Consider the following 57,671-nt stretch of genomic DNA (forward strand, 5'->3'; position numbering starts at 1 on the left):
CGTCTTCCGCTGGGAGTGATGGCGCAGGCGTAGATGGATCGGCCCTGCTCATGGCCGCGCAGACGCTGACGGATGCGTCCTTCCGGACCGGCACCAGCTTCGATGACGCATACCTCCGCGCCAGACGCACCCACCGCCCACTGGCCTTCGGCAGCCAGATGGAAGGCCGTGTAGTAATCGTCTTCTGAACTGGCCAGACTGCCGATGATGGTGCCTTCCGTGACATCCAGCACGTGCAGCTTGCAACCCGACTGCACGAGGGCTTTCCAGCGCACGGACATGAAGGTGATCGACTTGAGTGCACGTGCGGGAAAGTGGGCGGTTTTGGCCAGCTCCCCGTTGCGGGTGTCCCACACTTTGACGGTGTCCGCGCACTCGCCTCCGCCCGTGAGCGCCCATACGCCATCGAGGGAGAGGGTCACCGCCGCCACACAGCCATTGTGGGTCTTGCCAAAGAGGCCTCCGAACTTCCGCAGGTGCGAACCTTTCACGGTGTCCCACAGCCGCACGGTGCCGTCGCCGCTGCCGGAGATCAAGAGCCGTCCGTCCGCCGACGCCGCCAGACTGAAGACGGTGAAGGAGTGCTTGCGCAGGCAATGCAGCACGCGGCCGCTGGCGAGATCCCAGATCCACACCGCACCACCGCTGCCCGCTGCGGCCACTCGGGTTTCATCGCCCAGGAAAATCACGGAGGTGAGAAAGCTGCCCTCAGCTTTCAAAGGGGGCAGCTCCTTGCCGGTCTCCAGATCCCACACGCGCACATGAGGATTCCAGCCGACGGAGAGCCCGATGCGGCCATCTCGCGAGATCGCTACGGCCTCCACATTGTTGTCATGAGCGTGTTTGAAATGAAAGCGCAGGCTGCCCTGGGTCTTTGCCGCAGGTGCGGAGCGTGCGGGCTCAGGCCGGGCTGTGGCCGCCTGCGGGCGCTGTTCCTGGTGCAGCTCCTCCAGCGATCGCAGAAAGGTGTCCCGCTTTTCCTCCAAATCGCCTGCGGGCGCTGCCGGCAGGTCATCGCGCTCGCCGATGTCGGAGCAGGCGATGGCAAAGGTCTCCTGCAGCCAGCGCCATGCACGGCTCCGCTTCGGCTCGGCGTTGGTCTTGCGGATTTCTTCGGCAAACACCGCGAGCAGCTTGTCCTCGCTGTCGAAAAGCGTTTCGAGCGGCATGTCCGTCTCCAGCATCTGCAGCACCACACCGCCCATCTGACCGGCCGCAGCGAGCATGTGGCGCTCCTCTCCGGTGAGGCCCTCCACTTCCGTCACCAGCCGCTCGATGCGTCGGCTGACAGCAAAGGCCTTGCGCCTGCGGTAGTCGCTGCGCGGCTCAAAGGGCATGAGCGCATCGCAGCGCGGACAGGCAATGGTATAGTCCTCCATTATCCGGCGCGCATTGGCCGGATCCTTCAGCGCCGCCATGGAGCCGATCAGGTGCCGCGCACCCAGTTTGTCCGAATTGAGCTCCGTGGAGCACTGACACCGCGGGCACTTGATCTGCCATTTTTTCTCGGACATCGGGTGCGACGGGGTGAGGTTCAGAACAGTGCCGCAGCATATTCGGCGGCAGAGCCAGCATACCACGGATGGTTCAATGCACCACCTGACTGATCTTCTTCACGTGGAAGACCGCCACCTCTCCGCGCTCGGGGTAGTGCTTCGTGCCATAGACACCAGTCACAGCCACGACCATGCCGTCCCGGATCCAGGCGAAGGCCTCCAGCGGCAGGAGCAGCTGCACTCGCTCCTTGCCTCCACCGTGGCGCAGCACCCAGCCAGTGGTCTCGCCCCCGATGGCGAGGCGCTGCTCCAGCGTGCCGGTGAGCTGCACCTCGGCGGGTGCGGCGGCCTTGGGTGCGGATGCTGCCGCCTGGCCCCACAATGTGGGGCAGGAGAAGAGGAGGAGGGTGGCAAGGATGGAGTGTTTCATGGCGGAGAGGGGGCTTGTTCAGAAACAGATTACCCAACCAAGCACCAACTCTGCGTGGCTCTGGAAAATCATTCGCGCGCACTCATCCGATCCTCTGCCGCCTACTCCCCAAACACCTTCCGCAGATCCACCTTGTCTCCGAGGTCGGCGGAGAGCTTCACCAGCCGCTCATACATCTCCTTCTTCTTCGCCGCATGCTCGGGCTTGCCTGCCAGGTCGTTCATCTCCTGCGGGTCATCAGAGAGGTGGTAAAGGCGCGTCACCTTGGCCTTTGGGTAGGCGATGAGCTTCCACCCGTCGTGGGTGACGGCGCGCTGCAGCTCCAGGTAGGCACCATAAACAGACTCGTAGCTGGACTGCTTCTGCGTGCCCTTCAGCAGCGGCAGCAGGCTGTGGAAGAAGACATGCTGCGGCTTCTCGGCTTCGGCGAGATCGAGCGCAGTGGCCATAACGTCCTGCAGGTAGATGGCGTTGTCATTTTTCGCGCCTTTGTCCACACCGGGTCCGGCCACGATGAAGGGCACGCGCACGCTGTGATCATACATGTTCTGCTTGCCGATGAGCCCGTGGTGCCCCACGGCCAGCCCGTGATCAGCGGTGAAGAAGATCCACGTGTTGTCCGCGAGGCCGGACGCATCCAGCGCATCGAGGATCTTGCCGATCTGCACGTCCAGGTGGGTGATGAGCGCATAGTACTCGCTGCGGTGCGTCTTCACGGCCAGCTCCGTGCGTGGCATGGGCGCGAGGTTTTCATCCCGCAGAGTGTGCGGGCAGCCCATGGCTTCCTTGTAGGGATACTCGGGGATGAAGTTCTGCGGCATCTGCATGCGGCTCAGAGGATACATGTCCTGGTATTTCTTCGGGGCCTGTCGTGGGTCATGCGGGGCATTGAAGGCGGCGTAGATGAAGAAGGGCTTCTGCTGCTGCTTGGCATCGGTGAAAAACTCCAGCGTGTGATCCCGCACCACCTCGCTCCAGTGCCTGCCGCCCTCCCAGTAGCCGCCGAGAGTCTTGTCATACGGGCTCCAGGAATCGGTCTGGTTTTCGATGGGGCGGTTGTAGGACGTGGGCACGGTCTTAGGCATGCCCTCGCGCACATCGGCGGCCACATCGAAGCACTTGGCCGCGTTGGTCTTCAGGTGCCACTTTCCGGTGATGTAGGTTCTGTAGCCGGCCTTGCTCATGAGCTGTGGCCAGAGCACGCCGTTCTGGCGCTCCTTGTCCGTGGTGTTGTACACCGCGTCCGCGCTCCACACACTGCGTCCGGTGTTCAGCATGGTGCGGCTGGCCACGCACACCGCGCCGCTCCACGAGCCCATGTTGTACGCCCGCGTGAAAGTGGTGCCGCGTGCGGCGAGGCGGTCGAGATTCGGCGTGTCGATGTCCGTATGCCCAAAAGCGCGCACCGCCTCATAGGTGAGGTCGTCGGCAAAGAGGAAGAGGACGTTTGGTTTTGCCGCAAATCCCGAATGCAGAAGTAGGAATGACGAAAGCGTGATGAGCAGGAGAGTCTTCATGGTTGGGGAAATTTTGGGGGCCTTAATGCGGTTCAGGAAGCTCCAGCGCGATGCTGATACAGGATCCTGACACTGAATCGGGTAAAATTACTTCTTCTTTTTGCCTTTCTTCCCGCTTTCACTCTTCCACAGCACGATGTCGGCAAAATCATTGGCGGAGTCCGGCCCCGCCGTGCTGCGGCCGCGCTCGATGTCGGCTTTCAAAAGGTCGAGGAGCTGGTTCACGATCTCGGGTTTTGCCTCGAAAAGGTTCGTTGTCTCGCCGATGTCGTGCTGCATGTCGTAGAGCTGAGCTTTGGGCGCACCGGCCGGCATTTGCTTTTCATTCGGCGAGGACCATCCACCAGAACCCCGGGCCAGCGCGAGCTTCCAGGGTCCCTGGCGATAGGCGAAGTGGCCGCTGATCGAATGATGAATGACGCCATGGCGCGTGGAGACAATGGGCTGCCCCTTCAGCGCAGGCAGGAAGCTGACGCTGTCTTCACAACTTCCCGCAGGCACCGGACGGCCGACGATCTCGGCGGCGGTCGCGAAGAAATCGACGAGGCAGATGAGCTGGTCCGAGGTGGAGCCTGCCGCGATCTGCGCCGGCCAGCGCACGATGAAGGGAATGCGGTGCCCGCCATCCCAAATGTCCGCCTTGGACCCGCGCATGTTTGCGCTGACTCGGTGGCCCTGCTGGGCGAGTTTGTCGATGCCGGCCGCCTTCGAGCAGCCGTTGTCGCTGGTGAGGATGATGAGCGTGTTTTCCGTCATGCCATTGCGTTCCAGCGCCTCCGCCACCACGACGGCGGCATCATCGGTCTGCATGACGAAGTCACCGTAGTCCCCCAGGCCGCTTTTGCCTTTCCATTCGGGAGCGGGAACGATGGGCGTGTGCGGCGACCCGAGCGGCAGATAGAGAAAGAACGGCTGCTCCTTGCCCTTGCGTGAGTCGATAAACTCCACGGCCTTGCGTCGCAGGCGCGGCAGCATGTGCACCACCTCGTCATGCTCGATGACGGTGTCGTTCTCGATGACCGCCTCCATGTCACGCGCGTGGTGAAAGCCATGGTAATAGTCAAAGCCGCGCGTGACCGGGCCGTCCGGGATCCTGGCTCCGACGGGTGGGGTGTTGAAGTCTTTGGCACTGTAAGGTTTGCCGGTCTTGGGGTCGTGATACTCGAAGTTAAGATGCCATTTGCCGATGATGGCGGTGTGGTAGCCCGCGCTCTTGAGGAAGCTGGCGACCGTGGGACGGTCTGCTGCGATGAGGCTCGGAGCAAACCCTTCCACCACACCGCTTTGCAGCTTCGTCCGCCAGCTGTAGCGTCCCGTCATGACGCCGTAGCGTGTGGGTGTGCAGACCGAAGACCCCGAATGCGCGTCTGTAAAAGACATTCCCTGCGCCGCCAGCCGGTCAATGCCCGGTGTGGCGATCTTTCCATTCGAGGGATTGAGACAATGCACATCGCCATAGCCCAGGTCATCGCACATCAGAAAGATGATGTTGGGGCGCTGCTCTGCGGCGACCGGTAATGGCCAGAGACAGAGAGACGAAAGAATGAGCAGCAGCGGGCGCATGTCGGTGGTGAAAAATTACTCCTTCCCCTTTTTCTTCTCTTTTTTGCCCTTCTTTTCTTTGCCTTTTCCTGAGGCTTCAAACTCGCGGTCCAGCTCCGTGGGGCGTGCGTCTTTGAAACGGTCCAATGCCGCCTGCAGCTTCTCTTTTGCAGCGGCGGCTTCACCTGTCACGGAGGCGGCGATGTCCTGCCTTTCTGCGCTGTCGCTGCGAAGGTCATAAAATTTTCCGCTGCGGTAGAGCTTGTAGCGGTGGTCAAAGGCGTACTCTCTCACGGTCATGTCCTGGGTTTGGCGCGGGGAGTACCAGGAGTAGAGCCACTCGCGCGGTGTGCCTGCCTCGCCTTTCAGCTGCGGGAGGAAGCTGACGCCATCCACGTTCTCAGGCACTTTGGCGCCGGCGGCGTTGCAGATCGTGGGCAGGAAGTCGGTGCTGCTGATGAGGTCGGCGCACACGCGGCCCTGTTTCATCACGGCGGGCCAGCTGGCGATGAGAGGCACGTGGGTGCCATTCGCGGTGGTGCTGCCTTTGCCGCCTTTGTAGTCCGTGCCTTTGAAACGGCTGGGGGTGCCCGCGCCGGTGCCGTTGTCACCGAGGAAGATGAGCAGCGTGTTGTCGCGGATGCCGAGTTCATCGAGCTTGGCGATGACGCGGCCCACCATCTTGTCCATGTAGGCGGTCATCTCGGCGAAATGCTTGGGTGACTGCTGCTTGTTCTCGCTGCTGATCGTGGGGTCCCAGTCCGGGCTGTCGGGTGTAGGCTGGTAGGGGCTGTGCGTGAGGATCATCGGGTAGTAGAGAAAGAAAGGCTTCTCTTTATTTTTGGTGATGAAGCTGAGCGCGAAGTCGTTCACCAGCGTGGGGCCGTACTCGCCGTGGGTGAAGTCTTTCTCAGCACCGTTGTATTCCAGACCGGGGTTGGCATAGCGCGGCGGGCGTCGCGTCTGCTGCCAGAGGCAGGACTCCTCAAAGCCGAAGTGCTGCGGCGAGTCCACCTCGTGGCCCAGCTGCCATTTGCCGCAGATGCCGGTGGCATAACCCGCGCTTTTGATGAGGTGGCCAAAGGTGGTCTCCGTGCGCAGGAGGGTGCCGAAGTTGAGGTAGTTGCGCACATTGTAGCGGCCGGTCATGAGCTGCACGCGCGTGGGTGTGCAGAGCGGCTGCACGTGGCAGTTTTCAAAGCGCACGCCGGTGGCGGCCAGCTTGTCGAGGTTGGGTGTCTGGTAGGACTCCCCGCCATTGGAGGTGACGCACTCGTAGCCGAAGTCGTCGGCCATGATGAGGATGATGTTTGGCTGCGCCGCGAATGAGGCATGTGCAATGGCGAGGGTCGAAAGGATTAGCAGCAGGCGCTTCATGGTGGCTCGGGAACGAAGCATGGGGTGCTGATCTTCCGGCTTGTTATGCGGCGGCGGTTCATGTTTGATCCCTTTCATGCGCCTTCCCATCCTCGCATTTCTGTTGTCGTCGTTTTGTCTTTCGGGCACGTTTGCCGCGCCGCCGCCCAATATCATCGTGATCATGGCGGACGATCTGGGCTACGGTGACCTGGGCTGCTACGGAGCGAAGACGCTGCAGACGCCGAACATTGACCAGCTCGCCGCCGAGGGGCTGCGCTTTACCAGCGGCTACTGCTCCGCCTCCACCTGCACACCCACACGCTTTTCATTTCTGACGGGCACCTACGCCTTCCGCCAGAAAGGCACCGGCGTGGCTCCGCCCAATGGGCCGGCGCTGATCCAGCCGGGAACGACCACCATTGCCTCCCTCATGAAGCAGGCTGGCTATGCCACGGCGGTGATCGGCAAATGGCATCTGGGCCTGGGGGATCCCAAGCCGGACTGGAACGGCGAACTGAAGCCCGGCCCGCTGGAGATCGGCTTTGACCACTGCCATCTGCTGCCCACCACCAATGACCGCGTGCCACAGGTGTATGTGCACGACCACCGTGTGCTGAACCTGGACCCCAAGGACCCGCTGTGGGTGGGCGACAAGGCGCCGGATGAAAACCACCCCACCGGCATCACGCACCGCAGCACGCTGCGCATGGACTGGACGCACGGGCACAATGGCACGATCCACAACGGGATCGGCCGCATCGGCTTTTATACCGGCGGCATGGCCGCGCGCTTCCGCGACGAGGACCTCGCCGACGAGTGGGTGAAGCGCAGCAACACCTGGATCGAGGCGCACAAGGACGGCCCCTTCTTCCTCTTCTTTGCCGCACATGACATTCATGTGCCGCGCATGCCGCATGAGCGCTTTCAGGGCAAAACGAAGCTCGGCTTTCGTGGTGACTGCATCGTGGAGTTTGACTGGTGTGTGGGCGAGATCATGAAGACGCTGGACCGGCTCAAGCTGGCGGAAAACACGCTGATCGTGCTGTGCTCTGACAACGGCCCCGTGCTGGACGACGGCTACAAGGACGGCGCGGTGGAAAAGCTGGGCAGCCATCAGCCGGCGGGCGCCTTCAGCGGCGGCAAGTACAGCGTGCTGGAAGGCGGCACCCGCACGCCCTTTATCACCCGCTGGAAAGGCCGCGTGCAGCCCGGTGTCTCGGAGCAGGTGGTCTGCACCATCGACCTCGCCTCCAGCCTGGCCGCCCTGACCGGCACCGCTCTGCCTGAGACCTCCTGCCGCGACAGCATCAACGTGCTGCCCGCGCTGCTGGGCGAGCCCGGTGCCAAGGGCCGCGACCACCTGCTGCAGCAAGACAACAACGGCGTGAGCTTTGGCCTGCGCATGGGCGACTGGAAGCTGGTGCGCCACAAGAAAGCCAAGGGCAAATCCCAGGCCGTCGTTTCCGTCAAATCGCACAAGGATGCCGAGGGCCTGCATGCGCTCTACTTCCTGCCGGACGATCCATCGGAGGAAAACGACCTCAGCGCGAAGAACCCGGAGAAGATGCAGGCGATGATCGCCAAGCTCGATGCGCTCATCGCGGCAGATCGCAGCCGGTAAGCAGCCCAGTTCCTGTGAAACTGGGACTGCGCAGCAAGAACGGGCAGCGAGAAAGACTGTGTGGGGTGGATGAAGCGGAGCGGTCCCTTGTTGCACAGCAACAAGGCTACTGCTCCTCCGGCTTCTGCCAGGGCGTGGCACCGCCGATCTGCACATGCATGCGCAGCGCGGTGGAGAGCTCTTTGAAGACTTGGGGGGCTTTGCCGATGAGGTTGGTCTGCTCCTGCGGGTCGTTCTTGAGGTTGTACAGCTCCAGCGGGGAGTAGGGCGTGTTTTGCATGAGCTTCCACTCGCCACGGATGATCGCCTCATAGTTCTTGCCACCGTAGGCAGGGCCTCCTTCGCGGCGGACGAAGTAGAGATCGCGCTGCGCTGCGTCGAGTGTGCCGCCATTGAGGATGGGCACGAGGCTGACGGCGTCGATCTTGGGCGAAGGCTTCAGGCCCGCGAGTTCGAGGAAGGTGGGGAAGAGATCGAAGTTCAGACCGGTGTAGTCGCTGCGAGAGCCGGCCTTGATATGGCCGGGCCAGCGCACGATGAAGGGCACGCGCAGGCCACCGTCGTAATGACTCGTCTTGCCATCACGCCAGGGGTCGTTGTTCTGCGAATGCGGCAGCGAGCCGCCATTGTCAGAGCTGAAGGCGACGACGGTGTTTTGCTCCAGGCCCAGTTCCTTCAAAACCGCGAGCACCTGCCCGATGCGGTCGTCCAGATGCTCCACCAGTGCGACATTGAGCGCGCGCTTTTCGGAAAGCTCAGGCGAGCGTGCCTTCACCTTCGCCACCCACTCCTCCGGTGGCTCGATGGGAAAATGCGGCGCATTGAATGCAAGGTAGAGGAAGAAGGGCTTCTTTTCCTTCGAGCGCTCGCGGAAGTAATCCTTGGCCCATCCGGCGAAAATGTCCGTGGCATGGCCTTTCGGATCAATCTCCTCCGCATTGTGGCGCATGTAGTTGTGCCCCTGGCGCAGGTGCGTGGTGTAGCTGTCCATCATGTCGCCGAGGAAGCCGTGGAAGAGATCAAAGCCGCGCTCATTCGGCGTGTTCGGAGACTCCAGGCCGAGATGCCATTTGCCAATGACCGCCGTGTGATAGCCGGCTTGCTTGAGCTCATTGCCGATCGTCGGAATGCCCGGCGCGAGATAGCCCCAGGAGTCGTCTGGGTTGGTACGGATCACACCCGGCACACCCACGCGGTCCGGATACCGCCCCGTGAGCAGCGCCGCGCGTGAAGGAGAGCACACCGTGCAGTTCGCCCGCATGTTCGGAAACAGCATGCCGTCCGCTGCGAGCTTGTCGATGTTGGGCGTGTGGCAGTCCGAGGCGTGGTAGGTGGAGACATCGCCGTAGCCGAGGTCATCGGCAAAGATGATGAGGAAGTTGGGCTTCGCTTCGGCGGCGAATGCTGTCGCAGCAACGAAGATAAGCGAAAGGATGAACGCGAGGGGTTTCATGGTCGGGAAAGAGGCGTTTACTGTTTAGCCTTGTTCTTCTTGGCTTTCCGGGGCGCAGGTTCGGGCACCGGCGGCAGTCCATCATTCGGCTGATTCCATAAACGGTAGGGATCATGCAGCCGGCGCATTTCTCCGAGCAGCAGAGCCTCCATCTCGGCGAGCTTGGTGGCGTGCTTGGGATCACCCGCCAGATTGGTTTTCATGGGATCGGCATTGCCGTGCTCCTTGAGGAGCTCATCGGGATTCGCAGCGAGGTTGAAGAGCTGCGTCTCATGCACGGCTCCGTTCATGGCGTCGTATTTGATCAGCTTCCAGTCTCCCTGCTTCACGCAGCGCATGCCGGGCTTGGTGCCGCCGCAGTACACGCCGTACATCACATCGCGCACGGAGTCCGTTTTCCCTTCCAGCACGGGCTTGAAGCTGAGGCCCTCATTGCTCTCCGGTGCGGGGATGGCAGCGAGATCGCAGAGGGTGGCCACGATGTCCAAAAGATAAATGTTTCCGGGCACGCGGGAGCCGGCCTTGATGCCGGGGCCTTTGACGATGAAGGGCACGCGCCACGTGTGCTCATAGAGGTTCTGCTTCCCCTGCAATCCATGGCGGCCAATGGCGATGCCGTGATCGGCGGTGTAGATGATGTAGGTGTTGTCCAGTTCGCCCATTTGTTTGAGCTTATCCAACACGCGGCCGATCTGGATGTCGATGTTCTCGCTGCACGCGAACTCGCGGCCGATCTCGTTGCGGATGGTGGCCTCGTCGCGGTTTTTCCACACACCGCTCGCGGCCACTTCATCGCGCACGTTGGCGTCGCCGTTGTTGAAGGGATGCGCTTTCAGGTAGTTCACAGGCAGGGGCGGCTGATTGGGATTCAGCGCAGGCAGCGTGTTGGGATCTTCGTGATTGGTGGCCCCATATTTGGCCAGCAGCTCAGGGCGGCCATCCCGGGTGTCGTGCGGGTGGGAGAAGCCAAAGTTGATCAGAAAGGGGTCCGTGTCCTTGTTCGCTTCGCGCTCGTTGAGGTAGTCCATCACTCGGTCGCCGTGCCAGGTGCTGCCGGTTTCATCGGTGCCGCCGCGTTTGCTGGCGTCATGCCGCACGGTGAACTGCTTGTTGGCTCCCTCGTAGGAGTTGCCCTGCTTGCAGGTGCGCATGGTGTCATACCCGGCGCGGTTGAAGACGGCGGCCAGCGTGTTCAGCTCCAGGTTTGGCGGGCAGTGATCTTTCGCCAAAGGGCCGATCGGCAGATGCCACACCGTGCGCCCGCTCATGATCATGTGCCGCGAAGGCGTGCACACCGCCCCCACAAACGCGCCCATGTGCCGCGCCGAATCAAACACCATGCCCTCCGCCGCCAGCCTGTCGATGTTCGGGCTCTGCAGCACCGACTTTGGATTGTAGAACTTGAAGTCAAACGGCGACTGGTCATCCACCACGATGAAGAGAAAATTCGGCCGCTTCGCAGGAGCACCGAGGGAAAAACTCAAAAAGCAAAGCGAGAGCAAGAGACAGACGAGTGGTTTCATGGTGTGGCTGATCAGTTGGCAGGCGCCGCTTTGGCCTTCTTGCCTGCGCCTTTCTTGGCAGGGGTGAATTTTTTCGACCCGCGCTTGTCCATCGGCAGCAGAGCGCCGCCGCGAGCGTTCATCTCGGCATCGCACAGCGCACGCATCTCCTTCAGCGCGGCGGCATGCGCGGGATCGTTCGCGTAGTTTTTGAGCTCGTCGCGGTCAGACTCCAGATCGTGCAGAAACTCATAGGCGGGCTGCTGATCAAAGTAGCGTGCGTACACGTAGCGCTGACCGCGGATGCCCTCCCACGTCAGCGTGGGCGCCAGGTCGAGGTGCTCGCAGAAGAAATGATCGCGCCAGGGCTTGTCGCTCCCTTTCCCTTCGATGAGCGTGGAGAGGCTGCGGCCTTCATACGTGTCCGGGCGTTTCACGCCAGCCCAGTCGAGAAAGGTGGCGGGCAGGTCCACATTGAGCACCAGCTCATCCAGCACACGTCCGCGCTTTTCCTTCGGCACACGAGGGTCATAGACGATCATCGGCACGCGCAGCGACTCCTCATAGTGCGACCACTTGCCCTGAAAGCCGCGGTCTCCCAGGTAGTAGCCGTTGTCTCCAGAATACACGATGATGGTATTTTCTGCCAGACCGGCCTCCTTCAGCGCGGCGAGCACGCGTGCGATGGCCTTGTCGATGCCGCTGATCATGCGGTAGTAGGCGCGCACATTGATCTCGTACTTCTCCGGCGTGTCGTAGCCCCAGTACCAGCGCTCGCGGTTGATCGAGTCTTTGAGAAACTGCGGATGTGCCTCGTAGATGGCCGGATCTCCCAGACGCGCCGGCGGGATGGAGCGGTCCTCATACATGCCGTCGGTGGACTGCGGCCACGGATACAGGCCGATGCCCGGGCGGTGGTCGTTGTCCTCCGCATGCGCGGCGTTGAACCACAGGTTCAGCGCGAAGGGCTTGTCCTTCGGCTGTGATTTGATGAACTCGATGCCCTTGTCGCATACGATGTCGGTCTCGTGCCGCTTGCTGCCGTCCGGCATCGTCTTGATATACGGATTCCTCCCGATGGCCTCATACTCGTCATATTGATCCTGCGGCTTGAAGCCCTGCGGGGAGATCATGTGCCACTTGCCAAAGTGCCCGGTGCGATACCCTGCGGCGCGCAAAAGCACGGGATACATCGTGGCCAGAGCCTCCGGCTTCACGGTAGGGATGGCATCCCGCTGCGCATGAGAGCGCGCCCACTGCCCCGTGAGCACCACCGCACGGCTGACCCAGCACACGGCCGTGGTCACATGCGCATTGCTGAAGCGCACGCCCTGTGCGGCAAGGCTGTCCACCGTGGGCGTCTGCACGATGGGGTGCCCGGCACAGCTCTGGGTGTCGTAGCGCTGGTCATCGGAAAACAGAAAGAGGATGTTTGGCCTGTCTGCCGCAGAGGCAGCCAGGCAGAGGGAGGACAGCAGGACAAAAACAGATTTCATGAACCTCTGCGAACGAAGCCCTCAGCGCCAATCTTCCGCCGGAGATCAGGGAATGCGCGCGTCTAAAGGGACGCCGTAGCTCTTCTCCCACCAGGCCACGCGCTCGGCATCGCTGGGCTGGCCTTTTTTCACACGTCCTTTCCAAATGCGCTCGTATTCCAGGCGCTTGGAGCGCTGAATCTCGCTGAGCGGCGGCTCTGTGGGCGGGTCGCCCTGAGCACCACGGTCCGGGCTGGTGTTGATCCAGGTGTCCAGGGCACTGCGCATGCTGGCGATGCGGTCTGCCACCTTGGGATTTTTGGCCATGTTGTGCAGCGTCTGCGGGTCGGCCTTGAGATCGTAGTATTCTAATGCTTCGCGCCGCGGGGTGAGCCATGCGGCCTGCAGCTCATTGAGCTTTCCTTCTTTGCTCAGCACACGCAGCAGCGGCATGCCGGGATAGCTGTATTCTTTGTAGCCGGACCAGTTCAGGTGCGAGCGCGAGGGCTGAAAATTGCGCACAAACAGCGCGTCCGGCTCGATCACCGCACGGATGCGGTCCATGGCATCGCCGCAGCGGTCGCGCGCGGCAAAGAGCCTGCTGCGCTGTGGGAAGTCAGCGCCCAGAATGGCCTTTCCCTCCATCCACGGCGGGACCGGCAGGCCTGCGAGCTGCAGCATGGAGGGTGCGAGATCAATCAGGCTCACCAGCCGCTCCTCCACCATGCCGGCCGCCACTCCGGGCCCGCGCAGGATCAGCGGCACTTGCAGCCCTTCGACATTCAGCCACTGCTTGCCCCAGGGCATGGGCCGCCCGTGATCGGCAAAAAACATGACGATGGTGTCGTCCAGCACACCCTCTTCTTTGAGCTGGTCAAGGATGAAGCCCACTCTCTGGTCCACCACCTCCACGCTGCGCTGGTAGGCGTACCAGTCGCGCCGCACCAGGGGATGCTCCGGATAGTTCGGCGGGAGCTGGATGGCCTTCAGCTTGGCCTCATCATACTGCTCAGGAATCGGGAACGGCCGGTGTGGCTCGGTGATCTGAAACTGCGCAAAAAACGGCTGCCCCGGTGCGCGCTTCCGCCAGTCGCCGCCATCGTACATCTTTGCCGGATCGTGGGCAAAATTGTAGTGTGTCTTGGCCTTGGTCACAGGCCGCCCATTCCGCACCGTTCCGGGCGCCGCCGCATTCGTCACAAACCAGCCTGCCTCTCGCAGCATGCCCGGCAGGTGCTGGTAGGGCGCGGGCAGCGGCTGGGGATTTTCCGCATCGTGCGGGTGGAGCCCCGTCGTGGTTTGATAGCACCCCAAAATGAAGGCAGAGCGCGAGGCGCTGCACACCGGCGCTGTGGCGTAGGCCCGCGTGTAGCGCCGCCCCTCCGCCGCCAGCCGGTCGAGATTCGGCGTACTCACCTCCTGCAGCCCATAGGCACTGATATCGGGAGACATGTCATCCGCGATGATCCACACAAAGTTGGGCTTCACGGCGGCGGCCGTGTGGAGAGTCAGAAGGGCGAGGCTGATGAGGACAGACTTCATGCTCAAAAGGGAACGTGGAGCCTGAAGATTTGTGTCAGTGAGTTGCGCTCAGCGTTCAGAGATCCATTTCTGCGCCTTCAGCCAGTAAACCAGATCCGCAAACCATGGGTGCTGTGTGCCGATGAGGCCGGTGCCGTGGTCGCCATGCTGGTAGAGGTGGAGCTCATGAGGAATGCCGTTTTGATGCAGCGCGGCGGCATAGAGCTGCGCGTGCTCCACAGGCACCAGCTTGTCCTCCGCCGTGTGCCAGAGAAAGCACGGCGGCAGGCCGGGGCGCACCTGCAGCTCGCTGGAGGTCTGGCGCACGAGTGCCTCGGTCGGCTTATCCCCGATCAGCATCTTGCGCGAGGTCGCATGCGGCTTGGTGATCATGCTGATCACAGGGTAGCACAGGATCGCCAGATCCGGCCTCGCGCTCACAGTGGGAGTGCGCCCCTCGATCTCGCCGTCCTCAGGCCGGTTGATCAGCGTGGAGGTGAGATGCCCGCCCGCGGAGAATCCCATCACGCCGATGCGCTTCGGATCGATCTTCCACTTGTCAGCATTTCCCCGAATCTGCCGCATGGCCTCCACGGCATCCTGCAGCTGCGCCGGGTAGCGGTAGCCCGCGCTGCCCAGCCGGTAGCGCAGCACAAAGGCGGTGATGCCCTGCTCATTCAGCCAGAGCGCAAACGGCTCCGCCTGCCCCTCATAGATGCCCGAGTAGCTGCCGCCCGGGATCAGCAGCATGGCCGCGCCGCCGGCCTTGGCAGGCACGTAAGGCGTCAGCGTGGGGATGTCCCTTGCCGCCGTGCCCAGAGCTCCGGGCGCTCCATCTGGCCAGAGCGTAACGGGCTTCTCTGCCGCTGACAAAAATGCGTGGCTGAGGAGCAGGATGAAAAAAAACAGGGGCAAAGACTTCATGAGGGGTGGAATGCTGAAGCAACGCGCTTCTCCCTTCAAATTTCTCCATGTTTCATTCCGCTGGCAATTCACCCCATTGTGATGGAGAGCATGGGATGTCAGAAACGCCCCATCCTTTTGCCGCCCTCGGAGTCCCCACAGAGATGCTTCGTGCCCTGGAGGAGCTGGGCATCGTCACGCCTACGGAGGTGCAGCAGAAGGCCATCCCCTTCCTCATGGAAAACGGCGGCGACCTCATCGCCCAGGCGCAGACCGGCACCGGCAAGACCGCCGCCTTTGGCCTGCCGCTGCTCACCAAGGTGAACCCCAAGCACCGCGACATCCAGGCGCTCGTGCTCGCACCCACGCGTGAGCTGGCCAAGCAGATCGGCAAGCAGCTTTTCCGCTTCACCAAGTACGCACCGCAAAAGACCTTCGTCGAAGTCATCAGCGGCGGGGACAAGATCGACCGCCAGGCCGAGGCGCTGCAGCGTCCCACCCACATCGTGGTGGCCACCCCCGGAAGACTGATCGACCTGCTGGAGCGTGATGCCCTCACGCTGGAGTTTGTGCGCTACGTCGTGCTCGACGAGGCGGACGAGATGCTGAGCATGGGCTTCAAAAAGCAGCTCACCGAGATCCTCAAGCTGGCGGCCATGCGCCGCAGCACCTGGCTCTTCTCAGCTACCTTTCCCGGGGGCATTCAGGAGCTCATCCGAGGCTACATGTCCGCCACCGCGCACCGGATCCAGATCGATCAGAGCAACGTGGTCAATCCCGACATCGACCACCGCTACGTCATCTGCCCGCGTGACAAAAAGACCGCCTTCATTTTCGATTTTCTCCAACGCCAGAAGGACCGTCGAGGCATCATTTTCTGCCGCACCAAGGCGGGCGCACGTGAGCTACACGAGGAGCTTGTGGGTCTGGGCCTGCCCGTGGGCGTGCTGGAAGGAGACCTCATGCAGAAGGAGCGCGACAAGGTGATGCGCGCCTTCAAAAAGCAGCGCGTGCAGTTTGTGGTGGCCACCGATGTGGCCGCACGCGGTATCGACGTGGCGGAGCTCTCCTTCGTCATCCACCACCAGCTCCCGGAGCAGATGGAATACTACACCCACCGCAGCGGCCGCACCGCCCGCGCCGGGAAGAAGGGCATGTCCCTCGCGCTGCTCGACCCCAAGGAAAAGTGGCAGCTCAAGCAGGTGGAGGATTCGCTGAAGGTGCGGTTCAGCGAATACAGGCGCTAGCTCACTCCGGCAGCTCCTGATTGCACACGCCGTGGGTGCCTGCATGAAACAGGTTGTTTGAGAAATGCAGACCGCGCGGTGCATTCGGCCCGCCGGGGATGATGACGGCGAATTTGTAGCGCGGCTTGCCGAGGGCGTGGATGACATTGCTGGTGATGACGACGTCCGTGAGCGGCGGATCATCGGGCTGCTGGCCGGTGTCGAACTTGAAAGGGGAGCGCTCATCGCCCCAGATCCAGTGGGCGTCGCCGTAGCCGAAGTCGGAGATGATGTTGTTGGAGATGATGGAGCCACCGTCGGCGTTTTCGGGTTTGTCATCGGTGGCGGGATGGGCAGCAGCACCGGGCATAAGGCCGATGGCCCAGAGGGAGTTGCGCACGAACTGATTGCCGGTGATGAGCACATTGCGCGAGCCGTGCATGGCCTTCATGCCGATGAAGGCATTGGTGATGATGTTCTGCGAGACGATGACGTGGTCGGCGTGGATGTCCAAACCCTGCGCAGCGTTCTCGATGTGGTTGCCAATGACGCGCGTCAGGTCATTCACCTCCGGGGCGTTGATCACGATGCCGGAGCCCTGCTGCCAGGCGTCGGTGTAGTTGGAGTCCCAAGCCTGCTGGTTCATGATGGTGCCTTTGACGGCGTTCTTCTTCACGTAATCGCCCAGCTTGTATTGGGCCTTCACTTCCGGAGTGGGGACGAAGTTGTCCTCAATGACGCGATTGCCCTCCACGAGCGTGCCGATGCTGTAGGTTACATTGATGCCGGTGCCGTCGGTGCAGTTGAAGGCGTAGCCCCAGTCCTTGCTCTGGGTGCGGTCGTCTATGCTCACTCGCATGTAGTTGCGCACGAGGCAGCGGCTGATGCGCGCATCCCGGCACTCCCGGACCTCGATCACGCTGGAGCGCGTACGGTTGTCGATCACGCGCACGTTTTCGATCACGAGATCACGGCACTTGAGGGCGATGATGCCCTCGCTCTTCGTCTCCATCTTTCCCTCCGGCCTCGTGAGAGTCAGATCACGAACCTCCGCCCCATTCGCGTTTTCGATTTCGATGATCGGCTGGTCAGAGCTCTGCTGAATGATGCGCCCCGGCCCGAACAACCCGCTGCGTTCGCCCCGGATGCGGATCTTCTCGTTGATCACATAATCCCCCGCAGGTACAAACAGCATGCGGTTCGGGTTCGCATTCAGCGCCTCCTGGATGGAGGGGTAATTCGCGACGGAGAGGTCGGCGGCGGTTGCGGTGCCTGCCAGGAGCAGAAGAAGAAAGCGATGGAAAGCCAAGGACATGATTTGAATCTGAACGCCCGCTGTTAGCTTTGTTTTCAACAGCCGTCTTCGACGGAGACAAGCTTTTCGCCATAGACACCCAGAATTGTTGTCTGACCGCGCACTGTCATTGAATCGAGGTGCTGATGTCCGTGGATGAAGAGCTGGGGTTTTGCGCGATCGATGTAATCTCGAAAAGCACCGAACCCCTGATGCACATGCGTGTCGCGTTCGTGAATGCCCGCAGGAGAGTTGTGTGCGACAAAAACATCCACGGGTTTGAAACCGCTCATGGCCGAGGCCACATCCCATTGTTCATGGAGGTGATGGCCGACAGGCTTGTAGCGCCATGCGCCTGCAAAGCCTCCGAATGTGACGCCTTCAAGGGTGACGGTCTTGAGATGCAGATCAATGATTGGATCTGGAAACGGAGCCGCAGAGTCGTGGTTTCCCCGGACGGCTAGAATATGCCGGGCTCCATAGTGGCGGGCGATTCGAAGGATGGTTCCTTCGAGCAGATCACCACAGGAAATCAGAATGTCGGGCTGAGGATTGTCGAGTGCTCCAAGTTGAGAGTCGTCATCGGCGATCACCAGAATTTTGAGCGGCATTATTGGGTTTTAACAGGAATCGGCTTCGCCTGCAAATGCTGCAATGCATCCTTGATGTTGCTGCCGACGAGGGCGGCGAAGATGGCTTTGTCTCCGGGGAGGGTGGCGGGGATGTCGAAGGTGACTTCGATGATGCCGTCTCCGCGGGCTTTGACTTCCTTGCGCTGGATGCGGCTGTTGTCGCCGCCTTTAAGTGTCACCTGCACAGGCTTCTCTCCGAGGTCGGCGGGGAAGTGATGGGTAAGTTTGACCGTGGCCTTCTGTCCTGGCGTGACGGAATCCGGCACGACGAGAGCGATGAAGGGATCGGGCTTTGCAGCGGGCCTGCTCTGCATCTTGGCGGCCTGCTTGGCGGCGATGCGCTCCTTCTTGGTCATCTGCTTGCCTTCCAGCTCCAGCATAAGCTTTTCGCGCACGGCGGGGTCCTGGCGATGGCGGAAGACTTCGAGCAGCGGGTCCTTGGTTTTCACCATCCATTCCTCCATGGCCTTTTCCAGGGCGGCCACCTGCGTGGCGTGCTCGGGCTTGGCGATGAGATTGGTCAGCGCATCGGGGTCGTAGCTCACATCGTACGCTTCCTCGGGCACGCGGTGATCAAAGAGGTCGATGCGGGCGGCGATCTGCTCGTTGGTCTTTGCGAGAACGCGCATCTGGCGGCAGGTGGAGGTGCCATTGGTGGCGCCGGTCATGATGCGTTTGCCGTTGGACCAGGGGCTGAAGATGTAAACCATGTCCTTGGTCTGCACGGCGCGCATGGGGGTGTTTTGCCCGCCGGAGTTTTCATTGTGCTCCTTGAAGATCATGGTGCGCTGCGGCTGCTTTTCTCCTTTGAGCACGGCGGCAAAGGAACTGCCGTCAAAGCCGCCGGGCGAGGCGATGCCGAGCATGTCGAGGAGGGTGGGCAGGAGATCGACAGTGGAGATCATGTGCTCGTCATCGACGCCGCCGGGCTGGGTGACGCCGGGCCAGCGGATCATGAGCGGCGTGCGCGTGCTGTGGTGGTAGAGCTGCGTCTTGGCAAAGGGGAGCGGCATGCCGTGGTCGGAGAGGAAAACAATGATGGTGTTTTCATCCTCACCTGAGTCTTTGAGCGCGGCGAGGATGGCACCCACGCCATCGTCCGCACGGCGCACGCTGGAGTAGTAGTGGGAGAGCTCCTTGCGCACGACGGGGTCGTCTGGCAGGAAGCCGGGCACGGGAACCTCCTCGGGGGTGAAGACGCGCGAAGGCACGTTTTTGTCAGGAATGGTCTGGCCTTTGTTGCCCTCAGCGTAGAAGGGCTTGTGCGGGTCGGCGATGTTGAGCAGCAGGCAGAAGGGCTTGCCGGCTTTCTTTGCGGCCGCGATGCCGGTGGTCATGGCCTTGCCCCAGGAGGCGGCGTTTTTGGCGTCGTCATGTTTTTCATCTCCAAGCACGAGATCCCACGGAAAGGGGGAGTAGGGAGTGGAATGGCTGACCTTGTGGCGGATGCCCGTGAAGTAACCGGCCTCCTTCACGAGGTCTCCGAGCACGGGGTAGTCCTTGCTGTCTTTAGGAATGGGGCTGAAGCCTTCGATGCGGTTGTTGTGCGGGTATCTGCCGGACCACATGACATTGCGCGAGGGCATGCAGTTGCCCACGACGGTGTGGGCGTAGTTGAAGCGCAGGCTCTGCGCCGCCAGCCGGTCCATATTCGGCGTGGTGTCCTTGAGCTTGCAGCCGTAAACGCCCACGGAATCGCAGCTCATGTCATCAGCGGTGATGATGAGGAGGTTTGGCTTTGCTGCAAAGACAGCGGGCAAAAAAGCGAGAAAGACGCAGAGGCAGAGGAGGATACGGAGCATGAGACCGCTGTGAACGCGGATGGCGTACGTTCTTTTCAGCGATGTGTGCCGGGAAGTGATGCAGGCACTCCTGCCTGCAACGAACGTCCTGGGTGGCTCGGATTGCAGGCAAGAGTGCCTGCATCACTTTACTTCTTCGGCCCGATGTCCAGCCCCGCCAGCCACGGTGCGGTGATCTGCGGCGGCATGCCGCCAAAGGGCTGGTAGGCGGGGAGCTGGATGATGCTCATGCAGTGCGCCTGCGATGCGATGAAGAAGAGCGAATTGGCGCAGTCGTCGGTATGAATCATGGCGCTGCGGTGCTCGGCGGTGGGCTTCACCGGGCGCTTTTCCACCAGCGGCGTGAGGGCCTCTCCGGGTGCGTATTCAGAAAGCACGATGCCATGCGCGCTGAGCTGCATGCGGGCGGTGAAGAGCAGGCCGTGCACGGCCCACTTGCTGGCGGTGTAAGGCACGCCGGCAAACGAGTCGTAGCCATGCCCGGCGGTGGAGGAGACGACCACGATCTTGCCGCCACCATTCTCGGCCATGGGCTTGGACACGGCCTGGATCATGTTCACCACGCCCATCACGTTCACGTCCATCACGCTGCGCCAGCTTGCCTCGCTGGCCAGCTTGGAGGGGTCGGCATGCGCCATGAAGCGGTCCGGAGTGTTGATGCCGGCGGTGTGGATCAACGCGACGATGGGCCCGTGCTGGAGCACCTGCGCCACGGCGGCGGCCACGCTGGCGGAGTCCGCCACGTCGCACACGATGGAGACGATGTTCGGCGAGAGGGCGGCCGTGGCCTGCAGCGATTCCAGCGTGCGTCCAAAAATAAACGTCTTTGCGCCGGCGTCTGCAAACCGCTTTGCCGCGCTCTGTCCCATGCCGCCGCCACCTCCGGTGACGATGACGATCTTGTCTGTCCATTGTGTGTCCATCCGGCGATCCTAGCGGCACTTCGCGGGGCGTCGAATGAAGCGTGCGTTTTTATGCAAAATTTTCAGCCTCCAGGTGCTGAAAGGTTCTGATTGGAAAGCACGCCACCACCCGCCAAGATGCGTGGCATGATCCGCCTACTCCCCGCCTTCCTGCTCGCTGTGCTCTGCCTGACCGCTGCTGCCGATGAGCCGAAATGGATCCCGCTTTTCAATGGCAAGGACCTCAGCGGCTGGACGATCAAGATCGCCAAGCGCCCGCTGGGGGAAAACTACGCCAACACCTTCCGTGTGGAGGACGGCATCCTGAAAGTGAGCTACGACGGCTACGACAAATTTGACCAGCAGTACGGCCACCTCTTCACCAATCTGGCCTACTCCCACTACATCCTGCGTCTGGAGTACCGCTTCACCGGCGCGATGATGGCGGACGCGCCGAAGTATGTGAACCTCAACAGCGGCGTCATGCTCCACGCCCAGCCGCCGCAGAGCATGCGCTTTGACCAGGGCTTTCCCTCCAGCCTGGAAATGCAGTTCCTGGCCGATGAAGGCAAAGGCCCGCGCTCCACCGGCAACCTCTGCACACCCGGCACGCACGTGGAGATGGGCGGGGAGCTGATCACCAAGCACATCGTCAAATCCAGTGCGCCGACGTTTCCTGCTAAGGAGTGGGTGCGCGCGGAGGTCGAGGTGCGCGGCAATGACGAAATCATCCACCGCATCAACGGCGTGGAGGTCCTGCGCTACCAGCGCCCGCAACTCGATGCCGCCTGCAAGATCGCGCCTGCGAGCGACATCGTCGAAGCAGGTGGCGATGTGATGCTGGGCTACGGGCACATCGCGCTGCAGGCGGAGGGCCAGCCCGTGTGGTTTCGCAAGATCGAGCTGATGCCGCTGGAAAAGAAGTAACCTTGTTCCTGCGGAACAAGGACCCGCTACGCGGCGTCCATACCGCTGGCTGCTGCGGAGCTTTACCAGTTCCGCAGGAACTAGGCTGCTTCAATGCGGCCGGTGCCATCAACGACCGCGCGCCTTCTGCACTTCGTCGATGGATCTCTGGATGTTGTCCCGCCACACGCCTTTGAGTTTCTCCGGCTCTGCTCGATTCAGGGCCGCCATGGCATCGTCATATCTGCCTTGGTGGGTCAGGATGCGGGCGATGCCCTGCAGCGCACCGTACTCATCCGCACCGCCGATGTGTGCACGATCCGCCACGATGGCCTGATACGCGGCGAGGGCCTGCGCGTCGTCGTGCAGGTTGCGTTCACGGTTTTGGCCGAGAGCCAGCAGGACGGCATCGCGCGTGCGCGGCTCGCTGGTCCAGGGCAGCGCGGCGCTGAGGTCCGCCTCGGCCTTGTCTCCCTGCTTGACGATGGAATAGGCGTACCCGCGTGCGTGATAGCCCGCGCCGCGCTTCCAGAAGGGCCACTTGTCAAAATCCTCGCTCTCAAACTGTGCGATGACTTCCGGCGCTTTGCCGACCGTGAGCAGGTACTGCATCTGCGCGGCTTTCTTCACCGCCTCCACGGGAATGCGCTCGATGGTCGGCGCGGCCTCGGCACGGCTGTAGAGTGCCGCCTGCTCCAGCGCGGCGGCTTTTTGGAAATCGGTGATCTTTCCTTCCGCCAGCGCGAGGAAGGCGTCCGCCTTGCGCTTTTGCGTGGCATCACGGAAGCCGAGAGCGAAGTCTGTGACCGTGGGGTCTTCTGGAAACGCGCGCGAGTTGCCATGGTAGAAATGCGCAAACTTCATCGGCTCATGAAAGCCCTCCGTGCCGGTGGGCGAGAGTGCGCTGAGCTCCTGGCCGTCTTCACGAATGCGCTGACGGCACACATTGATGTGCCACGGCAGGCTCGGCGTGGGCTCACGGCCGATGACCTGATGCAGCGGATCGTTTTCATCCTGCGTCACGGGGATGCGGATTTCCACGGTCCAGTGATCCTCCGCGATGTGCGTGGCCACCTCCGCCTTGGCATCCCACTCAAACCAGCGGTCGCGGGCTGCGCCACGGTCCAGGTCCACGATGTGCCCCGCCGGGCTGATGGCGATCTGGTAGTACGAGTGCGTTTCGGTGGCGAGCTCGATCTCCACGGCATCGCCATGCCAGAGCGCCTGGTCATCGTCCCGCGTGGCGGTGTTGTTCGGCTTGTCGCCGGGGTGCTCGTCGCAGCGGATGGCAAAGTAGAGATTGTTCCCCTGCCAGCCCGTTTTGTACGTGGTGCCAAAGGCGGGCACGCGACCCGTCTGCAGCTCGCGCAGTTTGCCGGTGGCTGCGGCAGGGCAGTTCTGCCAGTAGGCGTCGTCGAGTTTGCCGTCGATCACGATGTCCTTCGCGTCTCCCACGAGCCGCACGATGGGCACCGGTCCGCGCTGCTGGCCGAGCTGCTGGGACTTCATGCGCAGGCCCTTGAGGAAGTCATCGACTAGGGCGATGCGTTTTCCATGCACGCTGGCGGCATCGGCCTTGGCCTGCGCTTTGGCAAAGAGCGCCAGCGCGGCATCCGCCTGCGCCTTGTCGTCCTCCATGGCGCTCCAGTGCGCCTCGCAGAAGATGAAGAAGTCCTGCATCTCCTGCGCGGCGGGGCCGTAGAACAGCCGGCAGTACTCGCGAAACATCGCATCTGCATCCGCATTCCTGCCGCCCCAGTACATGCGTGCGGTGAAGTAGACCATGAAGTGATTGAAGCCGATGCCCACCTCCTTGAAATCCTGCCGCGCGGAGAGCCAGATGTCCTCCCCCTGCGAGATGCCCTTGGTCGCGTTCACCGAATCTCCCAGCACATGCGGCGCATAGAATGGCAGGTACCAGCCGCGGTCGGTGAAGGGGTAGTTTTCAAAGATCAGAAGCGGATTGTCCGTCTTCTCCGCCCAGGCCGCGCGCAGGGTCTCCGGAGCCGAATCTGCATCACTCTTGCGGGCGGCCTTGTTCAGCGGGCGGCGACCGCCCACGATGCAGACGACCACGTTGGGCTCCAGCTTGTCGATCTTCAGCGGCGGCAGCGTGTACACGCCGTAGGCGCAGTTCAGCACCTTGGCTTTGGGGTGCGTTTTCGCGATCTCCTTCGCCGCGCGGTTCACGAAATCCCACACGTAGTCGCTCAGCAGGCCGCGCTCGTTGCGCTCGGGCGAGTCCTTGCCTTTGCACTTCTCGCACTGGCAGATGGCGGTGTAGCCGTCCGGCGGCATGATGGAGACGGAATGGACCGGGTAGGTGTCCAGCAGGGTACGGGCGTAGCGCACCGTCTCGCGGAAGAGCTCGTCATTCGAGTAGCAGAGCTGGTTCTTGCTGTCTCCAGACCGGTAGTCACGCTTGCCGCCGTAGAGGGCAAACCACTCCGGGTGCGCGGCAAAGGTGGCGTCATTCCCCGTCATGCCATCCATGCCGTGGGCGATGAGCCAGCGGTCGTCGTTGCGCGTGCCGAGGTGCATCATCCACATCGCCGTGTCATAGCCCGCCGTGGAAAAGCGAAAGTTGAACTGCCGCAGCGGAAAGTCCGGCTGCACGGTCTCATCGAGCTTTGGCAGGGCGAGGGTCTTCATCGCTGGCATCACCTCGCCAAGTTCTCCCGGCAGGTACCAGCGTGCGCCCAGCTTGTAGAAGAACGCCGTCACCGCATTGAAGCTGCCACGCTCGTCCAGCCCCCAGATGTCCAGCGTCTCGTTCTTGGCGGTGGTGGCTCCGTCGGGCTTGCCGGTGTCTCCGGGCAGGCGCAGGCGGTTTTTGTACAACCCGGGATTGGGCATGCCATACGGCGCGCCGACGATCTTCTGAAACTCCGCCTGCGCACGTGGGATGTCGCTGTTGCTCTTCGCCCAGGGCTCCGTGGGCACGAAGTCGCTGTCATCCCCCACCAGCGCCAGCCAGTCAGCACCTGACTGCATGCGATACGCGCCATCCTTCAAGCCCTCCGCCTTTGCGGGATTCAATGGGCTCTCTCCAATAAAAACCTTCACCGCCTTCCCGCTCGGCTGCGTGAGGATGGGCAGGCGCGCGCCGCTGATCTTCTCCACGTTCGTGCGAAACTCCTGCGCTGCGACCCGCTGCATGCGCGTGGGGTTTTCCGCGATGATGATCTCCGCACGCGGCTGGCCGTCTTCCACGAGAACGGCATCCGCTGCATGCAGTGACGAGAGTGTGAGAAACGCAGCGGCAATGGCTTTCATGGCATCACGAGGGCGTCGGTGGTTTTCAGATTGAAGCGCACGCTCACGACGGAGTTCTTCTCCTTGCCCGGCGCGATCTTGATGTAGGTGGTGGCGACGATGGTGCCGTCTGGCAGCAGCTCCATGCCGGGATAGCCGCAGTCGCCGACACGTTCGGCGTAGCTGTGAAGCAGCTTGATGCGGTACTGGCCGGGCTTGTGATTCTTGATGTCATCATAAGTTCCCACCCACGCGACGAAGTGGCCTTTGGTCGGGCTGTTGAGCGCCTGATCACGGAAGGCCACCACCATGCGGCCGTCTTTCGTGAAGACGCCAGCATGGCGGTCTCCGGTGAGACCCCAGGGCGTGTTCACCGGCGCGGACCATGTCTTGCCCTCATCGTGGCTGAACATCATGAGGCTGCGCTCCTTGTGCGTGTTTTCGCGCATCAGGCAGCAGAGTTCGGCACCGTCGGGAGAGCGAAAGACAAAAGGTTCACAGGGGTTCTTTCCCTGCACCGCCGCGACGACCTGCGGCTCGCTCCAGGTGAAACCACCGTCTGCGGTGATCGTTTGCAGCACTTCCAGCGGGGGCTTGTCTGCACCACCGGGGCCCCGGTGGTAGAGGCCGAGGTAAGCGCCATCCTTGAGCCGCACGATGCTGCTGAAAGTCATCACGCAGGGAAAGCCGAGCGGCGGCATCTCCTTCCAAGTGGCACCGCCATCCTCGCTCATGATACTGGGCATGCCGGGGCCTTTGCGCGTGCCCTTCGCGGCGGAAAACACCCACGTGCGCTCCTTGCCGACCGGATCCGTCATGCGGTAGATGCTGGGGCAGTTCAGATGGGTCTTGTAACCGGGTGGCAGGAGTTCGTCGATCCGCGTCCACGTCACGCCGCCGTCAGCACTGCGCGCCATGGGGCCTGCGGCACCGCCGTGGTTGATGCACCATACGCAGAGGATCGTTTTGCCATCCGGCATCAGCGTGGTCGTCGGGTGCCCCTGATAGACGTCCTCCGTCCCCTGGGCGATGATGGTCTGGCGGTCCTTGTCTCCTGAAATGTCCGCGAGAGGCAGATCAGGCCGCTCCTCGGCGGCAGAGTTCAAGGCAAGGGCAAAAAGCAGTGCGGCGGTGAGAGTACGCATGAAGCATTCTCAACGTTCTCCGCGCCCGCAAACTCGCGAAGGATTTACTTCCCGTTTTTCAGCTCCGCCGCCAGCGCGCGTGCGCCGGCCTCCCACTGCTCCGGCGGGCTGCTGCCAAAGGCGGTAACCATGCGCCAGGTGCCGGTGAATCCGGCAGGCACGGTCTTGCCCTCAAAGCACTTGAGGTAATATTTCCGGTAGGTGGGCGGCACATTCCAGATGGTGGAGATGTGGCCGCCCTGCTCCGGGGCCTGCAGCAGGCGGCACACGGCGTACTGCCCGCTCTGCGGCTCGTACACGGCCATCCAGTCCACGCGCTGGTTGATGTAGAATTTTCGCGCCACCTCGGCGTCGTCGCGCAGCGGGCCGGAGATGGCAGTTTCTGGCATGGCGTCGCTGCCTGCGAGGAAGGCGCTGACCGTGGGCCGCCAGGCGTGCATGAAGTGGTACACCAGCTTCAGCGGCACGGCCTCGTCCGTATGCACGGTGGTGGTTTCATACAGGCGGTGGTCCTTGATCTCGGTGACGTTGGTGAGGTCAAAGGCGCGGATGCGCGATGTGCGCTCCAGCCGGAAGGCGCCGCCCTTCAGCTCCGCCGTGGGTGCCTCCACGCGTTTGTCATCGAGGCAGAAGGCGAGCGACTGCAGTTTTTCGGGCTCGTTTTCCAGATGTGCGGTGCCGATGAAGCCGACGTCCGGAAAGGAGAACACGGTGCCGTAGGCGCTGCTCTCCGTCGTCATGGCGCTGCCGCGAAAGTCGATGCGCCCGGGCGTCCACTGCGAGGCCTGGCGCAGCAGCAGCGTCACATCGCCGCAGGTGACGGTGATGCGCGGGAGCTCCGGGCCGAGATTGGGCTTGAAGGGTTCCTTGGCGGAGGCAGAAGCCGTGAGCGCGAGGGCCAGAGCCAGCGAGAGAATGCGTGAAGTGGAAAACATGCGCCAGACACTACGGCGCAAAGCCACGCCCTTTCATGGCAAAGCAGCACCACGCGGTCATTTCCGGAACGACTTCAGGAAATTGAAGATCAGCCAGATCTGCGCAAAGCCCACGGCGATGAGCAGGACGCCAAGCTCGATGGCATTGTCCTCGTTGGGTACGGCCAAGCGCAGGATGAAGGCCAGCAGGATGAGGCAGGCAAAGGAGAGCACCGCGCCGAGGGTGGAGCTGCTGCCAGAATCCTGCTCCGGCATGGGCTGAGGCGTGTGTGCCGCGTCCTTGCTGGGATCTTCGGAGTCATCGCTCATGGCAGTGGTGGTGGCGTGTGGTCGCGGGCTCATGGGGCAGCGGGGTGGGCGTGGTGCCGCACCCTGAGCTGTCTATGAACTCTGCCTGTAAACGTCACCTGTGCACAAAACTTCCGCCACAGCGGAAGATCGGCCGGGGCGCGGCGGCAGCCTACTTTGACGGCCTCCACTCGTGCTCCAGACGCACAGCTTCGATGACCTGCTCCCGCGTCATGGAGGCCTCCAGCGTGGCCTGGTGGAGGAAGGCGATCTCATGCCCCTGCCTCGAAGCAAGGCGGCACCACTTCAGGGCCTGCACGAGCTGTTTGTCCACGCCCTCACCCTTCTCATACATCATGCTCAGGGCAAACTGTCCGTCGGAATTGCCCTGGTCTGCAGCAGCGCGGAAAAGCCTCACAGCCTCGGCCACATTCTGGGTCACGCCCTCTCCGCGCAAATAGCAGCCGCCCAGCCCAAACTGGGCGAGGGGGTAGTTCTGGTCCGCCGCCTTGCGGAACCAGGCGGCGGCCTCGGCGGTGTTGCGCTCCACGCCGGTGCCTTCAAAGTAGGCAGCCGCCAGCTTCGTCTGCGCCTGGGGGTTTCCCTGCTCCGCCGCCTTGTGAAACCAGCTCAGGGCCTGGGCCGCGTCCTGTGGCACACCGGAGCCGATCATGTAGCTCATGCCCAGCTCGAGCTGTGCCGGGGCGTAGCCCTGGTCCGCCGCCTTTCTCAGCAGAGCGGCCGCCATTTTCAGGTCCAGCGGCACGCCCGTGCCCGCAGTGTGGGCCAGGCCCAGCATCATCTGGCCTTCGGGGTCGCCTTTTTCCGCCGCTTTGCGGAACCACTTCACCGCCTCGCGCAAGTCCTGCGGCACACGCAGGCCCTGGAGCAGGGTGGTGCCGAGGAGCTTCTGTGCATTGAGATCTCCCTGCTCGGCAGCTTTACGAAACCACTTCACCGCCTCAGCGGCATCCTGCGCCACCCCCTCGCCGTCAAAATAAGCCAGCCCCAGCTCCATCTGCGCATCTGCATCGCCATGCTCCGCCGCCTGGCGCAGCCACTTCACGCCTTCGGCTAGGTCCTTCGTCACGCCGGAGCCCAGGGTGTAGCAGACACCCAGCTGCTTCATGGCCGCCACATGGTCCTGCGCCGCCGCCAGCCGCAGCCACTTCACGGCCTCTGCGGCATCCTGCGGCACCCCCTTGCCCAGCAGGTAGCACATGCCGAGCTGCCTCTGCGCCTCCACATGGCCTTTGGTGATCGCCTTGCGAAACCACTCCACCGCCTCCGCCTCGTCCTGGCGGACGCCGTTCCCTTTCGCGCAGCGCAGCCCCATGGCGCACTGCGCCTCCGGATCTCCCTGCTCCGCCGCCGTGCGCGTCTCCTTCAGGCTTTTGGCCTGGAGCGGTGCAGCCAGGCCGGAGAAGCCTGCAAGCAGCACGATCAAGGGTATTTTCACAAGCCGGAGAAACTGGGACACAGCTGAGGACGGAATAATAAGGTGACTTTTTAGATGATTCACGGCTAATAGTCATCCTCTTTTTGCGTGGCTGCGTGTCCTGCCCGCCAACACACGGCGGTGATGGCTCATGCCCCGCCCATCACCTCCCATCCGCCGACACAGCCGTGATGTCCTTCAGGCTGTCAAAACTCACCTTCTTCATCGTGGCGATGAATTCACGCATGTACGCCGTGCCCGCCAGGGTGCGAGTGGTGGCGGCATTCAGCTGGGAAAAGAGGCCGCTCTTTCTCACCGGGCGGTGGGCCACGTAGTTGCGCTCCAGATAGGGCTGCACGGCCCAGCCGGGCATGGCGGCCACCCCGCGCTGGCTGGCCACGAGCTGCAAGATCGCCACCGTCAGCATGGCGGTGCGCCGCACGGGGTTCACTCCCAGCGGGGCCAGGACCTCCCTCACCAGGTCAATGCGGTCATCCGGGATGGGGTAGGTGATGAGCGTCTCCTTGGCAAAATCCTGCGCGGTCAGGTGGCTCTTGCGCGTCAGCGGGTGCTGGTGCGCCAGCAGCGCCAGCACCTCGTAGCGGAAGAGCGGATGATAAACGACGTCCTCGCGTGGCGGCGCTTTGGAGACAATGACGAGATCGGCCTGATTCTCGATCAGCAGCCCGGTGGGGTCGGGCTGGAAGCCGGAGACCAGATCCATCTCCACCTCCGGCCACGCGATGCGAAATTCATCCATCGCGGGCATCAGCCAGTCAAAGCACGAGTGGCACTCCACCGCGATGCGGAGCTGCCCGGCCTTCCCCTCCGCGATGCGCGCCACATCGCGCTCGCACTGCCGCATCTGCTTCACGATCTCATGCGCCGCACCCAGCAGACGCTCTCCGGCGGGGCTCAGCCGCAGCGGGCTGCTCTTGCGCTCAAACAACGGCACCCCGAGATGCGTCTCGATGCTCTTCACCTGATGTGAAAGCGCAGGCTGGGAAAGGTGCAGGCGGCGGCCGGCCTTGGAGAGATTCCCCGTCTCGGCCAGGGCGATGAGGGCGTGCAGATGGCGGATTTCGATCATGCCGCCATCATAAGCCATTTTGATGATGATCCACAAAACTCTCTGGATTGTGAATGCTGAATCCGGCGATAGTTATCCCGTCGCTATGAGCGACAACATCATCCACACACACAATCTGGGCTACCCCCGCATCGGCGAGCAGCGCGAACTCAAGAAAGCCACGGAAGCCTTCTGGCATGGCAAAATCTCCCAGGAGGAGCTGGAAGCAGTCGGCCGCAGGCTGCGCCGGAACCACTGGTCCAAACAGTGCGCGGCAGGCATCGACCTCATCCCATGCAATGACTTCTCCTTCTACGACCAGATGCTCGACTTCTCCTGCCTCATTGGCAACGTGCCTCCACGCTTTGGCTGGTCCGGGGACAGCATCGGCCTGGACACCCTCTTTCTCATGGCGCGTGGATCGCGCGGCGAAGGCCATGAAAGCTGCGCCCACGGTTGCAGCAGCGGGCATGAGGCGGCCTTTGCCTGCGAGATGACCAAGTGGTTCGACACCAATTACCACTACATCGTCCCCGAGTTCCGCGCAGACACACAGTTCCGCCTAGTGGGAGACAAGGTGTTTCGCGAACTGGACGAGGCTCAATCGCTGGGCCTGCGTGCCAAGCCCGTGCTGCCCGGCCCGGCGACCTATCTCTCGCTCGGCAAGGTGCAGGACTCGCATCATCCGGACTTTGACCGCTGGTCTCTGCTGGACGGGCTGGTGTCCGTGTATGAGCAGATCCTGCGCCGTCTCGCCGCACAGGGTGCGGAATGGGTGCAGATCGACGAGCCCGTCTTCGCACTCGATCTCTCCCCACAGCAGCGCGATGCCGTGGTGGATGCCTGGCGCAGGCTCGCGGCAGCCGCGCCCGGTTTAAAAATCATCGTGGCCAGCTACTTCGGCGCGCTGCAGGAAAATCTGCCGCTCTTCCTCTCGCTGCCTGCACACGCCTTCCACTGCGACTTTGTGCGCGCACCAGAGGAGCTGGACGCAGTGCTCGATCATCTGCCACCGGACAAGATCCTCTCCCTCGGTGTGGTGGATGGACGCAACATCTGGAAAAACGACTTCGCCCATTCCCTCAAGCTGCTCACCGCAGCCCGGGCAAAGCTGGGCGCACGCCGCCTCTGGGTAGCTCCCTCATGTTCTCTGCTGCACGTGCCCGTCACCCTCGCCTCCGAGCCCGCACTGGATGCACAGATCGAAAACTGGCTGGCCTTCGCGGACGAAAAAATCAACGAGGTCGTCACCCTCAGCGCGCTGCTGCGCGGCACCGCACGCAGTGGTGTCTTGGAGGAAAATCAGGACGCCATCCACAGCCGCGCCACCAGCCGCAGAACGCACAATCCGGAGGTGCGGGCGCGGCTCGCACAGGTGACGGATGAAGATGCGCGCCGCCGCTCGCCCTTCCCGCAGCGCCAGCTTTTGCAGCAGTCACGGCTCGGCCTGCCGGAGTTTCCCACCACCACCATCGGCTCCTTTCCGCAGACGGCCGAGGTGCGCTCCATGCGCGCCCGGTGGAAAAAAGGCGAGCTCACCACCGCCGAGTATGAGGTGTATCTGGAAAACGAAACACGCGCCTGCGTCGCCTTTCAGGACGAGATCGGCCTCGACATGCCGGTGCACGGCGAGTTCGAGCGCAATGACATGGTGGAGTACTTCGGCGAGCAGCTCGATGGCTTCCTCTTCACCGCCAATGGCTGGGTGCAGAGCTACGGCACCCGCTGTGTGAAGCCGCCCGTCATTTACGGAGACGTCAGCCGCCCCGTGCCGATGACGGTGCGCTGGGCGCAGTTCGCGCAGTCCCTCACCCCACGCCCCATGAAGGGCATGCTCACCGGCCCCGTCACCATTTTGCAGTGGAGCTTTGTGCGCGATGACCAGCCGCGCTCCGAGACCACGCGCCAGATCGCCCTGGCCATCCGCGATGAGGTCGTGGACCTCGAGGCCGCAGGCATCGCCGCCATTCAGATCGACGAGCCCGCCATCCGTGAAGGGCTGCCGCTGCGCCGTGCCGAGTGGGCGCACTACCTCGACTGGGCCGTCACCGCCTTCCGCCTCAGCGCCAGCGGCGTGCGGGACGACACCCAGATCCACACGCACATGTGCTACTCCGAGTTCAATGACATCATCGCCGCCATCGCAGACATGGACGCCGATGTCATCACCATCGAGACCTCACGATCCAACATGGAGCTGCTCGGCGCCTTCGTGGATTTCCACTATCCCAATGAGATCGGGCCTGGCGTTTACGACATCCACTCGCCGCGCGTGCCTTCCGTGGCTGAAATGGAAAACCTCATGCGCAAAGCCGAGGCCGTCATCCCCCGCCGCAATCTCTGGGTGAACCCTGACTGCGGCCTCAAAACACGCGGCTGGCCCGAAGTGAAGATCTCTCTCATCCACATGGTGCAGACCGCGAAAAATCTACGCGCAGCCAAACTGCAACCCACCGCGTAAGGGCCATGCACATCCAGGACATACTCTCCGCCGCACGTGGCACCACCACGTTCTCCTTCGAGTTCTTCCCGCCGCGCACCTCTGCGGCGGTGAAGACCTTGCAGACCACGCTCGACCAGCTCGCGCCGCTGCGTCCCGCTTTTGCCAGCGTGACCTACGGCGCGGGTGGCAGCACGCGTGAGCTCACGCAGAGCCTCGTCACCGAGCTGCGGCAGAGCGATGTCTTTGATCCCATCCCGCACCTCACCTGCGTCGGCCACAGCGAGTCAGACATCATGGCCCTGCTCACCCGCTACGCCGCCGCCGGAGTCTGCAATATCCTGGCTCTGCGCGGCGATCCGCCGGTGGGCGGCGCAGGCACGGGTGCCTTTGCGCAGGCTGCCGAGCTTGTGCGCTTTATCCGCCAGTTCAATGAACGCGGCCTGCACCCCGACCCACGCGGTTTCGGCATCGGCGTCGCCTGTTTCCCCGAAGGCCATCCCGCCACGCCCAACCGCATGACGGAAATGGACCACCTCAAGGCCAAGGTGGACGCCGGTGCCGACTGGCTCTGCACCCAGGCCTTCTTTGACAACCACTCCTTCCACGACTTCCGCGCCCGCTGCGCACTGGCGGGCATCCACGCGCCTATCCTCGCTGGCATTCTCCCGCTCACCTCCGCCAGCGGCATGCAGCGCATGGCCGCACTCGCAGGCGGCATGCGCTACCCCGCCCGCCTCCTCCGCGCCCTCAATCGCGCAGGTGATGACCCCGATGCCTTCCGCCGCATCGCCCTCCACCACGCCGCCGAGCAATGCACCGACCTTCTCGATCACCAGGCCGACGGCGTCCACCTCTACACCCTCAATCAGGCCCAGCCCGTGCTGGAAATCCATGCACGCTTGGGCCTTCGCTGAGCCTCATACACTTTCCTCCGCTTCATTCGTCGGCACCCACGCAGGGAAGGGATCTGGCAGCGCCTGCCATTCATGGGGCCCGGCTTTCATCTCATCGTCATTCAGCAGGCAGGCATCCAGCCGCGCCGTGAGTGCGGCGCGGTCCATCCTCCGCCCGATGAACACGATTTCGCTGCGGCGGTCGCCGTAGGGTTCCTGCAAATTCGCTTCGATCTCCGCCAGCGCGTCAGCATCCATCGGCCACTCATCGCGGCTCACGGCGGACCAGAACAGGCCCATCGCGCGTGTTTCGCGCAGCACCCCCGCCTGGGAGAGATAGCCCGCCAGCTCCATGCGCGTGGCCAGCCAGAACATGCCCTTGGCGCGGATCACCCCCTCCCACGCGGCGCGCATGAAGGCGTCAAACCGCTGCGGGTGCAGCGGCCGCCGTGCCCGGTAGATGAAGCTGCTGATGCCATACTCTTCGGTCTCGGGCGTGTGCCCGTTCAGGGAGTCCAGCCAGCCCTCCGCCTGCTCAGCCTTGGCCAGCTCATACAGTCCAGTGCCCAGCACTGCCTCCAGCGGCACCTCCGACCACCGTGTTTCATGCACCCTGGCCTCCGGATTCAGCGCACGGACTACACCGCGAATGTCCTCCAGCTCTTGTGCGCTGACTTCATCGATCTTGTTGATCAAGATGACGTTCGCAAACTCGATCTGGTCTGTCAGCAGATGCACGATCGTGCGCCCATCTTCCTCAGACACCGCCTGCCCGCGCTGCTGCAGGTCATCCGTGCTGTAGTAGTCGTTCAGAAAATTCCGCGCATCCACCACGGTCACCAGCGTGTCGAGCTGCGCCAGATCATTCAGACTGCGCCCCTGCTCATCCTTGAAGGTGAAAGTCTCCGCCACCGGCATCGGCTCAGACACTCCGGTGGACTCGATCAGCAGCGCATCAAACCTCCCCTCCTGCGCCAGCCGGGTCACCTCCAGCATCAGGTCCTCCCGCAGCGTGCAGCAGATGCAGCCATTGCTCATCTCCACCATTTTTTCCTCCGTCCGCGAGAGCCGTGCATCCCCCGTCTTCACCAGCTGCGCGTCCACATTCACCTCGCTCATGTCATTCACAATGACCGCCACCTTCCGCCCCTCCCGGTTGCGCAAGATATGGTTGAGCAGCGTGGTTTTCCCCGCGCCAAGAAAGCCGGAGAGAACCGTGACAGGGAGTTTGGAAGCGAGGGTAGTCATGCAGAATGGCCGTTTGTTAAACGCAACAAATTTGCAATATACATCGTTATAATGCAACTTTATTGCATTATAAATACGCAAGCACATGATGCCTCGCTGAATCTCCTCGCACGACACTCCCCAACCCACTCACCCCAAAATCCCCGGCACCAGCTCGCCATGCACGTCCGTGAGGCGGAAGTCGCGGCCCTGGTAGCGGAAGGTGAGGCGCTCGTGGTCGAGGCCCAGCAGGCTGAGCACGGTGGCGTTGAGGTCGTGGGTGTGGACGGGGTTTTCGGCGATGTTGAAGCCGAAGTCGTCGGTCTTGCCATACACGGTGCCCGGTTTGGTGCCGCCACCGGCCATCCACATCGTGTAGGCGTCCTTGTGGTGGTCGCGGCCGGGAGAGGTTTTCACGCCATCACCATTGCTGCCCTGGCGCAGCGGGGTGCGGCCAAATTCACCGCCCCAGATCACGAGCGTCTCGTCCAGCAGGCCGCGCTGCTTGAGATCGCGCACGAGGGCGGCCATGGGCTGGTCCACGTCCTTGGCCTTGGCGGCGAGACGTTGCTTGAGGCCGCCGTGGTGGTCCCAGTCGGAATCAAAGAGCTGCACCATGCGTACGCCGCGCTCGATCAGCCGGCGCGCCAGCAGGCAGTTGTTGGCAAAGGAGGCTTTGCCCGGTTGAGCGCCATACATCTCCAGCGTCGCCTTGTTTTCATGCGTGATGTCCATGAGCTCCGGCACGCTGGTCTGCATGCGGTAGGCCATCTCGTACTGGCTGATGCGGGTGGCGATCTCCGGATCTCCCACGATGCCGAGCTGCTGCTCGTTGAGCGCCTTCACCGCATCCAGCACATGGCGGCGGTCTTTGGCACTGTGGCCGGGCGGATTGCCGAGAAAGAGCACGGGCTCGCCGCTGCCACGAAACTGGATGCCCTGGTACACGCTGGGCAGAAAGCCGGTGCTCCAGAGCGTGGAGCCCGCGCCGCCCGCCGGGCCGGAGAGCAGCACCACGTACGCAGGCAGGTCGCGATTCTCCGTGCCGAGGCCGTAGGTGACCCACGCGCCCAAGCTGGGCCGCCCGCCCTGGCCAAAGCCGGTGTGCAGAAACATCTGAGCCGGCGCGTGATTGATCTCATTCGTGTGGAGGGACTTCACCACGCAGATGTCGTCCGCCACGGTGCCAAGATGCGGGAGCAGCTCGCTGAGCTCCAGGCCGCTCTGGCCGTGGCGCTGAAATTTGAACTCGGTGCCCGCCAGTTTCATCTCCCCGCCGATGAAGGCAAAGCGCTTGCCCTTGGTGAGTTCCTCCGGGCAGTTCTGGCCGTCCATTTTCTGCAGCAGCGGCTTGTAGTCATACAGATCCAGCTGCGAGGGCGCGCCGATCATGTGCAGGTAGATGATGTGCTTGGCCTTCGGCGCAAAGTGCGGTCGCGGCACCAGCGGCGCAGCCGCCGCGGGCAGATCCTGCGCCAGCAGCGAGCCCAGTGCCACGCCACCCAGCCCCAGGCCGGACTGCCGGAAGAACTGGCGGCGGGAGACATCGAGAAAAGCAGGGGGCGTCATGGCAGGGATGAAACGTGCGGTGGCAGGCCGAGATTGCGCGAAGTAACCCCCTATTCCCCAGCAGGAACATGCCTGGTGGGGGAGGGAGGCTGCGAAATGGCATGACGGCACCTGAGAGATGGAGTACGGGCTTCCGCATGCGCCGCCTTGATCAACTGCTCTCCGCCCTCGGTTACTGCTCACGCAGGGAGGCGATTGCGTTTGTGAAGGAGGGCCGCGTCAAGCTGGGCGGTGTGGTGGTGAAGCGCTCCGACCAGCGTGTGGACGCCGCTCTGATCACCGTGGATGACCAACCGCTGGAGGCGCCGGACGGGCTGCTGGCGATGTTTCACAAACCGGTCGGCTATGCCTGCACACACAGCGCGGACGAAGGGCCCACCATCTACGAGCTGCTGCCCTCCCACTGGCCCGACCGCAATCCGGCGGTGACGAGCGTGGGCCGTCTGGACAAGGACACCAGCGGACTGCTGCTGGTGACGGACATCGGCAGCCTCGTGCATCGCTACACCTCGCCCAAATCCGACATCGAAAAGACCTACCTCGTCGAAGTTGATCGGGAACTCGATCCCGCGCTCATCGGCATCTTTACCAAAGGCGACCTCATGCTGCGCAGCGAGGACAAACCCTGCCTGCCCGCGAAGCTGGAGATTGTCTCGACCCAGACCGCGCGCCTCACGCTCACCGAAGGCCGCTACCATCAGGTGCGGCGCATGTTTGCCAGCCAGGGCTGGCAGGTGGAAAAGCTGCACCGCGAGCGCTTCGGCCCCTATGAGCTGGGAGATCTGGCAGAGGGGGAGTGGCAGATGCTCGTGCCACCGTGAAAGGCAATGGCTTTGCCTGCCAGCCGCAGCCAAAAAAAACAGCGCCCAGGAAACCCTGAGCGCTGTGGGTAAAATACGGCTGTGCTGCCGGGCGCGAGATCAGTGATGATGACCACCCATGTGGCCGCCGCCACCAAAGCTGTGGCCACCGCCGCCGAAGCTATGACCGCCACCGCCAAAGCTGTGACCACCGCCACTAAAGCCGCCAAAAGATCCGCCGTGCGTGGAGTGCCCGCTGAATGGCGAGCCGCCGAGATTGTGGCTGGCAAAGCTGTGGCTGCCTAGAGAGGGGCCGCGGAAGCTGTTGTTAAACGAGGGCAGGCTGGGACGGCCTACGAACGGAGAGCCGTAGTGTCCCCGGTTGTAACCGACGTTGCCGAAATTGCCAAAGCTGCCGTATGAGCGGTAGCTGCTGGGGTAATAGCCCCGGCTGTAGTAGTTATTGTAAACGTAGGGCCTGGAGTAACCGCCATAGTACCCACCCAGCAGCCCCATGCCCAGCAACGGGCTGGAATAGTAGTTGTTGTTATAGTAGCTGCGTCCGTAGCCACCGTACCCGTAACCGTAGGCTGGATACCCGTAGATATCGCAGGAGGAGAGCGAGATCGCGGCCATGAGTGCGCCGCAGATGAGGAGAAGTTTCGTTTTCATAACAGAACATTCGACGCCGCCCCCCAGTAAGTATTCAGAATTAATTTCACATTCCTTTAAAACCAACCATGACCGGATCTTGAACGCGGCGTGGAGCCGTGGATGATGGGCGGCTTTTTCCCAAGCCATCCTCCATGTCCGCTGAATCCGTCACCTCCGCCATTCTGTTCACCCTCACGCCCGAGGCAGCCCGCGTCATGGGCTGCCTGCTCGAAAAGGAGATCACTCTGCCAGACTATTACCCGATGACGCTGAACGCGCTGGTGACGGCATGCAATCAGACGACCAATCGTGACCCCATCGTGCGCTATGATGAACGCACCGTGCTGCGGGCGTTGGAGTCGATGAAGTCCCACGGCTACGTCTTTGAAGTGAACATCGTGGGCGGCCGCACGCTGAAGTACCGGCACAACCTGAAAGGCAAGCTGCCCGGTCTGGAGCGCCCCCACATGGCGCTGCTGTGCATGCTGCTGCTGCGCGGCTCGCAAACCGCAGGCGAGCTGCGACAGAGAACGGAGCGCCTGTTTGAGTTTCCCGACATGCAGAGCGTGGAGAACGCGCTGGCGGAGCTGATCGGCTACAACGAAGGGCCGCTGGTGCAGTGCATCCCCGCAGGGCCGGGGCAGCGCGTGGCGCAGTTCATGCACCTGCTCTGCGGCGAGGTGGCAGGTGCAGATGCTGCCACGCTCTCCGCCCATGCGCCGGCCATTCCCGCACCGGAAGACTCGTCCGATGCGGACTGGCGCACGAAGATGGAGGCGGAGATCACGCTGCTGAAGGCGCAGGTGTCGCGGCTGCAGACGCTGATCGGCGCGGTGAAGTAACCGCTACTCCAGACGCTTCAGGCTGCCGATGCGGTACGCGCCGCCGAGCAGGCGCATGTTGTCGCGCTCAGCGCTGAAGGTGTCGAGGTAGAGGATGTGAGGAAATTCATTCAGCTCGATGACGTGCATGTTGTCCTTCGCGTTCTTGAAGGCCTCCGCGAGATCATTGAGATCCTTGATGGCCATGCCGTTGACCTTGTTGACCACCTGCCCGCCGAGCTTGTCGTAACCCTGGGCACTGGGGGTGGGCAGGACGAGGCTGAGGAAGACGAGCTTTTTGCGACCTTCCTCCTCAAACTGGTCCGGGTGGGAGGCGATGTGCGCGAGGCGCAGGATGGCGCCGCCACGACGCTCCTCGCCGAAGGCGTCGAGATACGGCCGTGAGAGCTCCTGAAACAGCAGCCCGCCCATGAGCACGTAGCGCGGGCCTTTGTCGAAGAGGTATGGCAGCACGAGGTAGTCATCCGGCTTGCGGCGAGTGAGCTGCCCGTTCAGCGTGACTTCCTTGCCTTCACGAATCACTTTGATCTCCACCTTGTCCCCCACGTAGGCACGCCCGCGCACGAGGTGGCTGGAGCTGAGGGGGCCGAACTGCGGGTCCTTGTAGTCACCGCGTGAGTCGATGGCGAAGCCGTTGATGGCCACGAGGATGTCCCCCTTTTTCATGCCGGCTTTTTCTGCGGAGCCGCCCTTCATGACCATGCTGATGAGCACGCCGGGGGCATCGGGCTTGAGGCCGAGGAATTCGCGGAACTGCTCGTCCAGCGTGGACTGCAGCTCCATGCCGAGGCTGGGAAAGCCCTCGTAGCTGCCGTCTGCGAAGTCCTTGAGAAAGTGCTCAATGATGGGCGCAGGCAGGATGGTGGTGACCTGGTTTTTGGAGTCGTAGCTGAGGAGCAGGCCGACGAGCTTGCCTCCTTTGACCACCGGGAGGGTGAAGCTGTTGGCCTCGCTGCGCACGATGTTGTTGGCTTCATAGACCAGAAAGCCCGAGCCTTCGACGTTGTACTGGCGGGTGAGCACCTTGCCGATTTTGAGCTCGCTTTTGATGAGCTCGCCCACACGGCCTGTCTGCAGGATGTCCACCTTGTCATCGATGTGGGTGCTGGTGTCCACCGCCATGGGCTTGAGCCCGGCAAAGAAGGCCTTCTGCTTTTCAGACGGGGCAGACTCCAGCAGCGCCAGATTGGCCTCATAGTCCACCGCAACGACCTTGGCAGGAATCTTCTGGCCTTTGTCCGGAAGCTCCAGCTCGATGTAGGTGGCGTCTGCGACCATCTGCCCGGTGACGAGCACACGGTTTCCGGCAAGCACGACGCCAAGGCCGCGGCGGCCCGAAGGCGACTCCTTCTGCCACGGCAGGTGCAGACTGAAGGACTGGGAGGTGGCGTTCACGCGCACCAGGGAGTTGCTCTGCACCACCTGGTGCGGCGCGTCGGCGACCACGGGGGCGCGTTTCTTTCTGGGGGCTTCTTCAGGCGCGGGGGCTTGCGCGCGCGCAGAGACGGCACCGACTGCGAGGGAGAGGAGAAAAATCTGGGAGAGCTTCATGGCTGCTTCGAGGATGAAAGGTTCAAGTTCGGATCTCGCGGTTATTCATCGCCCAGATAGGCGTCTTCCAGGATGTTGTAGGTCTCCATGATGCGTTTGTGCGCGGCCTCGGCGAGTTCACGCTTGAGCACCAGGGGACGGTTTTTTTCCAGCAGCACGATCTCGATGAAGGGCTTGTCCTTTTTCGCAAGCGCGGTCTGCACATCCTTGAGCGTTTTGATCTTCACGCCGTTGATCTCATCCACGACGCTGTGCGCGTAAGGGGTGATCCAGGTGTTCACCTCATCCGGCAGCACATTGGTGAGCACGACGGGCTCGGGCCGCTCCACGTAGAGCTTGTCAGTGAGGAAGTTGTCAAAGATGTAGTTCACCGTGTCGTCGCGCATCTGATGGGCGTCCATCAGGTTGCGGTCCAGCGGCTGAAACACGAGGCCGGCATTGACGATGTAGCGGGGGCGCTGGTTGTACTGCGCACCAAGACGCACATAGGGGTCGAAGCGCTTCAGCGTGACGGTGGCCTCCAGCTTTTTGCCGCCGCGGAGGTACTTCAGCTTGATGGTGTCTCCGGCGAACTTGCGCTCGACGATTTCATTCATGTCCATCAGCTCCCCCTCAAAGCGTACAAGGCCGTTGTTCATCACCGGGTTGTCATCGATGCTGAGGATGACGTCTCCGATTTTCAGGATGTCTGCCACGCTGCCCTGGGGCTCCACATCTCCGACCATCACGCCCACTCCGTCTCCGTTGGTGCCCAGCGCCTTGGCCTGTGCCGGATTTTCGATGGGGAAGTCGCTCGCGGCGAGATCCACATAGTGGTCGTAGCGGCCGTCTTCAATATCCTTGAGGAAGCGTTTGATCACAGGCACCGGAATCATGTAGCCGACGTTTTGCGCCACGCGGCCGCTGAAACCCTGGAAGGCCACGCCGACGACCTTGCCCGCCTGCATTACAGGGCCGCCGGAGTTGCCGGGATTGATCGCGGCATCCACCTGAATGGCGAGATGGGAGTCCACGCTGGTGTGGCTGTAGGGGCGGAAGTCGATGCGGGAGACGACGCCGCGGGTGACGGAGATGCGATCACCGCCGATGGGATAGCCGATGGCGATGACTTCGGTATTGAGCTGCGGGATGCCGCCGAAGTCGAGCGGCTTGAGTTTTTCAAAATGCTTGCCGTCCTCAGCCTCGATCAGCGCGAGGTCGCAGTCATGCGCGATGTGGACGATCTTGGCCGCATGCGGCTCGGGGTCGTTCGTGGTGCGGATGAGGATGCGCGTGGCATTGCTGACGACGTGGGCGTTGGTCAGGAAGCGGTTTTTGCCGATGAGGAAGCCGGTGCCGCTGCCGCCGCTGGGCTGGCCGGCATTCCAGGGCTCACGATAGTCGGGCACCAGCACCGAGACATCGATGTTCACGATGCCCTCCCAGGCGCCTGAGGCCACATCGATGGCCTGGGCCGCTGCCGGTGGCGGTGCCGCCGCTGGCTGCGCGCAGAGGGCGGACGGTAGCAGAACCAGGGCGAGAAGAGGCAGAAGCGGTCGGGTGTTCATGCGGGTGACGTGAAGTCACAAACATACGCAGCCCGCCGCCTCTAACACAAGTTTGCTAAAGAAATAATCGCCATCGGCACTGCCCCTACTTCCCGGCCGGCGCCTTCTTCCTGGCCTCGTTGGCTTTTCTCGCCTCCATCAGCTTCTTGAGCTCTTCGGCACGCCTGGCGTTCTGCGCTTCGGCGCTGTTCGGATTGGCTGGGTCGGTGATCATCTGAAAGTCATCGGTGCGGAAGGGGGTGACGGGCAGGCCTTCGGCGGAATAGACATTGCATACCGGATTGTCCGCCCAGGCATAGCGCACGGCCACGGGCCTGGCCACGCCTTCGGCGCTGACTTCGATCTGGTTGGTGCCTTTCTTTGAGCCGCCGATGATGCTGGCCTTGGCCCACACCCATTTCTTGTCCTCGCCGCAGACGGCGAAGCCTTTGACTTCGTCCGTGTCCACCGTGCGCAGGCCCTGCGGTGCAAAATCGAAGGTGAGAAGGGCTTTGCCGCCTTCAAAATTCGCGCCCTTCAGCTCGGGGCTGCGATAGACGAGCTGCTGGCCGTAGTCCTTCACCAGAGCCCAGCGGGCGAGGCGCTCGGCCACGTCGCGCTTGTTTTTGGGGTGGATGTCGTTGGCTTCGCCGAGGTCGGTGATGACGCACTGGCCGGTGTGCGGCAGCTTGCTCATCGTCAGGGTCTGGGCTTCGCGCAGCTCGGCCCAGTCGCTGTCTCCTGGCTCAGTCTGGTAGGGCTTGAAGTCGGCCAGCTGCACCCAGTAGAAGGGGAAGTCTCCCTGGTTCCACTCCTTGCGCCAATGCTCGATCATGAAGGGGAAGAGGTCGCGGTATTCCTTGGCGCGGCTGGCATTGGACTCGCCCTGATACCAGATCACACCCTTGATGCCGTAGCCGATGGTGGGATGCAGCACACCGGCATACAGGTTGCCGGGGCGGTGCTGGCCGGTGAGGGGGTTCTGCGGTGCACGTGGCGCCTGGGCCGTGAACATCTTGCCTGCCTTGAGGGCTTCCGCGCGGGCTTTGGCCCATTCGGCCACCTTCGTCTTATGATCAGCGACCTGCTTGTCGAAAGCCGCCTGCGTAAAAGTCGACTCCGTCTGCTTCCAACGTGCGATGATGGAGGCAAAGCGCGGGTCTTTCTCCAGCACATCTCGCTTCACCCAGGCCTCGCAGGCGCTGCCACCCCAGGCGTTGTCGATGAGGCCCACAGGAACGCCGAGCATCTCGCGCAGCACGCGGCCAAAGTGGTAGCCCACGGCGGTGAACTGCGCTGCGCTGGTGGGCGTGCATTCCTCCCACTGGCCTTTGAAGTCATTCTGGATCTCCTGCGTGCCCACCTGCGGCACGGAGATGAGGCGGAGCTGGGCGTCCTTCGCCTGGGCGATGTCCAGGTCCGCATCCCAGGTGCTGCTGAGGTTGAACCCCATATTGGACTGGCCGGAGCAGATCCACACCTCGCCCACGAGCACGTTTTTCAGCTCCTTGCTGCTGCTGCCCTTGATGCTGATCGTCGCGGGCTTCGCATTCGCCGGCACGGCATCCAGCTTCACAGTCCATTTGCCGTCCGCGCCGGCTTTGGCGGTCTTGGTCTGTCCGGCAAAGGTCACCGTCACCTCGGTGCCCGGAGCGTCCCAGCCCCAGACCGGATTGGCCTGCTTCTGCTGCAGCACCATGTTGTCGCCGATGATGGCGGGGAGTTTCAGTTCCGCGCGGGCGGAGACGGCCAGGAGGGAGAGAAGGCAGAGAATGCGCATGGGGTTGGGAAAAAGTCGGTCGTTGGGAACGCTGTGCGCGGGCGGTTCATTGCAGCAGGATGCAAGGATTATGCTGCGTGCAGCCGCAACCGTGTGCTAGCTTTTCCGGTGATCCGCCTCGCCCTCGCCGCCGCTCTTCTGCTTTCTCTCGCCGCCTGCGGGCGTTCGCGGCCGCGTGCGGACCTGGTCTTCATCAATGGCGCGGAGCCGGAGAGCATCGACCCGCATGTGGTGACGGATCAGGTGGGCATGCGCATCGCCTCGGCCCTGTTTGAGGGGCTCTGCCGCATCGATGAAGCCGGCAAGCCGCAGCCGGGCATGGCGGAGCGCTGGGAGGTGACGCCGGACCGCAAGACCTACACCTTTCACCTGCGCCCGAACACGGTGTGGAGCGACGGCACGCCGCTGGGCGCGCAGGATTTTGTCTATTCCTGGAAACGCGTGCTCTCGCCGGACTTTGGCGCGGACTACGCCAGCCAGCTCTACGTCATCAAAAACGCCCGGTCGCACCACGAGGGCACGCTCAGGGATTTCACGCAGGTGGGCGTGGTGGCTCTGGATGACCGCACCCTGCGCGTGGAGCTGGAAAATCCCACGCCCTACTTCATCGACCTCTGCGCCTTCACCGCATTCTATCCGGTGCCGCGGCACATCATCGAAAAACATGGCACGGCATGGATCAAGCCGGGCACACTGGTGGGCAACGGAGCCTACACGCTGCAAGACTGGCTGCTGGACGACCGCATCTCGCTTCATCTCAACGAACGCTACTGGGACGCCGCCAATGTGGGGATGAAGAGCATCGACATCCTGCCCATCTCGGAGCCCAACACAGCGATCAACTACTTCCTCACCGGCCAGGCGGACCTCATCATGGACAAGGGCATGGTGCCGACCTCGCTGACAGCCAAGCTCAAGCAGGAGCCTTACTTCCACACCGGCCCCTTCCTGGGCAGCTACTTCACGCGCTTCAACGTCACCCGCGCCCCGTTTGACAATCCCAAGATCCGGCTGGCCTTCTCACTGGCGATAGATCGAAAACGTGTGACCGAAAAAATCACGCAGCTCGGCGAGCGCAATGCGTACAGCCTGACCCCGCCCGGCGCGGGGCAGAACTACCAGCCGCCTCCCGGGCCGGAGTTTGACCCCGAGAAAGCACGCAGGCTCCTCGCCGAGGCGGGCTACCCCGGAGGCAAAGGCTTCCCGCGTGTGGAGTACCTCTACTTTCCCAAGCCGGTGGAGCGCAACATCGCCGTCGAACTTCAGGCCATGTGGCGGGAGCATCTGGGCGTCAGCGTGGATCTGGCCAAGCAGGAGTGGAAAATCTACCTCTCCTCCATGAAGGAGAAAAACTACCACCTCTGCCGCAGCAGCTGGGTGGGCGACTACAACGACCCGGGGACGTTTCTCGAAATGTTCCTCGCAGGCAATGGCAACAACCGCACCGGCTGGGCAAACGCAGGGTATGACGGACTCATCGCCGCCGCCGCGCGTGAAGCTGACCTGAACCAGCGCAACACGCTCTTTCAGCAGGCGGAAAAACTCCTCGTCACCGACGAGGCCGTCCTCATCCCCATCTATCACTACGTGGGCGTCCAGTTTTTCCATGCCAGCCGCCTCGCAGGCGTGCAGGCAAACATGATCGATGATCACCCCTTCCGCTGCATGCGGTGGAAAAAGTAGCCCGGCTGCGCGCCCGATGTGCCGGGCACCGCAGACCTGCCCCTACCTGGCAACCCCTGCCACCGCCATCCCCAGCTCCACCGTCGGCTCCGCCGGGTCATTCATCGGCGGCTCCGTGGGCGAGCCATTGGCGGATTTGAGATCATTGCCAACGGACCAGATCAGACCGCGCGCGAGATTGTACTGGAGCGGGGCGCCGGTGTAGGGGTCCACAGGCACATCGAGCAGGAAATTGAAAGTGCGCAGCTGTTCGAGGGTGGCCGGAGGCGTTTTCTTCTCGGCCATGCAGCGCCGCACCGCGAACAAGGAGATGATCAGATTCCCGCGCGTGCGCGCCATCCCCAGCGCCGCGGGCATCGGGGTGTAGAACTTCATGCGCTGGTGGTAATAGGCGAGCCCGGCGGAATTCGGCTGGTAGGGGGCCTCGGCGGCAGTGTCGTCCTTCAGCCGCACATCGGCGGTGAGGACCAGGGGTGTCTCCGCTTCATTTTTGATCTGCCGGAAGGCCATGGCAAAATGCTGCAGGGTCTCATATGGCTTGAAGAACAACCGACCGGGGCGCTGCAACTGCACGCCACCGGGCATGGTGTCGAGATTCTCCCCGCTCTTCGGGCCGAGGATGAGCTTTTTCTCGTGCACGTAAAAGGCATTCATCGCCCCCTGCAGCATTTCCGTGGTGGGCTGGCAGACGCTGAACTGGCGCTGAAACTGCCGCAGCGTGGCCTCCGGCAGCCGGGTCTGACGCAGCAGGTCCGCCAAGGTCTGCGCGGCTAGCTTCTGCGCCTCCAGGGACTGCTGATAGCAGGACGGCCAGGCCCAGAGCTGCTCCAGGCGCCAGCCAAGTTCCGCGAGATCGATCGCTGCAGTAAACGCCGCCTCCTCCTGCATGCGGCGGGAAAGGTATGCCGCCTCTGCCTGCTTGAGCACGAGCACCTGATGCCAGCGCGGATCTGCGCATGGGTCTGCAGCATGCCATGCCGCATGGGCGGGGTGCCAGTCGGCGTCCTCCAGCAGATCCCGCAGATTGTCCAGGGCGATGCCGTTGGACTGCACGACGCGTGCGAGCGTCGGCGTGTCCCACAGCCACGGCGGCCTGCCACGCAGCTGCGAGCTTTCAAAGGGCACCAGCGCGTTGAGGAACTTGCGCAGCTTGCCAGGGGTCTGGATCATCACCGCCTGATCGACAGGCCGGTTCAAAAGCAGGTCTTGGTCCAGCCCCGGAGCCTGGTCGTCCACATAGAGCCATGCGATGAAGACCAGCATGAGCAGGCCCATGCTCAGGATGGCCAGCGTGGACCATGAGACCTCACGCTCGGCCGCCGGTGTGGTCCGCGGCCTGGACACGAGCCGGGAAGGGGGCGCCTGGCGTGGCAGGGCGGGCCTTTCCTCCAGGGCTGCCGGCGGCGGCTTCTGCACCGAGGGTTTGGGGACTGCCTGGGGCTCCTGCCTTGCCGGAGGTCTTGGCTCCTCGCTCTGCCGGCGCTTTTTGCCAGGCGGGGCGTCCAGCCACTCCAGATCCAGCTCCCAGGGAGACGCCCATGCACCACCCGCGTCTCCGCTGCGTGCGGGCTTGTCAGCGGGCGTTTCTGGCGGCGTGTGGGGCCGGATCATGCGCCGCAGCATGAATGCAGTCATGCAATCCCGCAACGTGCGTCATTGCGAAGCAGCCGGGTCGCGGCGAAAACTGAGAGCTGTCATAGCCTCCATGGATTTACCTCCTTCATCTGCTGCTTCAAAAGGCGGCATCACACGGTTTTTCGTCGAACACCGGCTCCTCGGCTGGCTGACGATGTTTGCAGTTCTGGTCTGGGGCTGGCTGGCTTTTCAAAGCCTGCCACAGCAGGAAGACCCCACCTTTCCCACGCATGACGCCGTGCTCGTGACGGTGCACCCGCTGCTCGACGCAGCGCAGATGGAGCAGGAGGTGACGGCACCGCTGGAGGCCGCGCTCGCGCGCCTGCCCACGCTGGAAAAGCTGCAGTCGCAGTCGCGGGACAGCATCTCCACCATCGTCATCCGGCTGCAGGCAGACCGCAAAGAGGTCATCGGGGAGCAGTGGCGGAAAACGCGTGAGATCCTGCAGGCGATCACGCTGCCCGAGGGCTGCGAAGCACCACGCCTCGAAACAGACTACCAGCTTCCAGCCACGCTGCTGTTCGCGGTGCTGGGCGCTGAGGCAGGCCCGGCGGCTGATGTGATCGAGAAAGAGCTCAGGTCCGTCTCCAACACAGGGCGCATCCGGCAGTTTGGCCATGCGCCGGAGCAGATCGCCTCGTTTGAGGACATGGTGGCGGCCAGCTACAGCGTGCGCACCCTGCACCGTGCGGAGGACGGGCCGCTGAAGCCCTGGGCAAGCGTGCTGGTGGCCGTGGAAATGAAGGCGGGAAACAACATCCACGACTTTAAAGAAGCGGTGCTGGCCAGGACCGGGAGCCTCAGGCTGCCGGAGGGCGTGAAGGTCATCACTGTCTCCGACCAGCCTGCGGCCACGGCGCACCGCATCGGTGAATTTTTGCGCTGTTTCATCGAGGCGGTGCTGGTGGTGGTGCTGGTGGCGCTGCTGCTCATGGACTGGCGCACGGCGCTGGTTGTCGCCGTGGCCATCCCGCTCACCATCGCGATGACGCTCGGCGGCATGGCGGCGCTGGGAGTGCCGCTGCAGCAGATTTCCATCGCGGCGCTGATCATCTCCCTGGGCATGCTGGTGGATGATCCGGTGGTGGCCTCAGACGGCATCAACCGCGAGCTTGCAGACGGGCAGCCGCGTGGCATCGCGGCCTGGCTCGGCCCTTTCAAGCTGCGGCGCGCGATCTTCTTCGGCACCCTCATCAACATCGTGGCCTTCCTGCCGCTGGCGCTGCTGCCGGGAGACATGGGCGCCTTCATCATCTCGCTGCCCGTGGTCATCACGCTGGCGCTGGTGTCCTCGCGCATCGTTTCCATGACGTTCATCCCGCTGCTGGGCTACTACCTACTGCGCGGGCAGAAGGGCTTTGATGCCGCCAGCGGCTCGCACCCGCTGCACCGGCTCATCCCGTTTTACAAAAGCACGCTGCAGCATGCGCTGCGCCGGCCGCTGTTCACCATCATCGCCGCGTACGGTCTGCTGGGCTGCAGCACGGCGCTCATCCCGTTTTTCGGCAAGCAGTTCTTCCCGGTGGCAGAGCGCAACCAGTTCCTGATCGATCTCCGCCTGCCGGAGGGAAGCAGCATCGAGCAGACGCAGAAGGTCAACGCGCAGATCAGCGACAGGCTGCAAAAGGAGGAGGCCGTGCAGAGCGCCGTCGTCGTCAGCGGCGGGGGCACGCCGATGTTTTACTACAACGTGCTGCCACGCCAGCCCGCCGCCAACGTGGCGCAGGTGCTGGTAAACACACGCCATGCGGAGGATGTGCCCGCACTCATCGTGCATCTGCGCGAGGTCTTTGACCGCGAGATCCAAGACGCGCTCTGCCTCGTGAAACAGATCGAGCAGGGGCCTGCGCTGGAAACGCCGATCCAGATCGAGATCAGCGGCGGGGACATCCCGGCCAAGACTGCGCAGGTGCGCCAGGCGCTGACCGTTGCCGGAGCCTACAAGGTGCATGATGACTCGGACGTGATCACCCGCATCGATCAGCAGCGCACGGTGACGGTGAAGGCGCTGGCTCCCTTCGGCATGCTGGCCTCGGGCATTCTGAACAAGGCACGCACCTCCTTCCCGGCCTCCGGCATCGCCTTCGGTGGCGAGGAGCGCGAGCTGACGACCAGCCAGCGCGAGATGGAGCGCGTGCTGAAGATCTCGCTGGCCCTCATCGCGCTGGCGATGATGGTGCAGTTCCGCTCAGTGATGAAGTCCCTCGTGGTCATGCTCACGGTGCCGCTGGGACTGACCGGCGCGTTTGCGGGCATGGCGGCCACGCATGCGTCGTTTGGCTTCATGGCGCTCATCGGCATCGTCAGTCTGGCGGGCGTCATCGTCAGCCACATCATTGTGCTTTCAGATTTCATCGAGGAGGAAAGGGCCGGTGGCGTCGAGCTGGAGACAGCGCTCATGCGCGCCGCGCTGGTGCGCCTGCGCGCCGTGCTGGCCACGGTGTTTGCCACGGTGTGCGGGCTGATCCCGCTGGCCGTGACGGGAGGCGAGCTGTGGCGGCCGCTGACGGCGGTGCACATTTTCGGCCTGCTTTTCGGCACCGTGCTGACGCTGGTGCTGCTGCCCGTGCTCTACCTCCAGTTTGCCCGTTGGCGCTGGATCAGGTAGCCGAAAAAATCAGCGCCACGTTCGAGCCGCCAAAGCCGCTGGAGTTGCTCATGGCCACACGCGGGGCCTGATCAGTCGGACTGGTGAGAATGGAGACGCCTTCGCAGGCGGGGTCGAGCTGCTGGATCTTGGCGGAGATGGGCATGAAGCCCTCCTTCAGCGCCAGGCAGCTGATGCCTGCCTCCAGCGCTCCTGCGAGGCAGAGGCCGTGGCCCGTGAGCGCCTTGGTGCTGCTGACCTTGGGCCGCGCCTCTCCGGTGAAGACGGTTTTCAGAGCGCTGAGCTCTGCGACGTCTCCTGCCTGGGTGGCCGTGGCGTGGGCGTTGATGTAGTCAACCGCCTCAGGAGCGAGGCCGGACTCCTGCAGGGCGTTCGTCATCGCGCGGGCGAGGCCGCTGCCGGAGGGGTCCGGGGCCACGACGTCGTAGCCGTCCGAACTCTGGCCCCAGCCTTTGACCTCGGCGTACACTTTGGCGCCACGCTCGGCGGCAGATTCCGCCTCTTCGAGCACGAGCACCACACCGCCGCCGGTGATGATGAAGCCATCGCGGCCCGCATCAAAGGGACGGGGAGCCAGCGCGGGATCTGTCTGCGGGCTCAGGGCGCGCAGTGAGGCAAAGGGCAGGATGGTGTGAATCTGCTGGGCATCCTCCGCACCGACGACGAACATCCTCTTCTGCCGGCCCAGGCGGATCATGTCGCAGGCATGCCCGAGAGCGTGGGAGGAGGAGGCGCAGGCGCTGTTGAAAGCCAGGGTGGCCCCCTTGATGGCAAAACGCGCTGTCAGATTGAGGTGCAGCGAGTTTGGCATGCCGGTGATGACCATGGGGGCGGAAGTGCGGGCCGGGCCGCGCTTGATCACCGAATCCATCGCCAGATAAGTCATCCAAGGGGAGCCTGCCGAGGCGCAGTACAGGCCCGTGAGCGGATCGGAGACCTGCTCCGGCGCCAGTCCGGCGTCTGCAATGGCCTCCTGCATGGCAGCCGTGGCAAACACGGCATGCGGCACCATGGTGCGCAGCTGCGCACGGTTGAGCTGCACATGGGCCGGGTAGGTCCAGTCCAGCGAATCAGGGGAGGGGAAATCAAAGCCCTTCACCGTGCCTGCCAGCTTCACGCGGTCATTGGCGGCGGCCAGCTCCGGCACAAACTCGATGCCCGAGCGCGCCTCGCGCAGGCTTTGGGTCACTTCGGCCCGGTTGTTGCCAATGCTGGAAATGAAACCCAGGCCGGTGACGACGACGCGCTTCATGAAGGATTGCTGGCGCCGAATTTGGTGCGGAGAAATTTCTTCAGGTCCCCCAAGGTGACGATGCTGCCGAGCTCTTCGGTGGCGATGGTGAGGCCGAGCACTTCCTCCGCCGTCATCACCACTTCGATCATGCCAAAGGAATCCATGCCGATGTCCTCGACGAGCTTCATGTCATCGGTGACGGAGGCCATGCCGTCCGGCCGGGGATTGGCGGCATCCCGCGCGAGCACGCCGAGGATGATGGCGTCGAGCTCGTCGAGATTCTTGGTTTCTTCAAAGCGCAACGCGGCGGCCAAGGTCTCCTCGCTGCAACGCTTGAGGGATTTGGTGATGTCTTGTTTTCGTTCTTCGCTCACGGGCATGAAGGCTGTTTTAGTCAGTTCTGGGTGTGGTTCAACGCTTTTCGGCGCTGAAGACGCCGTAACGCTGGATGCCCAGCTCATAGGCGAGCCAGATGCGGAACAAAGTCAGGGCGAAAATACGGTTCGGATTACGGGAGCTGAACAGGAAACGGCGGTAGTGCGATTTCGTCAGCAGACCTTTCACGGTGCGCAGGGCGCAGAGCGGCCAGGTGCGCTTGACCTGCCGGGCGTAGTCCTTGCACTGGTAGTTCACAAAACCGGCCCCCTCCGTGGCGGCGCGAAACTCGCTCTCCGGCCTGACTCCGGCGATCTGCGTCTCACGGGTGATGGCGTCGATGAAATGGCGCCGGGCAAAGGCATCGGGATTCTCACAGGACATCCACGCGGTGGCGACCAGCCGGCCGCCGGGTTTCATGACACGGTAGCACTCACGGAAAAAGCCGGGAAGGTCGGGCATGTGCTCCAGACTTTCGACCGTCTGCACGATGTCGAAGTGGTTGTCCGGCAGCTGGTTGTCATACCAGTCGCGCAGCATGAAATGAGTCTTGCCGGGCACGGAGTTGTTGGCCTGGGCATAGGCGAGCTGCACGGCGGAGATGGTCATGCCGGTGATGTTCACCCCGTGGCGCTGGGCCAGGATCCGCGCCGTGGTGCCGTAGCCGCAGCCGATGTCGCACACCTCCTGCCCCGGGCTGTGGTGGCCGAGATCGGCGACGATCTGGATGAGATTTTCCGCAGCTTCCGTGTCGGTTTCGCGGCCAGTGAGCCAGACGCCGTGGTGGATGTGCTCACCCCAGATCTCGCGGTAAAACTGGTCCAGGTCGTCGTAGTGGGCGGCGGCGCCGTCGATGGTGGGGATGTATTCGGGCGTGGTGGTGGTCATGAGTCAGAGCGGGCGCGGCTGCAGGCTGGCGGCAGGGACGCGTTTGAGGGTGTTGAAAGGGATGGTGAGCATGGCGTAAAAGGACCCCATGTGTTTGGAGACAGGCCCCTGGCAGAGCAGGTATTTCAAAACGAAGTCCCGCAGCAAGGAGCGTGCATGCCCACGCCAGGTGCCCAGCCACATGCCCCACTCGGCGCGGAAGATGGCTGTTTTCACGGCCTTGCGGCGGTAGCGGTTGTAGGCGGGCAGCAGCTTGAGCGGATCGCTGCGCGTCAGGATTTCAGCGAGGAACTCCGCGTCGGCAAAGCCGGTGTTCATGCCCTGGCCGCCCACGGGGCTCATGCCATGCGCAGCGTCTCCGCAGAAGATGATGCGCCCGTCGTAGTAGCGGTCGCAGTTGAACTTGCGCGGCGTGAAGACGCTCTCATTGACCTGGTCCGCCACCGGCACGTCGATGCCGGTGCGCTGCCTGGTCAGCAGGCTGACGAGGCCGGGAGGCGGGCGGTCCATGCGTGTGTCTGTCTGCACCACCCAGCGGCGCTGGCCGCCGGGCAGGGGAAAGGACTCCACCGAGCCCGCCGCAGTGAAGTAGAGGTGCGCCTCGTCTCCGAAGCTGCTGCGGTCCACAAAGTCTCCCATGACGAAGTGGCAGTCATAGGAGCGCCCTGGAGCACGCATGCCGATGATGCTGCGCACGGAGCTGCGGCTGCCATCACACGCCACCACAAAGCGCGCCGTGAGCCTGCGCCCGCCGGCCAGCACCTCGCAGTGGTCCGCTGTCTGCCGCACCTGGCTGACCTCGCAACCGGTCTTGATGTGCTCCTGCCCGAGATGATTCTGCAAAAGGGCGATGGTGCTGACCTGCGGCAGCGAGAGTATGAAGCGGTGCTCGTCAGGGATCTCGCGGAATGAGACGCAGCCAAGCTGCCCGCGCTGGCCGTGCACAAAGCAGTCGCGCACCTTCACTCCGCTGCTGATGAACTCCGAGGCCAGGCCCAGCTTTTCCAAAATGTGAAGCGAAGGCGGTGTGATGCCGATGGCCGCTGAATGCGCGATGGGCTCGGTGCGCCGCTCCAGCACGCGAATGCGCCGCCCCTGCTGCCTGAGCAGGCTGGCCAGCAGCAGGCCCACAGGCCCGCCGCCGACAATGATGACGTCGTAGTCGGTGGCTTTCATAACACGGCGGTCTGGGGCACGATGGCGGGCTGCACGGCTTCCGCAGGCGGGATAGCCACACCGCAGCGTTCCAGCACCGCCGTCTCCACCGTGAGGCCCGGGCCAAAGGCGATGGCGCAGGTCGTGGCGCGGTCTGTCTCCGCCTCCTCAAGAAACCCTTTGAGCACAAACATCACGGTGGGGCTGCTCATGTTCCCGTAATCGCGCAGCACGCCGCGGGACATCTCCAACGCCGTGGCAGGCAGGGCGAGCTGCTGCTCGATCTGCTCAAGGATGGCGCGCCCGCCCGGGTGCACCGCCCACTCGTCGATGTCCTCCGGCGTGAGGCCGCGCTTGTCGAGGATGCCACCGAGCATTTCGCGGATGTTGCTGCCGATGAGGTCGGGCACATACGCAGAGAGAACCATGTTGAAACCGTGGTCGCCGATGTCCCAGGCCATGTGCGCCTCGCTGGAGGGCACGAGCGCCGAATGAAATCCCGCCATGCGGTAAAAGGGCCGGTCATGCGCCGGCTCGCGTGCGCTGACGATGGCCGCGGCCGCCCCGTCTGCAAACAGCGCATTGGCCACGATGCTCTCCGGCCTGTCGCTCACCTGCAGGTGCAGCGAGCAGAGCTCCAGGCACATCACCAGCACCACGGCCTGCGGATTGGCCTCGCAAAACTGCGCCGCCATGCGCAGCGCCGGGAAGGCGGCGTAGCAGCCCATGAAGCCGACGGTGTAGCGCTCCACGTTTTCGTTCAGCCCCACGTCGCGGATGATGTGGTAGTCCGGCCCCGGGTTGGCGAAGCCGGTGCAGGAGGCAAACACGATGTGCGTGATCTCCTCCTTGGCAAAGTGCGGGCACTCCGCCAGCGTCTTGCGCGCCAGCCTGACCGCCAGCTCACGCGAGGCTCTGGCATACAGCGCATTGCGCTGGCCGGTGGTCGGCGCGTTCATCGAGCCATCCGGCTGCGTGCGGAAGAGCTCCCCGTCTTCCTGCATGAAGTCGGCGCAGGCGCTGTAGCGCGTCTCGATTCCGGTGCGGTCGTAGATCATCTCGACGAGCCGCTTGGCGCGCGGCTCGGACACCCAGCCCTGCATGCGCCGGCGTGTGAACTCATTGCTGTAGATGAACTCCGGCGTCTCCGTGGCGATGTGATGAATGAAGGCGGGCATGGATCAGGAGGGATTGCGTTTCAGGGAGACAGCGGCATGCACCTTGATCGTGTCGCCCACCCGGATGACGAAAAGCACGGAAGGGACCTTGATGTCGCTCTTTTTGAGCGAGAGGTCGAAGTCGAGATCAAAGCTGGCTTTGTCTCCCTGCTGTTTCCAGCGGCTGATCCTGCCGGTGAGGGTCTGTGTCTTTCCCAGCATGGTGAGCTTGAGCGGCAGGGTGGCGGGCGCCGCATCTCCCTGACGGATGGCGGAGAAGGGGGCGTCAATGACGCCGGTGATGAGAGGATGGGCAGCAGCCTGCATGGCCTTGCGCATGTTTTCGTCGCGCTTCGCCTCGGCGGTGTCCATCTTGGCCACCTCGACAGTCACTGTGGCCTCCACTTTCACGGGGTTTCCCGCCGCATCCGTGGTGACGGTGGTGACAAAAGGCTTCGCCTCCACCTTGCCGCCCCAGTCATGGAGCGTGGAGGTGCCGTCGAAGGTGATGGAGCTGGTACCGGACCAGCGGGAGGTGTCTGCCAGCGCGGTGCCGGCCAGGAGGAGAAAGAAGCAGAGAGATTTGTTCATGGGTGAGCGTGGGAAGGCAGGGGGCAGCCGGGCTGCCAGTGATACGAGACCAGAAGGATGACTGACGGCATGCGCGCAGGGGGCGTTTTGATCTGAGGAGACGTCCCTGAAGCATACGCCGGAGGTGTGCAGCTTTGCTGCCACAGATGTCAAACCCGCAGGCGTATGGTCGCGATCTCGCGCAGCACCTCTTCGCGGCTGCCGCAGCCAGCGCGCAGTGCGGTCTCGAACACGATCTGCTGGACCGCCCGCGCCTGCCGACCGTCAAAACGTACCGGCTCCTGGCTGCAGAGCTGCCTGTCCTTGCAGAAGCGCTTGGCCTCATCATCCGGGCTGGTCAGGGTGCCTGGCACCTGGCTCGTGGCCAGGCTGTGGTCTCCCTCCGAGGCCGGACGGCAGAGGCTGACGGCCAGCCGCCCCAGCACCCCTGCGTGGTCGCACACCTCCGGGGTATAGTCATCTTCACGGTGGTGCAGACGCACCTGCGTGCCCTGCTCCGTGCGGCAGACCATGACGCGATGGCTGCCATCCAGCACGGCCAGCACCGCAACCAACGCCGGCATAAACGCTGTGGCCGTGCCTGCGTAGGCAAGCAGCAGCAGAAAACCCAGCATGCATTGGAAGCGCTTCATTCGACTCAAGTCTCTACCTCAGAAGCCTGAGTCTCCCACAGGCTGATGGCCGTTCAACCAAATCCTGACTGGCAGGCTTGATGCCAATGATACTCAATCTCACCGACATGTCTCTTCTACCCGGACCGCGCTCGATCCAGTACACCCTCTGTTTCCATTGAATGTCTTTTTATCTTTTTAAGCAGCGATGGAGGGGATAAAAAAAACCATGAGCAAACTCCGCGTCGAAAGCTACACACTCTCCATCGACGGCTTTGGCGCAGGGCCGGAGCAGAGCCTGGAGAATCCGCTGGGGATCGGCGGGACGAGACTGCATGCGTGGGCTTTCCCGACGCGGACGTTTCAGTCGAAGCTGTTTGGAAAGGCGGACGGAGAGACCGGGATCGACGAGGACTTTGCAGCGCGGGGTTTTGACAATGTCGGCGCGTGGATCATGGGCCGGAACATGTTCGGGCCGGTGCGGGGGCCATGGCCGGATGAGAGCTGGAAAGGCTGGTGGGGAGACAATCCGGTGTACCACATGCCGGTGTTTGTGCTGACGCACCATCCGCGCGCTCCGCTGGTGATGGAGGGCGGCACGACGTTTCATTTTGTGACGGACGGGATTCACGCGGCACTGGAGCGAGCGCGCGAGGCCGCAGGCGGCAGGGATGTGCGCATCGGCGGCGGGGCGGATACCATCCGGCAGTATCTTCAGGAACGGCTGATCGATGAACTGCACATCGCCATCTCACCCATCGTGCTTGGCTCGGGCGAGCGGTTGTTTGAGGGGATCAATCTGGTGGAGCTGGGCTACTCATGCACCCGGCATGCGGCGACGGAGTGGGCGACGCATCTGGTGCTGACGCGGCAATGAGGACTGGTCTCAAACAGCCGCCTCTGGTATGGATGGCCCTATCATGAGCAGCGCGGAAAGACATCGTGGCAGGCACCCGGCGGACGAAGAGCTGTTTGGTGCGCAAGCGGTGCCGGCGCTGCGGGTGGCGGTGGCGGAGCTCTCGTGGCTGCTGAGCCGGGGGTATGCGCGAAACTCGGCAGTGAAGCTGGTGGGAGACCGCCACGAGCTGCGGGAGCGCCAGCGCCTGGCCGCATGCCGTGCCGCCTGCGGCGATGCGGCACGCGTGGCACGGGCGAGGCAGCACCTGCCAGCAGAGGCGCTGCGGGGGCGTGCGGTGATGGTGGACGGCTTCAACCTGCTGGTGAGCCTGGAGGCGGCGCTGAGCGGGGGCGTGCTGCTGCGCGGCCGTGACGGCTGCCTGCGTGACATGTCCAGCGTCCACGGTTCCTACCATGCTGTGGTAGAGACGGACGCGGCACTGGCCCTCGTGGGGGAGCGCCTGGCGGAGCTGCACACGGCCTCCGTGCACTGGCTGCTGGACAAGCCCGTCTCCAACAGCGGGCGGCTGGCAGGACGCATCCGTGAGCTGGGGGAGCAGCATGGCTGGCCGTGGACGGTGGAGGCGGTGTTCAATCCCGACAGCACTCTCATCGCTGCACGCGACGTGGTGGTGGTGAGTTCGGATGCGGTGGTGATCGATGGCGCGGCGGGCTGGTACAATCTGGCCGCAGACCTGATCCTGGGCGGGCGCTGCGGGCAGGCGTGGGTGGTGGAGCTGGGGAAGTGAAGGGTGTGGCGAAGAGGTGAATGCTGCGGTGGGTTGATTTGTCCTGAGCTTCCATGATGTTCACGAATGCCCAAATCCAACCGCTGGAAATCCACCGCCCTGCGCCTCTGGCGCGTGGGGCTGCTGGTGCTGGCAGTGCTGGCGATACAGCGCGGAAACCCGCCGGCAGGGGCGGTGGTGCTGACGGTGGAGCGGGTGCGCGATTTCTTTCCGGCGGCGGCGGCTTTGGTCTCCCAAAACGGCATGCAGGCGGTGAAGGATGAATCGGGCATCACCCTCGGGCATGTGATGCAGACTTCTCCGGAGGGAGATGACATCATCGGTTACTCAGGGCCGACGAACACGCTCATCGCGCTGGATTCACGCGGCAAGGTGCTGGGGCTGCGCATCCTGGGGAGCGGGGACACGACGGACCACGTGGCGGAGGTGGTGAGGGAGCGTGCGTTTTTCAAGCAGTTCGCCGGAAAAAAGGCGGCGGAGCTGGCCAGCCTGCAGCCACAGGCTGTGACGGGCGCGACGCTGACGAGCAGCGCGATCGCCGAAGGCGTGCTGCGGCGGATGGGCAAGAGCGCCACGACATCTCTGCGCTTTCCCGATGGGATCACGCTGGAGGAGGTGCAAAAGCTGGAGTCCAAGGCGGCGAAGCTGCGTGAGTCGAAGGCTCACCCGGGCTCTCAGGAGGTGCTGGATGAAAAGGGCACAATCATCGCGCTGGCAGTGCGCACCGCGCCAGCCTCTGACGGCACGGTGGGCTACAAGGGGCCGAGCGACACCTTCATGCTGATGGACGCCAGCGGCGGCACGCTGCGCGGGATAGCCCTGCGGCGCAGCTATGACACGGAGCAGTATGTGGGCTACGTGACGGGCGATCCGGCGTTTTTGAAAACCTTTGATGGCATGACGACGGAGCAGATCGCTCACATCGACTTCAATGCGGCGGGTGTGGAGGGCGTGTCCGGCGCGACACAGACGAGCTACGGCATCGCCGAGGGCGTGCGGGTGCGTGCGGAGAACCTGCTGAAGGAAAAGGAGGCCCGCCGCAGCTGGTGGCAGCAGATGGGCGAGCGCTGGCGCTGGCAGGACAGCGGGCAT

General features: G+C 63.1%; 46 protein-coding genes (2 of these 46 only partly in view). 12 read left to right on the forward strand and 34 right to left on the reverse strand.

What is annotated here, in order from left to right; translation table 11 throughout:
- From ACFQDI_RS23275 to ACFQDI_RS23295, 5 genes are all read right to left on the reverse strand, one after another.
- Positions 1-1,514, reverse strand: partial view of a WD40 repeat domain-containing protein gene (locus ACFQDI_RS23275; RefSeq protein WP_377171529.1) — the 5' portion only. It extends 55 nt beyond the left edge of the window; the window shows 1,514 of its 1,569 coding nt (coding positions 1-1,514); the start codon lies at positions 1,512-1,514; its stop codon lies off the left edge, out of view.
- A gap of 73 nt (positions 1,515-1,587) precedes the next feature.
- Positions 1,588-1,926, reverse strand: a complete 339-nt coding sequence (locus tag ACFQDI_RS23280; RefSeq protein ID WP_377171531.1) for a hypothetical protein — start codon at positions 1,924-1,926, stop codon at positions 1,588-1,590.
- Positions 1,927-2,027: 101 nt separating this feature from the next.
- Positions 2,028-3,443 carry a sulfatase-like hydrolase/transferase gene (locus tag ACFQDI_RS23285; RefSeq protein ID WP_377171533.1) on the reverse strand — a complete coding sequence of 472 codons (1,416 nt, stop codon included), beginning with the start codon at positions 3,441-3,443 and terminating at the stop codon, positions 2,028-2,030.
- An 87-nt stretch (positions 3,444-3,530) separates the two neighbouring features.
- Positions 3,531-5,006 (reverse strand): sulfatase family protein, encoded by a 1,476-nt coding sequence (locus tag ACFQDI_RS23290; protein ID WP_377171535.1) that lies wholly within the window; start codon positions 5,004-5,006, stop codon positions 3,531-3,533.
- A gap of 15 nt (positions 5,007-5,021) precedes the next feature.
- Positions 5,022-6,383 carry a sulfatase-like hydrolase/transferase gene (locus ACFQDI_RS23295; RefSeq protein ID WP_377171537.1) on the reverse strand — a complete coding sequence of 454 codons (1,362 nt, stop codon included), beginning with the start codon at positions 6,381-6,383 and terminating at the stop codon, positions 5,022-5,024.
- Positions 6,384-6,438: 55 nt separating this feature from the next.
- Here ACFQDI_RS23295 and ACFQDI_RS23300 point away from each other — a divergent pair, with 55 nt between their 5' ends.
- Positions 6,439-7,965 (forward strand): sulfatase family protein, encoded by a 1,527-nt coding sequence (locus ACFQDI_RS23300; RefSeq protein WP_377171539.1) that lies wholly within the window; start codon positions 6,439-6,441, stop codon positions 7,963-7,965.
- 106 nt (positions 7,966-8,071) lie between these two features.
- Here the strand turns inward: ACFQDI_RS23300 and ACFQDI_RS23305 are convergent, their stop codons facing one another.
- From ACFQDI_RS23305 to ACFQDI_RS23325, 5 genes are read right to left on the reverse strand one after another with little or no spacing between them, the layout of a single operon-like run.
- The gene (locus tag ACFQDI_RS23305) at positions 8,072-9,418 is read right to left on the reverse strand and encodes a sulfatase family protein (protein ID WP_377171541.1); all 1,347 of its coding nucleotides are present in this window, start codon (positions 9,416-9,418) and stop codon (positions 8,072-8,074) included.
- A gap of 17 nt (positions 9,419-9,435) precedes the next feature.
- Entirely contained in the window at positions 9,436-10,941 is a 1,506-nt protein-coding gene (locus tag ACFQDI_RS23310; RefSeq protein ID WP_377171543.1) for a sulfatase-like hydrolase/transferase, read from the reverse strand.
- Positions 10,942-10,952: 11 nt separating this feature from the next.
- Positions 10,953-12,416, reverse strand: coding sequence for a sulfatase family protein (locus ACFQDI_RS23315; protein WP_377171545.1), 1,464 nt, complete (start codon positions 12,414-12,416; stop codon positions 10,953-10,955).
- 45 nt (positions 12,417-12,461) lie between these two features.
- Positions 12,462-13,937: a sulfatase family protein gene (locus tag ACFQDI_RS23320; protein WP_377171547.1), complete on the reverse strand. Its 1,476-nt coding sequence runs from the start codon at positions 13,935-13,937 to the stop codon at positions 12,462-12,464.
- A gap of 48 nt (positions 13,938-13,985) precedes the next feature.
- Positions 13,986-14,840, reverse strand: coding sequence for an alpha/beta hydrolase (locus ACFQDI_RS23325; protein WP_377171549.1), 855 nt, complete (start codon positions 14,838-14,840; stop codon positions 13,986-13,988).
- Positions 14,841-14,935: 95 nt separating this feature from the next.
- Here ACFQDI_RS23325 and ACFQDI_RS23330 point away from each other — a divergent pair, with 95 nt between their 5' ends.
- On the forward strand, positions 14,936-16,066 hold the full coding sequence (locus tag ACFQDI_RS23330; protein ID WP_377171551.1) for a DEAD/DEAH box helicase: 1,131 nt from the start codon (positions 14,936-14,938) through the stop codon (positions 16,064-16,066).
- A 1-nt stretch (position 16,067) separates the two neighbouring features.
- Here ACFQDI_RS23330 and ACFQDI_RS23335 read toward each other — a convergent pair whose 3' ends face one another.
- The 4 genes from ACFQDI_RS23335 to ACFQDI_RS23350 form a co-directional block, all read right to left on the reverse strand.
- The gene (locus ACFQDI_RS23335; protein ID WP_377171553.1) at positions 16,068-17,360 is read right to left on the reverse strand and encodes a right-handed parallel beta-helix repeat-containing protein; all 1,293 of its coding nucleotides are present in this window, start codon (positions 17,358-17,360) and stop codon (positions 16,068-16,070) included.
- A 35-nt stretch (positions 17,361-17,395) separates the two neighbouring features.
- Positions 17,396-17,950, reverse strand: a complete 555-nt coding sequence (locus tag ACFQDI_RS23340) for a metallophosphoesterase family protein (protein WP_377171555.1) — start codon at positions 17,948-17,950, stop codon at positions 17,396-17,398.
- Positions 17,950-19,773: a sulfatase family protein gene (locus ACFQDI_RS23345; protein WP_377171557.1), complete on the reverse strand. Its 1,824-nt coding sequence runs from the start codon at positions 19,771-19,773 to the stop codon at positions 17,950-17,952. The genes ACFQDI_RS23340 and ACFQDI_RS23345 overlap by 1 nt, the downstream gene beginning before the upstream one ends.
- Before the next feature lie 128 nt (positions 19,774-19,901).
- On the reverse strand, positions 19,902-20,696 hold the full coding sequence (locus tag ACFQDI_RS23350; protein WP_377171559.1) for an SDR family oxidoreductase: 795 nt from the start codon (positions 20,694-20,696) through the stop codon (positions 19,902-19,904).
- 126 nt (positions 20,697-20,822) lie between these two features.
- Between ACFQDI_RS23350 and ACFQDI_RS23355 the strand changes: the two genes are divergently transcribed.
- Complete coding sequence (locus ACFQDI_RS23355; RefSeq protein ID WP_377171561.1) at positions 20,823-21,602, forward strand: 3-keto-disaccharide hydrolase; 780 nt, start codon at positions 20,823-20,825, stop codon at positions 21,600-21,602.
- A 108-nt stretch (positions 21,603-21,710) separates the two neighbouring features.
- Here the strand turns inward: ACFQDI_RS23355 and ACFQDI_RS23360 are convergent, their stop codons facing one another.
- From ACFQDI_RS23360 to ACFQDI_RS23385, 6 genes are all read right to left on the reverse strand, one after another.
- Complete coding sequence (locus tag ACFQDI_RS23360; RefSeq protein ID WP_377171563.1) at positions 21,711-24,857, reverse strand: DUF4838 domain-containing protein; 3,147 nt, start codon at positions 24,855-24,857, stop codon at positions 21,711-21,713.
- On the reverse strand, positions 24,854-25,981 hold the full coding sequence (locus ACFQDI_RS23365) for a sialidase family protein (protein ID WP_377171565.1): 1,128 nt from the start codon (positions 25,979-25,981) through the stop codon (positions 24,854-24,856). Before ACFQDI_RS23365 ends, ACFQDI_RS23360 begins: the two co-directional genes overlap by 4 nt.
- 44 nt (positions 25,982-26,025) lie before the next feature.
- Positions 26,026-26,916, reverse strand: coding sequence for a hypothetical protein (locus ACFQDI_RS23370; RefSeq protein ID WP_377171567.1), 891 nt, complete (start codon positions 26,914-26,916; stop codon positions 26,026-26,028).
- A gap of 57 nt (positions 26,917-26,973) precedes the next feature.
- Entirely contained in the window at positions 26,974-27,258 is a 285-nt protein-coding gene (locus ACFQDI_RS23375; protein ID WP_377171569.1) for a hypothetical protein, read from the reverse strand.
- Positions 27,259-27,376: 118 nt separating this feature from the next.
- Complete coding sequence (locus ACFQDI_RS23380; protein WP_377171571.1) at positions 27,377-28,684, reverse strand: tetratricopeptide repeat protein; 1,308 nt, start codon at positions 28,682-28,684, stop codon at positions 27,377-27,379.
- Positions 28,685-28,805: 121 nt separating this feature from the next.
- The gene (locus tag ACFQDI_RS23385) at positions 28,806-29,732 is read right to left on the reverse strand and encodes a LysR family transcriptional regulator (RefSeq protein WP_377171573.1); all 927 of its coding nucleotides are present in this window, start codon (positions 29,730-29,732) and stop codon (positions 28,806-28,808) included.
- Positions 29,733-29,817: 85 nt separating this feature from the next.
- Here ACFQDI_RS23385 and metE point away from each other — a divergent pair, with 85 nt between their 5' ends.
- Both metE and ACFQDI_RS23395 read left to right on the forward strand, forming a co-directional pair.
- The gene (metE, locus tag ACFQDI_RS23390; protein WP_377171575.1) at positions 29,818-32,172 is read left to right on the forward strand and encodes a 5-methyltetrahydropteroyltriglutamate--homocysteine S-methyltransferase; all 2,355 of its coding nucleotides are present in this window, start codon (positions 29,818-29,820) and stop codon (positions 32,170-32,172) included.
- A gap of 5 nt (positions 32,173-32,177) precedes the next feature.
- Entirely contained in the window at positions 32,178-33,068 is an 891-nt protein-coding gene (locus ACFQDI_RS23395; protein WP_377171577.1) for a methylenetetrahydrofolate reductase, read from the forward strand.
- A gap of 3 nt (positions 33,069-33,071) precedes the next feature.
- Here ACFQDI_RS23395 and zigA read toward each other — a convergent pair whose 3' ends face one another.
- Positions 33,072-34,295 carry a zinc metallochaperone GTPase ZigA gene (gene zigA / locus ACFQDI_RS23400; RefSeq protein ID WP_377171579.1) on the reverse strand — a complete coding sequence of 408 codons (1,224 nt, stop codon included), beginning with the start codon at positions 34,293-34,295 and terminating at the stop codon, positions 33,072-33,074.
- Positions 34,296-34,424: 129 nt separating this feature from the next.
- On the reverse strand, positions 34,425-35,843 hold the full coding sequence (locus ACFQDI_RS23405; RefSeq protein WP_377171581.1) for a DUF1501 domain-containing protein: 1,419 nt from the start codon (positions 35,841-35,843) through the stop codon (positions 34,425-34,427).
- Between the two features lie 137 nt (positions 35,844-35,980).
- Between ACFQDI_RS23405 and ACFQDI_RS23410 the strand changes: the two genes are divergently transcribed.
- Complete coding sequence (locus ACFQDI_RS23410; protein ID WP_377171583.1) at positions 35,981-36,664, forward strand: pseudouridine synthase; 684 nt, start codon at positions 35,981-35,983, stop codon at positions 36,662-36,664.
- A 99-nt stretch (positions 36,665-36,763) separates the two neighbouring features.
- Here ACFQDI_RS23410 and ACFQDI_RS23415 read toward each other — a convergent pair whose 3' ends face one another.
- Complete coding sequence (locus ACFQDI_RS23415; RefSeq protein WP_377171585.1) at positions 36,764-37,315, reverse strand: hypothetical protein; 552 nt, start codon at positions 37,313-37,315, stop codon at positions 36,764-36,766.
- A gap of 134 nt (positions 37,316-37,449) precedes the next feature.
- Here ACFQDI_RS23415 and ACFQDI_RS23420 point away from each other — a divergent pair, with 134 nt between their 5' ends.
- Positions 37,450-38,139, forward strand: coding sequence for a YceH family protein (locus ACFQDI_RS23420; protein WP_377171587.1), 690 nt, complete (start codon positions 37,450-37,452; stop codon positions 38,137-38,139).
- Positions 38,140-38,142: 3 nt separating this feature from the next.
- Here ACFQDI_RS23420 and ACFQDI_RS23425 read toward each other — a convergent pair whose 3' ends face one another.
- The 3 genes from ACFQDI_RS23425 to ACFQDI_RS23435 all read right to left on the reverse strand — a co-directional run bounded on the left by ACFQDI_RS23425 (position 38,143) and on the right by ACFQDI_RS23435 (position 42,996).
- Positions 38,143-39,690, reverse strand: coding sequence for a S1C family serine protease (locus ACFQDI_RS23425; RefSeq protein ID WP_377171589.1), 1,548 nt, complete (start codon positions 39,688-39,690; stop codon positions 38,143-38,145).
- Between the two features lie 41 nt (positions 39,691-39,731).
- Positions 39,732-41,237, reverse strand: coding sequence for a S1C family serine protease (locus tag ACFQDI_RS23430; protein ID WP_377171591.1), 1,506 nt, complete (start codon positions 41,235-41,237; stop codon positions 39,732-39,734).
- 85 nt (positions 41,238-41,322) lie between these two features.
- Positions 41,323-42,996 (reverse strand): sialate O-acetylesterase, encoded by a 1,674-nt coding sequence (locus ACFQDI_RS23435; RefSeq protein ID WP_377171593.1) that lies wholly within the window; start codon positions 42,994-42,996, stop codon positions 41,323-41,325.
- A gap of 108 nt (positions 42,997-43,104) precedes the next feature.
- Between ACFQDI_RS23435 and ACFQDI_RS23440 the strand changes: the two genes are divergently transcribed.
- Complete coding sequence (locus ACFQDI_RS23440; protein ID WP_377171595.1) at positions 43,105-44,679, forward strand: peptide ABC transporter substrate-binding protein; 1,575 nt, start codon at positions 43,105-43,107, stop codon at positions 44,677-44,679.
- 42 nt (positions 44,680-44,721) lie between these two features.
- Here ACFQDI_RS23440 and ACFQDI_RS23445 read toward each other — a convergent pair whose 3' ends face one another.
- Positions 44,722-46,290: a hypothetical protein gene (locus tag ACFQDI_RS23445; protein WP_377171597.1), complete on the reverse strand. Its 1,569-nt coding sequence runs from the start codon at positions 46,288-46,290 to the stop codon at positions 44,722-44,724.
- Positions 46,291-46,384: 94 nt separating this feature from the next.
- Between ACFQDI_RS23445 and ACFQDI_RS23450 the strand changes: the two genes are divergently transcribed.
- Positions 46,385-48,922 carry an efflux RND transporter permease subunit gene (locus ACFQDI_RS23450; protein ID WP_377171599.1) on the forward strand — a complete coding sequence of 846 codons (2,538 nt, stop codon included), beginning with the start codon at positions 46,385-46,387 and terminating at the stop codon, positions 48,920-48,922.
- On the opposite strand, the gene ACFQDI_RS23455 is transcribed toward ACFQDI_RS23450, so the two are convergent.
- From ACFQDI_RS23455 to ACFQDI_RS23485, 7 genes are all read right to left on the reverse strand, one after another.
- The gene (locus ACFQDI_RS23455; protein WP_377171601.1) at positions 48,915-50,174 is read right to left on the reverse strand and encodes a beta-ketoacyl-[acyl-carrier-protein] synthase family protein; all 1,260 of its coding nucleotides are present in this window, start codon (positions 50,172-50,174) and stop codon (positions 48,915-48,917) included. The genes ACFQDI_RS23450 and ACFQDI_RS23455 overlap by 8 nt on opposite strands.
- On the reverse strand, positions 50,171-50,530 hold the full coding sequence (locus ACFQDI_RS23460; RefSeq protein WP_377171603.1) for an acyl carrier protein: 360 nt from the start codon (positions 50,528-50,530) through the stop codon (positions 50,171-50,173). Before ACFQDI_RS23460 ends, ACFQDI_RS23455 begins: the two co-directional genes overlap by 4 nt.
- Positions 50,531-50,567: 37 nt before the next feature.
- A complete protein-coding gene (locus tag ACFQDI_RS23465) occupies positions 50,568-51,419 on the reverse strand; it encodes a methyltransferase domain-containing protein (RefSeq protein ID WP_377171605.1) in 852 nt (283 codons plus the stop codon).
- Positions 51,420-51,422: 3 nt separating this feature from the next.
- Positions 51,423-52,595, reverse strand: a complete 1,173-nt coding sequence (locus ACFQDI_RS23470; protein ID WP_377171606.1) for an FAD-dependent oxidoreductase — start codon at positions 52,593-52,595, stop codon at positions 51,423-51,425.
- Entirely contained in the window at positions 52,592-53,752 is a 1,161-nt protein-coding gene (locus tag ACFQDI_RS23475; protein WP_377171608.1) for a type III polyketide synthase, read from the reverse strand. Before ACFQDI_RS23475 ends, ACFQDI_RS23470 begins: the two co-directional genes overlap by 4 nt.
- A 3-nt stretch (positions 53,753-53,755) precedes the next feature.
- Complete coding sequence (locus tag ACFQDI_RS23480; RefSeq protein WP_377171610.1) at positions 53,756-54,322, reverse strand: YceI family protein; 567 nt, start codon at positions 54,320-54,322, stop codon at positions 53,756-53,758.
- 149 nt (positions 54,323-54,471) lie between these two features.
- Positions 54,472-54,954 (reverse strand): hypothetical protein, encoded by a 483-nt coding sequence (locus ACFQDI_RS23485; RefSeq protein WP_377171612.1) that lies wholly within the window; start codon positions 54,952-54,954, stop codon positions 54,472-54,474.
- Between the two features lie 208 nt (positions 54,955-55,162).
- Here ACFQDI_RS23485 and ACFQDI_RS23490 point away from each other — a divergent pair, with 208 nt between their 5' ends.
- The 3 genes from ACFQDI_RS23490 to ACFQDI_RS23500 form a co-directional block, all read left to right on the forward strand.
- On the forward strand, positions 55,163-55,810 hold the full coding sequence (locus tag ACFQDI_RS23490; RefSeq protein WP_377171614.1) for a dihydrofolate reductase family protein: 648 nt from the start codon (positions 55,163-55,165) through the stop codon (positions 55,808-55,810).
- Positions 55,811-55,853: 43 nt separating this feature from the next.
- Positions 55,854-56,579, forward strand: coding sequence for a DUF434 domain-containing protein (locus ACFQDI_RS23495; protein WP_377171616.1), 726 nt, complete (start codon positions 55,854-55,856; stop codon positions 56,577-56,579).
- A gap of 66 nt (positions 56,580-56,645) precedes the next feature.
- Positions 56,646-57,671, forward strand: partial view of an FMN-binding protein gene (locus tag ACFQDI_RS23500; RefSeq protein ID WP_377171618.1) — the 5' portion only. Its footprint extends 648 nt past the window's final position; the window shows 1,026 of its 1,674 coding nt (coding positions 1-1,026); its start codon is at positions 56,646-56,648; its stop codon lies off the right edge, out of view.

This window comes from Prosthecobacter fluviatilis (assembly GCF_042655725.1).
Lineage (GTDB): Bacteria > Verrucomicrobiota > Verrucomicrobiia > Verrucomicrobiales > Verrucomicrobiaceae > Prosthecobacter > Prosthecobacter fluviatilis.

Bases quoted from the DNA above. Each gene is read 5' to 3' on its own strand.
- ACFQDI_RS23280 (WP_377171531.1), bottom strand. From the start codon at position 1,926: ATGAAACACTCCATCCTTGCCACCCTCCTCCTCTTCTCCTGCCCCACA.
- ACFQDI_RS23285 (WP_377171533.1), bottom strand. From the start codon at position 3,443: ATGAAGACTCTCCTGCTCATCACGCTTTCGTCATTCCTACTTCTGCAT.
- ACFQDI_RS23290 (WP_377171535.1), bottom strand. From the start codon at position 5,006: ATGCGCCCGCTGCTGCTCATTCTTTCGTCTCTCTGTCTCTGGCCATTA.
- ACFQDI_RS23295 (WP_377171537.1), bottom strand. From the start codon at position 6,383: ATGCTTCGTTCCCGAGCCACCATGAAGCGCCTGCTGCTAATCCTTTCG.
- ACFQDI_RS23300 (WP_377171539.1), top strand. From the start codon at position 6,439: ATGCGCCTTCCCATCCTCGCATTTCTGTTGTCGTCGTTTTGTCTTTCG.
- ACFQDI_RS23305 (WP_377171541.1), bottom strand. From the start codon at position 9,418: ATGAAACCCCTCGCGTTCATCCTTTCGCTTATCTTCGTTGCTGCGACA.
- ACFQDI_RS23310 (WP_377171543.1), bottom strand. From the start codon at position 10,941: ATGAAACCACTCGTCTGTCTCTTGCTCTCGCTTTGCTTTTTGAGTTTT.
- ACFQDI_RS23315 (WP_377171545.1), bottom strand. From the start codon at position 12,416: ATGAAATCTGTTTTTGTCCTGCTGTCCTCCCTCTGCCTGGCTGCCTCT.
- ACFQDI_RS23320 (WP_377171547.1), bottom strand. From the start codon at position 13,937: ATGAAGTCTGTCCTCATCAGCCTCGCCCTTCTGACTCTCCACACGGCC.
- ACFQDI_RS23325 (WP_377171549.1), bottom strand. From the start codon at position 14,840: ATGAAGTCTTTGCCCCTGTTTTTTTTCATCCTGCTCCTCAGCCACGCA.
- ACFQDI_RS23330 (WP_377171551.1), top strand. From the start codon at position 14,936: ATGTCAGAAACGCCCCATCCTTTTGCCGCCCTCGGAGTCCCCACAGAG.
- ACFQDI_RS23335 (WP_377171553.1), bottom strand. From the start codon at position 17,360: ATGTCCTTGGCTTTCCATCGCTTTCTTCTTCTGCTCCTGGCAGGCACC.
- ACFQDI_RS23340 (WP_377171555.1), bottom strand. From the start codon at position 17,950: ATGCCGCTCAAAATTCTGGTGATCGCCGATGACGACTCTCAACTTGGA.
- ACFQDI_RS23345 (WP_377171557.1), bottom strand. From the start codon at position 19,773: ATGCTCCGTATCCTCCTCTGCCTCTGCGTCTTTCTCGCTTTTTTGCCC.
- ACFQDI_RS23350 (WP_377171559.1), bottom strand. From the start codon at position 20,696: ATGGACACACAATGGACAGACAAGATCGTCATCGTCACCGGAGGTGGC.
- ACFQDI_RS23355 (WP_377171561.1), top strand. From the start codon at position 20,823: ATGATCCGCCTACTCCCCGCCTTCCTGCTCGCTGTGCTCTGCCTGACC.
- ACFQDI_RS23360 (WP_377171563.1), bottom strand. From the start codon at position 24,857: ATGAAAGCCATTGCCGCTGCGTTTCTCACACTCTCGTCACTGCATGCA.
- ACFQDI_RS23365 (WP_377171565.1), bottom strand. From the start codon at position 25,981: ATGCGTACTCTCACCGCCGCACTGCTTTTTGCCCTTGCCTTGAACTCT.
- ACFQDI_RS23370 (WP_377171567.1), bottom strand. From the start codon at position 26,916: ATGTTTTCCACTTCACGCATTCTCTCGCTGGCTCTGGCCCTCGCGCTC.
- ACFQDI_RS23375 (WP_377171569.1), bottom strand. From the start codon at position 27,258: ATGAGCCCGCGACCACACGCCACCACCACTGCCATGAGCGATGACTCC.
- ACFQDI_RS23385 (WP_377171573.1), bottom strand. From the start codon at position 29,732: ATGATCGAAATCCGCCATCTGCACGCCCTCATCGCCCTGGCCGAGACG.
- metE (WP_377171575.1), top strand. From the start codon at position 29,818: ATGAGCGACAACATCATCCACACACACAATCTGGGCTACCCCCGCATC.
- ACFQDI_RS23395 (WP_377171577.1), top strand. From the start codon at position 32,178: ATGCACATCCAGGACATACTCTCCGCCGCACGTGGCACCACCACGTTC.
- zigA (WP_377171579.1), bottom strand. From the start codon at position 34,295: ATGACTACCCTCGCTTCCAAACTCCCTGTCACGGTTCTCTCCGGCTTT.
- ACFQDI_RS23405 (WP_377171581.1), bottom strand. From the start codon at position 35,843: ATGACGCCCCCTGCTTTTCTCGATGTCTCCCGCCGCCAGTTCTTCCGG.
- ACFQDI_RS23410 (WP_377171583.1), top strand. From the start codon at position 35,981: ATGCGCCGCCTTGATCAACTGCTCTCCGCCCTCGGTTACTGCTCACGC.
- ACFQDI_RS23415 (WP_377171585.1), bottom strand. From the start codon at position 37,315: ATGAAAACGAAACTTCTCCTCATCTGCGGCGCACTCATGGCCGCGATC.
- ACFQDI_RS23420 (WP_377171587.1), top strand. From the start codon at position 37,450: ATGTCCGCTGAATCCGTCACCTCCGCCATTCTGTTCACCCTCACGCCC.
- ACFQDI_RS23425 (WP_377171589.1), bottom strand. From the start codon at position 39,690: ATGAAGCTCTCCCAGATTTTTCTCCTCTCCCTCGCAGTCGGTGCCGTC.
- ACFQDI_RS23430 (WP_377171591.1), bottom strand. From the start codon at position 41,237: ATGAACACCCGACCGCTTCTGCCTCTTCTCGCCCTGGTTCTGCTACCG.
- ACFQDI_RS23435 (WP_377171593.1), bottom strand. From the start codon at position 42,996: ATGCGCATTCTCTGCCTTCTCTCCCTCCTGGCCGTCTCCGCCCGCGCG.
- ACFQDI_RS23445 (WP_377171597.1), bottom strand. From the start codon at position 46,290: ATGATCCGGCCCCACACGCCGCCAGAAACGCCCGCTGACAAGCCCGCA.
- ACFQDI_RS23450 (WP_377171599.1), top strand. From the start codon at position 46,385: ATGGATTTACCTCCTTCATCTGCTGCTTCAAAAGGCGGCATCACACGG.
- ACFQDI_RS23455 (WP_377171601.1), bottom strand. From the start codon at position 50,174: ATGAAGCGCGTCGTCGTCACCGGCCTGGGTTTCATTTCCAGCATTGGC.
- ACFQDI_RS23465 (WP_377171605.1), bottom strand. From the start codon at position 51,419: ATGACCACCACCACGCCCGAATACATCCCCACCATCGACGGCGCCGCC.
- ACFQDI_RS23470 (WP_377171606.1), bottom strand. From the start codon at position 52,595: ATGAAAGCCACCGACTACGACGTCATCATTGTCGGCGGCGGGCCTGTG.
- ACFQDI_RS23475 (WP_377171608.1), bottom strand. From the start codon at position 53,752: ATGCCCGCCTTCATTCATCACATCGCCACGGAGACGCCGGAGTTCATC.
- ACFQDI_RS23480 (WP_377171610.1), bottom strand. From the start codon at position 54,322: ATGAACAAATCTCTCTGCTTCTTTCTCCTCCTGGCCGGCACCGCGCTG.
- ACFQDI_RS23485 (WP_377171612.1), bottom strand. From the start codon at position 54,954: ATGAAGCGCTTCCAATGCATGCTGGGTTTTCTGCTGCTGCTTGCCTAC.
- ACFQDI_RS23490 (WP_377171614.1), top strand. From the start codon at position 55,163: ATGAGCAAACTCCGCGTCGAAAGCTACACACTCTCCATCGACGGCTTT.
- ACFQDI_RS23495 (WP_377171616.1), top strand. From the start codon at position 55,854: ATGAGCAGCGCGGAAAGACATCGTGGCAGGCACCCGGCGGACGAAGAG.